Here is a 40,852-nt window from a genome sequence, read left to right as displayed (position 1 = left end):
GGCGGCGGACCCGGCGCAGAGCGGTCGCGGCGGTCTCTCGGGGCGTCATCCCCGATGTTGTAGCAGCGGCCTCCGTCCGCGACCTTCACATCCCGATCACGGTTCACCACCGCGCTGTTACGTCCGATCGACGCGTTCTGTCAGCCCTTCTCGGCGACCACGTACTCGATGTAGGCGCCGAACATCAGCCGGGTCTGGGCCTCGAGCGCGGGCATCACGCTGAGCGCCAGACCGACCGGCGGGTAGAGGAAGAGCTGCAGGTCGGCGTACCAGCGGCGCCACCACCGCCACTCCGCCGGCTTGACGCACATCTGGCGGTCGGTATGGATCAGCACCAGGGTGTTGAGCAGGGTCAGGGTGAGGATGCCGGCGGTGGCGTAGCTGATCCACTGCGCCGCGGTGCTGAGGCTGTAGTCGAGGTCGATGAAGGCGGGGAGCAGGCCGCCGAAGAAGAGCAGCACCGGCAGCGTGGTCCAGGTCAGGTGGTTGAACACCAGGTAGGCGAGGCGCCGGGCGCGCAGCCGCCAGGGGATCTCGCGGTGCTCGAGCATGCGCGTGGTGACGTAGGCGATGTCGGTGACCCCCCAGGCCCAGCGCTTGATCTGGTTGTACTGGGAGACGTGGGTGCTCGCGTAGTCACGCGCCCTCGGTGCGTCGCCGCACACGGTCAGGAAGGCGGGGCGCACGTGCAGCCGCTCGCCGTACCGGAAGAAGCACTTCCAGAAGAAGCGCGAGTCCTCGGGGATGACGTCGCTGTCCCAGTAGCCCACCTCGGTGAGCAGCCGCATCGGCATCGTGTAGGACGAGAACATCACCAGCCGGTGGGGGTTGTCGTGGAGGAACATCTGCCACTGGGTGGCGGCGGTGGCCATCACCCGCACCGCCGCGGGCACCTTCCACAGGTTGTTGGTGAACAGCGGCACCGGCTGCCAGATCGAGGTGAGCCGGTCGGGCGCGGCGCAGAACTGTGCGGTGATGTACGCCCAGTACTGGGGATGGAGCCGGAAGTCGGAGTCGAGGTCGGTGACCAGGGTGTTCGCCGGGTCGAGCCCGAGCTCGTCACAGGCGCGGCGAAGCTCCGGGCCGCCGTAGGCCATCGCCGCCGACTTGCCGACGACGATGCCGGGGAGGAGCGGATCCTTGATGTGGAGGAACGCGAGGAAGCGGTCGCCGAACTCCTCGCGCAGCCGGGCGACGTTCTCCCAGCCGCCGACGTCGGTGACCCTGGTGATGATCGCCACCACCCGCTGCCGGTCGGGGTAGTTCTGCGCCGCCAGCGCGGCGACGGTGCCGCGCAGCACCGAGTAGCTCTCGGTGTAGGTGGGGATGAGGGCGCACTGCACCACCTCGGTGGGGTGCGGCGCTCCCTCCGGGACCTCCATCTCCAGGCAGTGCGCCCACCAGTCGGTGGCCTCGGTCGCCTCGATGCGCCGCAGCGAGCGCCGCACCGACCGCACCGTGAGGGTGGTGCGCACGAACCAGTAGCAGTCGAGCAGGATGGCGCCGACGCCGAGCACCCACAGCTTGGTGGGGTCGTTGAGCCGGATCGCGAAGGCGACCGCCACCGGAGACAGCAGCACCAGCCAGGTCAGCGCACCGGGCAGGATCTCGAGGAGGCGGCGCTGCGCGCCCGGGGAGAGCGACACGGGCCACCGGCGAGCGATCATCGGTGGGATTCTAGGGGCGTGGCCGCCGGGGGACGGCCGCGGACGGCCGTGCTGGCCCCCCCATCCCGTATGCTCCGGCACTCGGGTCCCCTCCCCCAGCCTGCCGCATCGGCGCCACTGATTCTCGCGAGCCCCACAGCCTGCACATGCCCACACGCCGCAAGCCCGCAACGGGCACTTCCGACAAGCCCGACGACGCCCGGGCGCCTCGCGCCGAGGCGACCGAGGACGATGCCGAGGCGGCGGAGCCCGAGATCGACGACCCCGACATCGAGGTCGCCGCGGCCGATGACGACACCGACGACGCCGAGGTCGGGATCGTCGTCGCCGACGACGACGACCTTCCCGCGGACATCGACGAGGACGACGTCGTCGCCGTGGTCGCCAAGCCGGCGCCGGCGCGGCCCGCGGCCCGGCCCTCGCCGGGCCGGCCACCCAGCGCCAAGGAGGAGCCGGAGCCGCCGTTCAACATCGGCGAGCGGGTGCGGCTGATCCAGAACACCCGGCCGCGCACCGGCACGCCGATCGGCGACTACCCGGTGGGCTCCGAGGGGCGGGTGGAGACGGTGCTCAGCCAGACCGCGATCATCCGCTTCGACCGCGCCTCCGACACCAAGGAGGTGGTCGCCTTCGTCTGCCTCGAGAGCACCGACGAGGAGGCCAAGGCGGGGCGGGCGGCGCGGGAGAAGGAGAAGCAGCGGGAGGAGGCCGCGGCCGCCGAGGAGCGTGACCGCACCACCCGCAAGGAGAGCTCGTAGGGTGCCACGGCTGCCCCGGCTGCCACGGCTCGACCCCGGCCGGGCCCGCGCGGTGGTCCGCCTCGTGGGAGCCGCCGGGATGGTGGTCGGCGCCGGCAGCATGGCGATCCCGCGGCTGGGCCTGAGCGCCGTCGGGCTCGAGGCCGAGGGCCGCGGGGTGGCGTTCATGGCCCGGCTCTTCGGCTGCCGCGACCTGGTGCTCTGCGCCGGGCTGCTGCGGGTGGCCGCCGAGCCGAAAGTGGACGTGCGCTGGCTCGACCTGCTCGCGGTGATGCAGGCCGGTGACCTCGCCCTCACCGCCGCGATGTACCGCTCCGGCGGCCTCAGCCGGCGCGGCCTCGCCGTGGTGCTCGTCTCGGCGACCCCGACCCTGGTCGCCCTGGTGGCCGCGCGTCGGACCCTCGCGTAGGCGTCGCTAGTCGGGCAGGAGCGCCCGCCGGCCGACGCTGTGGTAGGCGAAGCCGAGGCCGGTGAGCAGGGGGGCGTCGAGGCAGTTGCGGCCGTCGACCACGACCCGCCCGGCGACGCTGGCCGCCACCCGCCGCCAGTCGAGCTGGCGGAAGCTGGGCCACTCGGTGACCAGCACCACCGCGTCGGCGCCGCGCACGCAGTCGTAGGCGTCGGCCACCAGGGTGGTGTCGGGGAGCAGCGGGGCGGCGCCCTCGAGGGCGGCGGGGTCGGTGGCGGTGACCGCCGCCCCCATCCGCTCGAGATGGCGGATGACGTCGAGGGCGGGCGCCTGGCGGAGGTCGTCGGTGCCCGGCTTGAAGGCGAGGCCGAGCACCGCCAGGCGCCGGCCGTCGACGCTGCCGCCCAGCGCCTCGCGCACCTTGGCGACGAAGCGGCGGCGCTGCATCAGGTTGACCTCGATCGCCGACTTCAGCATCCAGAAGCTGTGGCCGTGCTCGGCCGCGGCCGCCTCCAGGGCGCGGACGTCCTTGGGGAAGCAGGAGCCCCCGAAGCCCAGCCCGGCGTCGAGGAAGGCACGGCCCACCCGGGGGTCGAGGCCCATGCCGTCGGCCACCGCCCCGACCTCGGCGCCGGTCAGCTCGCAGAGGTGGGCGATCTCGTTGATGAAGGAGATCTTCAGCGCGAGGAAGGTGTTGGTGCCGTACTTCACCATCTCCGAGCTGGTCGAGTCGGTGATGATCACCGGAGCCTCGAGGTGCCCGAAGAGGGCGGCGACCCGCTCGCAGGCGGCACGGTCGTCGCCGCCGACGACGATGCGGGTGGGGTGGTTGAAGTCATGGATCGCCGAGCCCTCGCGGAGGAACTCGGGGCACGACACCAGCGGGAAGCCCGGGGCGAGGCGGGAGGAGACCATGCTCGCCGTCGTCCCCGGCGGGATCGTCGACTTCACCGCGATCACCGCGCCGCGGGCGGCGTTGGCGGCGGCGCTGGCGACGGCCTCGTGCACCTGGGAGAGGTCGGCCTCGCCGTCCTCGGCCGGGGGCGTGCCCACCGCGATCATCACCACCCCGGCGTCGCGCGCCCCGACGGCGATGTCCCCGGTGACGTGGAGCCGTCCCGCCGCGAGGAGCCGCTGGAGCATCTCCTCGAGCCCCGGCTCGTGGATCGGGCAGCGGCCGGCGCTCAGCCGCTCCAGCCGGCGCGGCTCGATCTCGACCAGGTGGACGGTGCGCCCCGACTCGGCGAGGCAGACCCCGGTGACCAGTCCGACGTAGCCGGCACCGACGACGCAGACCACCTCGTCGCGGGGAGGGTGGGGCATCGATCACCTCCTGAGGCGGACCGGCACCCAGCATACGCCGCAGGGCATCGGGCTGCGGCTCAGCCCTCGGGGGGGTCGAGGAGGGCGGCCGCGGCCTCGGCGTACACCCCCCGGTACTCGGGGGGGAGGAGCGCGGCGATGTGCGCCCCGACCTGGTCGGCGACGCCCTGGTGGTCGCGACGGGGACCGGAGAGGTCGGGGGTGAACGGCCTGCCGTACTGGAGGGTGACCGGCACCCGGCGGGGCAGCTTGCGGCCCTTGACCAGGGCCTTCTCGCTGCCCCACACCGCCACCGGGACCACGTCGCACGGCACCCGGCGGAGCAGGAATCCCACCCCCGGCTCGGCGGGCTGCATCCCCGGAGCCTCGACCCGGGTTCCCTCCACCCAGAGGATCAGCCGGCCGCCGCGCTCGAGCGCCTCGATGGAGGTGCGCAGCGCCCAGCGGTCGGCGGTGTGGCGGTCGACGGGGAAGACGTTGCAGCCGCCCCACATCCAGGCGATCGGGCGCCTGCCGAAGAGCTCGCGCTTGGCCATGGCGTAGTTGGCGCCCGGGGTGTTGCCCCCGACGATCAGGGTGTCGAGGGCGCTGAGGTGATTGCTGGCGATGATCAGCGGGCCCTTCTCGGGGAGGTTCTCGAGCCCGAGCACGCGGAGGTGGCGGCCGAGCGCGAGCCGCACCCCGAGCCGGGCGGCGTTGGCCACGACCGTGTAGCGGAAGGCCCGCCGGCCGTCGTCGCGCACCGGGAAGTGGCTCGGGAAGCCCGCCGGGACGGGCTGCGCGCGCCGCGCCTCACGCTCCGCGGGGGGCGCCTCGGGGCCGCCGGCGGCGGTGGTCACCGGCCCTCGCCGGTGGCGGGGGCACGGTGCAGCGTCGCCTCCAGGTGCCAGACGGCGCCGCCGCCGTCGGTGGCCATCCGCACCACGTAGTGGAGGGAGTCGCCGTCGACCTCGAGGTCGCGCTCCAGCCGGGTGACCGTCCTGGCGGTGGGGGTGCGCTCGACGGAGGCGGTGGCCAGCCGCAGCCGTCCGCCCTCGACGGTGCCGAGCTCGATCTCGGCGAAGCCGGTGGGGTGGGCCATGGTCACCTCCACCGCCCCGCCCGGGGCGGGACGCCAGTAGCCCATCTCGGCGTGGAGGGGGCGGCCGTCGTCGAGCGCCACGGTGCGCTGGGTGTAGGCGAGGACCGGCTTGCCGCTGTGCCGGAAGACCACCTCCTCCCGGTACGCGAAGGGTGCTCCCTGGCCCCACTGTCCCCTCCCCTCTCCCCGCCACTCGCCGAGGAGCATCGCCAGCGGGGCGAGGTCGGGGTGGAGGGCCGGGGCGGTCACACCGTCATGGTGCCCCAGCCACGTCGCGGTCCGCAGCCCCGTTCGCCTCCACCACCCCGGGCTCGTCCGCGGCCGGCATCGGGAGCACGGCGCGGCGCCGCTCGTAGAGGGCGACGTCGGCGCGGCCGACGATCGTGGCGGCGGTGTCGGCGGCCTCGAGGGCCACCAGCCCCCAGCTCACCGTCCGTCCCCCGGTGGCCGCCTCGATCCCCGCGGCCACCGCCTCGAGGCGGTGCTCGGCGCCCTGGGTCTGGGCCCCGAAGAGGGCGCAGACGAACTCGTCGCCGCCCCAGCGCATCACCAGGTCGTAGGAGCGCAGCCGGCTGCGGAGCACCAGGGCGACGTCGCAGAGCAGCCGGTCGCCGGCGGCGTGGCCGTGCTGGTCGTTGACCAGCTTCAGCCCGTCGACGTCGAGGAAGGCGACCACCAGCCTGGCCTCGGAGCGGCGCGCCCGATCGATCTCGCGCTCGAGGGCGGCCATACCGGCGCCGCGGCGGAGCACCCCGGTGAGCTCGTCGGTCGAGGCCTGCTCGTCGAGGACGCGCACCCGGTCCTGGAGGGCGCGCAGCCGGGCCAGCCCGGTGGCCGCCTCGCGGCCGCTGAGCAGGGCAAGTCCGGAGGCGTCGACGCCCAGCGACGCGGCGAGGGCCTCGCGGAGCTGATCGTCCGAGAGCGGGCGGTCGCCGAAGCCGGAGGACCCGCGGCTGGTCACGAGCGCGGCCCCCGGGGGAAGGTGGTGAACGGACGGTCGAGGCAGGCCACGTGCTGGAAACGCGTCAATCGCTCGGGTGCTTGCGGTCCGCCCGAGCCGAGCCTCGCCGGAGAGCCTCGAGGACCAAGATTGCACCGAAACGGCACAACCCAGTAGACAGGTCGAACGCGTCGTCGTACTCTTCTCTATGCGCGCGTCACGGCGAGGTACTGCCGGGGACGCGGAGCAACAGGGAGGGGAGAGAGATGATCGGGGAGAGCCCGATGGTGAGTGGCGTGATCCACGTCCTCACCACGCCCGCGCCGGCTCGCCGGCGCACCGCGAGCGCCGCCGGGGAACCGGCGGCGGACACCGTGTCGCGGCCGGTCGCACGCCGGCCCCGCGCCACCAGGACACCGGTGCCGAGGGTGGTGACGCTGCCGCCACCGCCGCCGGGCGCCGCGCCGGCACGGCCGGTGCCACCGGCGCCGCAGGCCGACGACGACGACATGAGCCTGATCCGCGCCTACCGGAACGGCGACGTGCGCGCCTTCGAGGTCTTCTTCAGCCGGTACCGGGACCGCATCCGCAACCTGTGCCTGCGCTACCTGCCCGAGGAGGCGGCCGAGGACACCGTCCAGGACACCTTCCTCCAGTTCGTGCGCACCATCGACCGGATCGACGAGAGCTACCGGGTCTCGTCGTGGATCCAGCGGATCGCGGTCAACCTCTGCCATGACGAGCTCCGCCGCAGGGGGCGGCGCAAGCGCCTCTTCGAGCCCGCCAGCGACGTGACCGAGCTGGCGATGATGTCGGTGGCGGACGGCGACCGCACCCGCCAGCCCGAGACCGCCCAGGAGCTGCAGCGCACCCGCAACCTGGTCTGGGACGTGGCCGCGACGCTGCCGCCGCGGCAGCGCACCGTGCTCGCGCTCCGCGAGCTGCACGGCATGCCCTACCACGTGATCGCCGACCGGCTGGGCACCAGCACCAGCGCGGTCGAGACCCTGCTCCACCGCGCCCGGGAGCGCTTCAAGGCGGAATTCCTCCGCCTCGAGGGTGCGCAGCCGGGAATCGCCGCCTGCCGGACCACCGCACACCTGCTGGAGGACCCAGCGGCGATGCGCCCGCATCAGCTGCGCCGGGTCACCACCCACCTCGGCGTCTGCGCGCGCTGCAGGCTGCGCTACGCCGCCACCCTCGACCCGCAGGTGCCCGACCGGCTGGCCAGCTGACCAGCGCCGGTCCACCGACGCCACGCGCGTCCCCCGCTCGGGGGTGCGCGCGTGGCGATCCGGGCGGGCCCGGCCTCAGCTGCCGCCGCGCCGCGGGTCGTCGCGGACGCCGTCGGTCTGGAGCACGCCGTCCGGCATCAGCCGGATGTTGCCGTCCCGGGCGAGCTCGAGCACCGCCCGGATCCAGTGCTCCACGTCCCGGCCGGCGGGGCGCCCCTCCTCCTCCCAGATCTCGTAGGCCCGGGCGCGGATCCGCTCCTCGACCGCCGGGTCCATCCGCTCCCTCAACCCTGCTCGCTCCCTCGTCCGGATGCCGCCTGACCAGCCGGAGTATGCGGGCTGGGGACCGCCCCGAAGAGCCATGCGCCTCGGCGTGGGTCACGGCTCCGTCCAGCGCCTCGTGGGTCCCGTCCTCCAGCTCGATGCTGCATCATGGCGCCCATGCCCAGCCTCCCCTACCGGGAAGTGGCGCCCTGGACGCGCCGCCAGCGGCGCGTGGCCGGCGGGGTCGCCGCGATCGTGGTGGTGTCGGCGGCGGGCACGATCGCCTGGGCCGAGACCCACAGGGGCGGCTACGGGGAGTCGGCCAACGGCTGTGTCAACGTGCTGGCGCCGAGCACCATGGGCGGCGGCGTGCTCCACCGCTGCGGCGACGAGGCCCGAACCTGGTGCCGCACCGAGTACGCCGCCAGCGACCGGCTCGCCCAGCTGGTGCAGCCGCAGTGCCGCCTCGCCGGGATCACCCCGGACCCCTCCCCGGCCGCCAGCCCGCGCTGACGATCTCCGAGCGGCGTTTCCGGCCGATCGCTGTAGCCTCTGCTCGACATGGACGCCATCATCCTGGGCCTGCTGCCCGCCGTGCTCTTCGCCGTCGCCGGCGCCGTGCTCCTCGTGTATCTCCGCAACCAGGACGAGGGCAGCAGGTACCAGCACGAGGAGTACCGCCCCGAGGACACCTCCGGCAACGCCGGCAACGGCAATGGCCACGGCCCTCCCCGCCGGCGGCGCCCGCCACGGCGCGGCGACTGAGAGCGCCGGAGCACCGCGACCTCCGGCGCTCTGTCAGCGCTTGGCGCCGTCGCAGCGGTTTGGGACGGAGCTCTCCTGGTCGAGCACGTGCGCGGTGAGCGTCGTCGTTCGCTCTCCCGCGGCAGTGGCGGTCGATCAGCGGATGACGCCGACCGTGACCCCGGCGGTGCCGGCGATCAGGGCCCAGGCTCCGTCGGTGGTCATCGCCGTCACTCCCAGGCGCCGCGCGAGGGCCAGGCAGGCTCGGTCCGCAAGTGAGAGGCCGGCGGCGCGGGTGATGGACCACAACTCGGCGGCGAGAGCGGCATCGGCGGCCGTGAAGGGCTCGATGAGGAGCCCCAGCGCCAGCAGGCGGCGCTCCACGCGATCCACGGCGACGCCGCGCACGAGAGACTTCTGGACGAGCTCGGACCAGTTGACCGCCGAGATCCGCGCGCGCTCGATCAGTGGCTCGACGTCGGCGGCACCGGGTTCACGCTGGAGGTAGGCGAGGAGGGCCGAGGCGTCGAGGACGCTGGCCGGGACCGTCACGGCGAGCCCTGGGTCCCGGTCGCCTCCTCTGGGCGCGCCTGCTCCTCCTCCCGCCGTGCCTCCTCGCGGCGCTCGGCGAGGAGCTCCTGGGACAGGCTGACCTGCGGTGGCACCCTGGCGGCGAACTCCGCCTGGAGGTCGGCGAGGAGGGCTTCGCGGGTGGCCAGGATCAGCCGACCCTCCTCGACGAGCGGGATGAGCTCATCGCCGGTGTGGATACCCATCAGGCGGCGGAGCGACGCCGGGATGACGAGGCGTCCCTGTGGTCCCACGCGGATCGGCTCTGGCATGACATCTCAAAGCATGGCACGTACACTTGCCTTGTGGCACGTTCGATGCTGCCCCCTGGAGGAATCGAACCTCCCTCAACCGGTTAAAAGCCGGCTGCTCTACCGATGAGCTAAGGGGGCGTAGGGCCCGGGATTCTGGCAAGAACGAAGGATGTCGAGCAGCAGCGGGACCTCGTTGGGCTGCGTCCCCGCCTCGGTGAGCCAACCCACGGCCAGCCGCACTCCTCCTGGGTGATGCCGTGCTCGCGGATCACCCGCCACAGCGCGTCGACGGTGTCGGTGAACCGATTCGAGACGTGGCTTCTGCACGGGGACCCCTCCTGTCACCTGCCTCTGCCGTTGTAACACGGCGGGCGTCGGTTCCAGGTCAGGAGGCGGCGGCGTGCTCCATCAGCTCCGCCACCCGGCTGCCGGCGAGGAACTGCGCCATCGCGGCCGCCGGGAGCGGCCGGGAGAGGAAGTAGCCCTGGGCGAAGTCGATGCCGAGTGCGCGGACGTAGTCGAGCTCGCCGGCGGTCTCCATCCCCTCCGCGATGGTGGGCAGCCCGAGGGTGTCGACGAGCCGGACGATGGCGAGGGTCAGCTCGCGGCTCGCGGCGTCCTCGCCGATGCCGGTGATGAAGCGGCGGTCGATCTTCACGGTGTCGAGGGGAAGGTCGCGCAGGTAGCCGAGCGACGAGTAGCCCGAGCCGAAGTCGTCGATGGCGATACGGATGCCGAGCGCACGCAGCTGCTCGAGGCTCTCCACGCAGCGGGCGAACCCGTCGAGCACCGCGCTCTCGGTCAGCTCGAGGACGAGCTGCGCTGGGTCGAACCCGGTGGTGTCGAGCACCCGGGTCACCAGATCGACGAAGTCCGGCTCGCGCAACTGGCGCGGCGAGATGTTCACCGAGAGCGCGAGCCGCTCGCCGCCGCCCACCACGTCCGCCTCCCATGTGCGCACCTGACGGCAGGCCTCGGCGAGCACCCACTCGCCGAGGGGGACGATGAGCCCGGTGTTCGGCGATGGGGATGAAGTCGGCGGGACTGACCACGCCACGCTCGGGGTCGCGCCAGCGCACCAGCGCCTCGACGCCACGGACGCCGCCGGTGCTGAGCCGGACCACCGGCTGGTACTCGAGGAAGAGCTCGCCGCGCACCAACGCCTGACGCAGCCGGGCGGCAAGCTCGATGTCGTGCAGTTCGCCGCTGTCCCGCATCGCCGGCGTGAAGGTCTCGATCACCCCCTTGCCGGCCGACTTGGCTGCGTACAGGGCGACGTCGGCATCGCGCAGCAGCTCGTGCTCGGCGCAACTCCACCCCGAGGAGACCGATAGACCACCACTGGTCGTGACCCAGATCTCCTGACCCTGCACCAGGATGGGCTCCTGCAACGCGGCGGCGATCCTGGCGGCGATCGCCTCCGCCGCAACCACGTCGACCTCCTCGAGCAGAACCGTGAACTCGTCCCCGCCCATGCGCGCGACGGTGTCGCCCGGCCGCACCGCGTCCTTGAGACGGCGCGCCACCTCACGGAGGACCTGATCGCCGGCGTCGTGACCGCGGCTGTCGTTGATCCCCTTGAAGTCGTCGAGGTCGAGGGTGAGCACCGCGAGCGGCCGGCCCTGTCGCGACAGCCGCGCCAGCGCGTGACCCAGCCGGTCGTGGAACAGCTCGCGATTGGCCAGTCCGCAGAGGGTGTCGTGGAAGGCGCGATGGTGCAGCTCGCCCTCCAGCGCCAGGCGGTCGGTGATGTCGTGGGCGACGATCAGCTTGGCGTCGCGACCATAGAAGGCGAGCTGCTCCGAGGAGATCTCGACCTGGATGCTCCGGCCGTCGCGCAGGCGGTGCTCCCAGACCCCGGCGGCGCCCGAGCTGGCGAGGCGCACCCGCTCGCGCACCCGGCCCGCATCCTCGGCCGGCCGGATGTCGAGGATGCTCATGGCGAGGAACTCGTCGCGCGAGTACCCGTAGTGCGTGATCGCCGCATCGTTGACGGCGAGGAAGCCCAGCGTCCGCACGTCGTAGACCCACATCGGCTGCGGGCTGCACTCGAAGAGCGCCCGGAAGGCCTCCTCGCTGCGCCGCGACTCGGCGACGGCGCGCCGGTGGTCCTCCTCGCTCGTGGTCCACGCATAGACGTTGGCCGCGGCCGCGGCGAGCACGAAGCCACCATGGATGAGTGCCCAGCGCCAGGGATGCAGCACCTCGTCGATCCCGTCGTACACCGAGCGGGCGTCGATCACCCCCATCAGCCCGTGCTCGAGGATCACGAAGGCGAGCGCGAAGAGGAACGGGACCCAGTCCCGATACGCCGAGAGCAGCCCGATCATGACGAAGAAGTGGAAGTGCGCCTCGATGGCGCCGTCGGAGAGGTGGACCAGCACCGCGGAGCAGGCCATCAGCCCCAGTGCGGCGAGCACCGAGCGGAGCACCTGACCACCGCGCGGCTGCAGCGCCGCCAGCGCCAGCAGCGCCACCGGGGCGGTGTCGGTGAGGCCGTGGCCGGTCGAGTATCCGCGCGCGATGCCGAACAGCGGCAGCGCCACGACGTGGAGCCAGAGGACGCCGAGAATGACGCGGTGGCGCCTCCTCCACGCCTCGGGTTCCAGCCCCCGGCCCTCGGGAAGCGCCGCCGCCGCGCGGCGCAGCGGTGCGATGACGGCGGTGGTCATGAACACGTCTGCGGTCAGGCGGCAGCCGCGCCGGCGGCGGCGTCGAAGCGGTAGCCGACGCCGGTGATCGCGGTGATGTACCCGGTGGTCTCGGGGCGGTCCGCGAGGCGCTGGCGCAGGCGGTGGATGTGGACGTCCACGGTGCGACGGTCGGTTCCGGGGCGCAGCACCTCGAGCAACTCGTTGCGCGGAACCACGGTGCCCGGGCGCGCCGCGAGGAGGGTGAGCAGCTGGTACTGCACCCCGCTGAGGCGGACCTCGGTGCCGTCACGGTGGACGCGCCGCCGTCCGAGGTCGATGCTCAGACCCTGATACTCGAGCACGCCGCGGACGGGGTTCGGGCGGGTCGCGTTGCGCGACCGGCGCAGATGGGCGGCGAGCCGGGCGAGCAGCTCGCTGATGGGGTACGGCTTGCGCACGTAGTCGTCGGCGCCGATCTCGAGGGCGACGACGACGTCGACCAGGTCGGTGGAGCCGCTCACCACCACGAGCGGCGCGGTGATCGCCGCGGCGCGAAGGCGGCGGCAGACGTCCAGCCCGGAGATGTCGGGGAGGCTCAGGTCGACGAGCACGATGTCCGGCTCGGCATCGCGCGCCATCTCCACCGCGGCGGTCCCGGTGGCGGCCTCGACGACCTCGAGGCCGGCACCCTGGCAGGCCATCCGCAGGACGGCTCGGTTGGCGGGATCGTCCTCGACGATCAGGACCGTGGCGGCTGCGGTTCTCATGGTGAGGAAGACTGGGGCCGCCTCGCCGTGCTCACAACGCCCCTTCGTACGAGATTCGGCTAGTGCGCATGCAGTAGCCCGTGCTCAGTCGGGGCCGAGCAGCCCCTGCCGGCGGGCGATCGTGACCGCCTCGAGCTTCGAGTGCGCGCCCACCTTCTCGAGGATCGCCTGGATGTGCGTCCGGACGGTGTGGATGCTGACGACGGCGGCGTCGGCGATCATCTGGTTGGACATCCCCTCGGCGACCAGGCGCAGGATCTCCAGCTCGCGCCGGGTCAGGGTGTGCTGGCGCAGCGCTGCGGCGCCGGGCCCGCGGGAGAGCTGGGCGAGGTGGTGCGGCGAGATCACCGTCTCGCCCGCCGCCGCCGCCCGGATCGCGGCCGGCAGCCGGTCGAGCGGGCCCGTCTTCTCGAGGTAGCCCACGCACCCCGCGGCGAGCGCGGCGCGGAGGGCCTCTGGCTCGTCGCTGCCGGTGAGCATGATCACCCGGGCTCCGGGCACCTCGGCCCGGATCCGTGCCGCGGCCGCCGTCCCGGGGCCGTCCGGCAGCCGGTAGTCCATCAGCACGACGTCGGGACGATGCTCGGTGGCCGCGTCGGCCGCCGCGGCGGCGGTGCCCGCCACCCCCACCACCTCGATGTCCTCGGTGGCGTCGAGCAGCCGGCGGAAGCCCTCGGCGACCATGGCATGGTCGTCGACGAGGAGGACCCGGATCCGCGTGTCGGTCACCCGGCGTCCAGGGCCTCCCTGACCTTGGCGAGGAGCACCGGCGCGGAGAAGGGCTTCTCGAGAAGCGTGACCCCCTCCGCCAGGGTTCCCTGCGAGGTCAGCACCGGGTGGGCGTACCCGGACATGTAGAGGACGCGCAGCCCCGGGAGCAGAGCGGCCACCCGCTCCGCCACCTCCTTGCCGAGCATCTGCGGCATCACCACGTCGGTGAGCAGTAGGTCGATGCGCCCATCGTGCGCGCGCACGATGGCGAGCGCGTCCTCACCACCACGGGCGGTGATCACCTGATAGCCGTTGCGCGCCAGGATCCGCCGGGTCACCTCGCGCATCGCCTCCTCGTCCTCCACCACCAGGACGGTCTCTCCGCCGGCGGTCTGCGCCGGTGCCGCGGACGCGAGCTCCGGGGACGCCGCGATCGCCTCGGTGGCGGGGAACATCGCGGAGAAGGTGGTGCCGATCCCCGGCTCCGAGTAGATGCGCACGGTTCCCTCGGCCTGGGTGACGATGCCGTACACGGTCGCCAGGCCGAGGCCCGAGCCCTCCCCCTTCGGCTTGGTGGTGTAGAAGGGCTCGAAGGCGTGCTCGAGGACGTCGGCGGTCATCCCTGCCCCGGTGTCGCTGACGCGCAGCCGGGCGTAGTCGCCCGGCTCCTGGAGCGGCGCCATGTGGTCCCCCATACGGACGCTGACATTGGCGGTGTCGATGGTGAGCCGGCCGCCCCCGGCCATGGCGTCACGGGCATTGAGCGCGACGTTGACGAGCACCTGCTCGATCTGTCCGGGGTCGGCCATGATCCGCGCCAGGTCGGGGGCGAGCACCACCTCCAGCTCGACGTGCTCGCCGAGGGTCCGGCGGAGCATCTCCTCGACCCCGGCGACGACCTGGTTGAGGCTCATCACCCGCGGGCGCACCACCTCGCGGCGTCCGAAGGCGAGCAGCTGGTGGGTGAGCGCGGTGGCGCGCTCCGCCGCCTTCTGGATCTGGGCGATGTCGGCCCGAACCGGCTCCCAGCGGTCGCCCCCGGGCAGCGCGGTGGCCCTGCTCACCTCCTCGGCGACCATCGCCGTGTAGATGAGGATGACCGCGAGGATGTTGTTGAAGTCATGCGCGACGCCGCCGGCGAGCTGACCGAGGCTCTCGAGACGCTGCGACTGGTGCAGCTTGCTCTCGAACCGCTGGCGCTCCGCCTCGGCCCGCAGCCGCTCGCCGTCGGCCTGGACCCGCAGCCGCTCGGTCACGTCGCGGATGGCGACGGCGACCAGCGGCCCGTCCGGGCTCTCCAGGGCGTTGAGGCTGATCTCCGCGGGGAACCGGGTGCCGTCGCGACGCCGCGCCGCCAGCTCCGTGCCCGCGCCCATCGGCCGCGGCCGGGGGTCTCCGACGTAGCGGCTGCGATGCGACGGATGGACCCGGCGCGCGCCCTCCGGCACCAGCAACTCCACCGGCCGGCCGACGAGCTCCTCTCGGCCGTACCCGAGCAGCCGTTCGGCCTGGGCATTCATGAACACGACCAGCCCGTCGGAGTCGACGGCCAGGATCGCGTCGGGAGCCGCCTCCAGGAGACCCCGGAAGGTGGCCTCGACCGGTTTCACGCCGAACCTCGCTCCGCCGCTGCTGCCATGGCGCTGGCGGGGATGGTACGCCGCCCGGCGTGCGATTTCATGGTTTTTCGGAAATGGGTCCTGGCAGCAAACCTCGGGGGTTCGGCAACTCTCCCTCCACCGCCCGGCCCGCTTGCACGACCCGATCAGCGACTTCGCGAACTCTCCGGGCCTGGCTCAGAAGCAGGTCCAGTTGGAGTAGGTGTGCCAGGTGCCCTGCTGGTTGCGGATCCACTGCACGCAGTGGTTCGGGTCGTGGGAGGGGCCCGCCGAGTAGCTGAGCGGAACCGTCAGCCCGGTGTCGAAGTTCTTGATGCCGTTCAGCGCGGTCACCAGCGACAGCGCGGTCACCGGCTGCGGACCGATCCGGCGCAGCGCTTCGACGAACAGCTTGGCGGCGATCCAGCCCCCCTCGGTGTAGACGTCGAGACCGGCCACCTGGTTGGGGAAGTAGTGCTGCACGGTGTTGAGGTACTCGCTGATCGCCGGCGAGTTCAGGTGCTCGTCGGGCTCGAGGTACCAGGTCAGCGATTCCGCACCGTAGACGGCCGGTCCGTACTGCTTCGCCGCCGCCGGCTTGTCGAGGCCGGGGGCGAGGACCTTGGGGTGGTAGCCCTGGCGGTCGAAGGCCTGGTACATCCGAGCGTAGGAGAAGGGGTCGAGCACGCCGACCACCGAGTCGGCGCCCTCGAGGCGCAGCTTCACGGCGATGTCGGTGTAGTCGGGCTTGGTCGCCTCGACCAGGTCGGCGCTCTTCTCCTGGATGCCGTTGCGGTGCAGGGCCTCGATCAGCGCCTGCTCACCCGGCGCCGACGCCGGCGAGTTCACCACCAGGATCGCGGGATGCTGGATGCCGATGTCCCTGGCGTGGGAGGCCATCGCGTTGGCGCCCTCGCTGAGGATGTTCATGCTCACCGGGTACGACAGCGGCGACTGGAACTCGGCGGGGAGGCCCAGGCCCCCGATCACGGGGACGCCCTTGGAGGTGATGTAGGGCACCTCCGCCTGCTCGCCGCTCACCGACAGCGAGCCCACCATGGCGAGGATGCCCTGGTTCATCAGCCGGTCGGAGCACTGGTGGGCGCGGGTGGGGTCGAACGCCGAGTCGCAGTCGATCAGCTGCAGCTTGTAGCCGTTGACGCCGCCGGCGGCGTTGACCATGTTGAAGTAGGCGCGGACGGTGTCGCGGTGGGTGGTGGTGTCGAGCGGCCCGGTCTCGTCGAAGATCCCGCCGACGGTGATCACCCCGTTGGCGACGCCCGCCGGGGCCGAGGCGGGACGCCCCGCCGCCGCGCCGGGCGCCGCCGCGCGCGGTGCCGCGGCGACCGGGCCCGTCGAGGTGGCCGCGCCGCCGCCGGCGGCTCCGCCGCCCACCGCACCGCCCGAGGCGGCGGTCCCCTGGCCGCTGGCGGGGAGGCCGGCGGAGTCCTGGGCCCCGCCCGTGGCGGCACCGGTGCTGGTGCCGGGCAGGCTCTGGACGACGCTGACCGGCTCCGCGTTGCTCCGCCCCAGCTCGTAGGCGGCGGCGCCGCCGAGGACCAGGGTGGCCACCACGCTCAGGGTGATCAGCACCACCGCGACCCGCTCGCGCACCTGCATCGCTTCCCTCCGTCCGCCCCCCGGTGGTACACGGAGGACACGGTCATCGTACCGACGTCGGCGTCGGGGGTGATTCGACGCGATCGGAGGGAGGCGTCCAGCGCAGCTCGGTGAGCCGCCCGAGGCGGTGGCGGGCGGCGTAGGCGACGCAGCCCTCGAGCACCTCGAGCGCCGCGCCGCAGTCGGCGAAGCTCGCGGTGCCCACCTGGACGGCGTCGGCGCCGGCCACGAAGAACTCCAGCGCGTCGGCGGCGGCGGAGATCCCCCCGACGCCCACCACCGGCACCCGCACCGCCGCCCGCACCGCCGCCACCGCGGCGAGCGCCAGCGGCTTGATCGCCGGCCCGCTGAGGCCGCCGGTGCCGCCGCGGGGCAGCACCGGCCGGCGCACCCCGAGGTGAACCTTCATGCCCACGAACGTGTTCACGGCGCTGATCGCGTCGGCGCCGGCGGCCTCCACCGCCCGGGCGACCTCGGCGATGGCGGTGACGTTCGGGCTCAGCTTCACCACCAGGCAGAGCCGGGTGACCGCCCGCACCGCCTCGACCACCCGGGCGGCGGCGGCGGGGTCGCGGCCGAAGTCGAGGCCGTGGGCGATGTTCGGGCAGGAGATGTTCAGCTCGATGCCGGCGACGCCGGGGACGCCTTCGAGGCGGCGCACCACCGCCACGTACTCCTCGAGGCCGCCGCCGGCGACGTTGACGACCACGGGCACCCGCCAGCCGGCGAAGCGGGGCGCGTAGACGGTGGCCACGTGCTCGACGCCGGGGTTGTGGAGGCCGATGCTGTTCAGCATGCCCCCGGTGGTCTCGGCCACCCGCGGCGGCGGGTTCCCCGCCCGGGGCAGCAGGGTGGTGCCCTTGGTCCAGATCGCCCCCAGCCGCTGGATGTCGACCAGCTGCTCGAACTCGAAGCCGTAGCCGAAGGTGCCGCTGGCGACGCCGATCGGGTTGGGCAGCACCAGCCCCCGGCCGAGGTCGACGCCGAGGTCGAGCCGGGTCATGCGACGTGCGCCGGCGGCAGCGCCGCCAGCGCCTCCCAGTCCACGGCGTCGACCGGCATCACCGGGCCCTCGCGGCAGCAGAGCGCGAAGCGGCCGCCGGCGCCGTCGCGCACCGGCAGGGCGCAGCCGAGGCAGGTGCCGAAGCCGCAGCCCATCGGCGCCTCGAGCGAGGCCTCGACGACCGGCGGGAGGGCGACGCCGGCCCCGCCGAGCACCGCGGCGAGCGCGACCAGCATCGGGTTGGGCCCGCAGGCCCAGAGCACGGCGGCGCCGCCCAGCTCGCCGGTCACCAGGTCGGTGACGTGGCCGCGGTGGCCGCGGCTGCCGTCGTCGGTGGCCTCGACCACCCGGATCCCCGGGTCACCGCGGGAGAGCCGCTCCGCGGGGTACAGCCGCTCCGCCGAGGCGGCGCCATTGAGCACCACCACCTCCGCGGCGCCCGCCTGCCGGGCCCGTCGCGCCGCCAGCGGGAAGGGGGCGCAGCCGAGGCCGCCGGCGACGCACACCACCCGGCCGCGAGCGGGCAGGGTGAAGCCGGTGCCGAGCGGCCCCAGCGACTGGAGGGGGTCGCCGGCGCGGAGCGCGGCCAGCCGCCGGGTACCCTCCCCCACCGGCTCGAACACGAAGGCGCAGACCTCGCCGTCCACCCAGGCGACGCTGAAGGGGCGGCGGAGCAGCGGCAGCGGCGGCGGCCCGCAGCGCAGCTGGGCGAACTCGCCCGGCCGGGCGGCCGCGGCGAGGTGCGGGAGGCGCACCGACAGCTCGACGAGGCCGCCGCCGAGGTGCTCGACCCCCACCACCTCGCCGCCCTCGTCGGCGGCGCGGCCGAGGTCGGAGAGCCGGGCCGCCGCCGCCGCGGTCACCGGCGGGCGGCGACGGTGCCGTCGCGGTAGCCGCGCACCGTGGCGACGGCGATCTGCTCGCCGGCGTGGTGGCGGCTCATCACGTTGACCAGCGCCGCGGCGGTGTCGAGCCAGGTGCAGCAGGGGATGCGCCGCCGCGCCGCGGCGAGGCGGATGAGGAACCCGTCCTTCACGCTCCGCGGCGCCGAGCCGTCGAAGCTGGCGTCGAATCGGAGCTCGTCGGTCTGGACGCCCGACGGCGTGTTGATCACCAGCGACACCCGGCCGTCCTCGATGACGTCGATGACGTTGGGGCGCCCGTTGCCGAGCTTGCCGACGGTGACGGCGCTGATGCCGGCGTCGCGGAGGGTGGCGGCGGTGCCCTCGGTGGCGTAGAGGGTGAAGCCGAGGCCGCTGAGCTGGGCGAGCACCGGCAGCGCCTCCGGCTTGTCGGCGTCGGCGATGCTGCAGAGCGCGCCGCCGCTGCTCGGCAGTGACCCGAGGGTGGCGAGGAAGGCCTTCTCGAGGGCGGCGCCGAGGTCGACGTCCACCCCCATCACCTCGCCGGTCGACTTCATCTCCGGGCTGAGCACGCTGTCGACGGCGGTGAGCTTGACCATCGAGAACACCGGCGCCTTCACCGCCACCAGCGGCCGCTCCGCCACCACGCCCCCCTCCCAGCCGCAGCCGGCGAGGGTCTCGCCGAGCATCACCCGGACCGCGAGCTCGACCATCGGCACCCCGGTGACCTTGCTGAGGAAGGGCACCGTGCGCGACGCCCGGGGGTTCACCTCGATGACGTGCACCCGGCCGCGATGGACCACGTACTGGACGTTGCAGAGGCCGCGGACCCCGAGCGCCAGCGCCATCCGGGTGGTGGCGTCGACGACCTGCGCGCGCACCTCCGGGTCGAGGGCGGCGGGGTACACCGCCATCGAGTCGCCGCTGTGCACGCCGGCGCGCTCGACGTGCTCCATGATCCCGGGGATCACCACCGCCTCGCCGTCGCAGATGGCGTCGACCTCCACCTCGGTGCCGAGCAGGTACTTGTCGACGAGCACGGTGCCGCGGCGCCCGTTGTCCTGGTCGGGGACCGCGGCCATCGCGGCGACCAGGTAGCGCTCCAGCGCGTCCCGGCCGTGGACCACCTCCATCGCCCGTCCGCCGAGCACGTACGAGGGCCGCACCAGCACCGGGAAGCCGATCCGGTCGGCGATCGCCAGCGCCTCCACCGGATCGACGGTCGCCGCCCCGGGGGGCTGGGGGATGTCGAGGGTGCGGAGCAGCGCCTCGAAGCGGTGGCGGTCCTCGGCGGCGTCGATGGCGTCGACCCCGCTCCCCAGCAGGGTCACCCCGCGCGCGGTCAGCGGGGCGGCGAGGTTGATGGCGGTCTGGCCGCCGAACTGCACCACCACGCCCCGGGGACGCTCGGCGGCGATGACACCGGCCACCGCCTCCTCGTCGAGGGGCTCGAAGTAGAGCCGGGTGCTGCAGTCGAAGTCGGTGGACACCGTCTCCGGGTTGCTGTTCACCATCACCGCCTCGGCCCCGCGGCGGCGCAGCGCCAGCGCCGCCTGGACGCTGCAGTAGTCGAACTCGATGCCCTGGCCGATCCGGATCGGCCCCGAGCCGAGCACCACCACCGGGCCGGCGTCGCCGCTCTCGCGGACCGTGCCGGCGGGCCCCTCGTCCTCCTCGTCGAAGGTCGAGTAGTAGTACGGCGTCGAGGCCTCGAACTCGCCGGCACAGGTGTCGACGCAGCGGTAGACGGGCACCAGCCCGGCGGCCTCGCGGGCGCCGCGCACCGCCGCCGCCCGCACCGAGCAGAGCTCGGCGATGCGGGCGTCGGCGATGCCCAGCCGCTTCGCGGCGGTGAGCGCGCTCGCCTCCAGGCCCTCGGTCCGCAGCCGCTCCTCGGCGACGACGATGGTGGCGAGCCGCTCCACGAACCAGGGCATGTAGCCGCTGCGCGCCGCAAGCTCGGCGACGGGGACGCCGCGGCGCAGCGCCTCGAGGATGGCGAAGAGGCGGCGGTCGTTGGGGGCGTCGATCAGCACCGCCGAGCCCAGCTGGGCGGCATCCGGCCGGCCCTGCTCGAGCGAGCGGATCGCCTTCACCATCGCCGCCTCGAAGGAGCGCTCGATCGCCATCACCTCGCCGGTCGACTTCATCTGGGTGGTGAGCCGCCGGTCGCCCTCGGGGAACTTGTCGAAGGGCCAGCGCGGGATCTTCACCACGCAGTAGTCGAGGGCGGGCTCGAAGGCGGCGCAGCTCTGCCCGGTGACCGGGTTGGTGATCTCGGCGAGCCGCCGGCCGGCGGCGATCTTCGCGGCGGCGCGCGCGATCGGATACCCGGTCGCCTTGGAGGCGAGGGCCGAGGACCGCGACACCCGCGGGTTCACCTCGATGACGAAGTACTCGTGGGAGTCGGGGGCGAGGGCGAACTGCACGTTGCAGCCGCCGGCGATCTCCAGCGCGTTGATGATCCGCAGCGCTGCGCTGCGCAGCTGCTGGTGCTCGCGGTCGGTGAGCGTCTGGGAGGGCGCGACCACGATGGAGTCGCCGGTGTGCACCCCCATCGGGTCGAGGTTCTCCATGTTGCAGACGGTGATGCAGGTGCCCGAGGCGTCGCGCATCACCTCGTACTCGAGCTCGCGCCAGCCCAGCAGCGAGCGCTCCACCAGCACCTGGCCGATCGGCGAGGCGGCGAGCCCGGAGGCCACCGTCTCGGTGTACTGGGCCTCGCTCTCGCAGATCCCGCCGCCGGTGCCGCCGAGGGTGAAGGCGGGGCGGACCACCAGGGGCAGCCCCAGCTGCTCGCGCACCGCCCGCCCCTCCGCCGGGGAGGACACCGTCGCCGACGCCGGCACCGGCTCGCCGATCTCGACGAGCAGCCGCTTGAAGAGCTCACGGTCCTCGGCGGCGCGGATGGCGCGGAGCGGCGTCCCCAGGAGTCGCACCCCGTGGCGCTCGAGCACGCCGGCGTCGTCGAGGGCGATGGCGAGGTTGAGCCCGGTCTGGCCGCCGAGGGTGGCGAGCAGGCCGTCGGGCCGCTCCCGCTCGATGATCCGCTCGATCACGGGCACGGTGAGCGGCTCGACGTAGACGGCGTCGGCGCTGTCGTCGTCGGTCATGATCGTCGCCGGGTTGCTGTTCACCAGCACGACCCGGATGCCCTCCTCGCGGAGGGCGCGGCAGGCCTGGGTGCCGGCGTAGTCGAACTCGGCCGCCTGGCCGATGACGATCGGGCCGCTGCCCACCACCAGCACGCAGCGCGGCGGGTCGGTGGCGGGCCCGGGCTCCGGTGCCGTCCGCACCACCACCGCCGGCCCGCTCGTTCCTGCCGCCATCGACAGGAACTCGTCGAACACGGCGGCGCGGTCCTGAGGGCCGGGGGCGCCCTCGGGGTGGTACTGCACCGAGAAGGCGGGCTGGCTGGTGTGGCGCAACCCCTCGACGCTGCCGTCGTTGAGGTTGCGCTCGCTCACGTACCAGCCCGATCCCTCGGGGATCGAGCCGCCGTCGACCTGGAACTCGTGGTTCTGCGAGGTGACGAAGACGCCGCCGCCGGCGAGGTCGTGGACGGGGTGGTTGCCGCCGTGGTGGCCGAACTTGAGCTTCGACGTGGTGGCGCCCACCGCCCGGCCGAGCACCTGGTGGCCGAGGCAGATGCCCAGCAGGGGGACGCGCCGCTCCAGCAGGGCGGCGCAGAGGCGCACCGCCCCGGGGAGCACCGCCGGGTCGCCGGGGCCGTTGGAGAGCATCACCCCTGCGGGCCGGTGGCGGAGCACGTCGTCGAGGGTGGCGTCGCAGGGCACCAGCACCACCTCGGCGCCACGGCTGCGCAGGGCCCGCAGGCTGTTGCGCTTCACCCCGAGGTCGACGGCGACGATCCGCACCCCGGCGAAGGCGCCGACCCCGCCGGCGGCGCGGAGCGCGCGCTCCAGGGTGGGGTGCAGCGGCTCCTCCCAGAGCATCCACGGCTCGCGGAGCGTGCACTCGGCGACCAGGTCCTGGTCGCCGACGTGGGGCGCGGTGCGGGCCCGCGCCACCTGCTCCTCGGGGCTCATCACCGCCGCCGGGGCGAGCACCGCCCGCACCGTGCCGTGGTCGCGCAGGTGGCGGGTCAGGGCGCGGGTGTCGACCCCGCGCAGGCCGGGGACGCCGTTGCGGCGCAGCTCCTCGTCGAGGCTGCGCTCGCCGAGCGGGTGGCCGATCTGCGGGGAGAGCTCGCGCACCACCATCGCGCGCGCCCACACCCGCGCCGACTCCGCGTCCTCGTCACGGCAGCCGTAGTTGCCGATCAGCGGATGGGTCATCACCACCACCTGGCCGGCGTAGGAGGGGTCGGTCGCGACCTCCTGGTAGCCGGTCATGCAGGTGTTGAAGACCACCTCCCCGCTCGCCTCGGACACCTCGGCACCGAACAGGACGCCCTCGAAGCAGCGCCCCGTCTCCAGGGCCAGCCGGCCCCGCTCAGCCACCCGGCACCGCGGTGAGCCCCGGCAGCTCCAGTGACGGGGAGAGGTGGACGATGGCTCCCTCGGAGACGGTGAGCAGCACCCGTCCGCGCAGCGGCACGCCGAGCAGCGGGGTGTTGCCGCTCCGCGAGCGCAGCGGCTCGGACCCGACCACCCACTCCTGGTCGGGGTCGAAGACCGTGAAGCTGCAGGGCTGGGCCAGGCGCAGCCGCGGCTCGCGCAGCCCGGCGGCGGCGCCGAGCACCCGCCAGGGGCCGGCGGTGAGCCGCTCGACCAGCACCGGCAGCCAGGAGCCGCCCATCCCGCCCAGGGTGAGGCAGGTGGCGAGCGCCGTCTCCAGCCCGATCATCCCCGGGGCGGTGTCGGCGTAGTCGCCCACCTTGTCCTCGGCGGGATGGGGGGCGTGGTCGGTGGCGACGGCGTCGAGGACGCCCTCGCGGAGCGCCTCCACCAGGGCGCGGCGGTCCTGCTCGGTGCGCAGCGGCGGGTTCACCTTGCGGAGCGCCGGGGGGTCGGGCTCGCGCTCGAAGGGCAGCCACATCGCCAGGTGGTGCGGGGTCACCTCCGCGGTCACCGGGAAGTCGAGCTCGCGGGCGGTGCGGAGCAGGTTCAGCGAGCCGGCGCAGGACAGGTGCTGGAGGTGGAGCCGGCCGCGACCCGCCTGGGTGAGAGCACGCAGCGCCTGCTCGACCGCCACCACCTCGCACTCGGCGGGGCGGTGGGGGCAGCGGATCACCGAGGGCACGTCGGGGTTGGCGGCGGCCACCATCGACTCGTCCTCGGGGTGGACCAGCACCACCCGGTCGACCTCGGCGGCGGCGCGAAGCGCCTCGGCGAGCAGCCGGGTCGGCGCCGCGTTGCGGCCGTCGTCGGTGAAGGCGGCGGCGCCGGCCGCCGCGCAGGCGGCGGTGTCGACCAGCTCGCGGCCGCGCAGGCCGGTGGTGACCGCGGCGGCGCTCAGCACCCGCACCGGGGCCTGGCGGGCGCGCCGGCGGGCGTCCGCGAGGCGCTCCGGGCTGTCGACCGGGGGGCGGGTGTTGGCCATCGCCACCAGCTGGGTGAAGCCCCCCACCGCGGCCGCTTCGGCGCCGCTGCTCACCGTCTCGGCGTCCTCGCCGCCGGGCTCGCGCAGGTGGGTGTGGAGGTCGATGAAGCCGGGGCAGAGCACCACCTCGGGAAGGCCGGGGGCGCGGGCGAGGTCGAGGGTGGGCACCTGGTCGGTGCGGATCCGGCGCTCGATCGCCTCGATCCGCCCGCCGCGCAGCCAGACGTCCATGTCCACCTGGTCTCGTCCGGCGAGCGGGTCGATGACCCGGATGCCGCGGAGGACGACGTTGAGCACGGTCACGCCGGCGGCCCCCCACCCGGGGTGGCCGGCTGCGGCTCCACCAGCCAGGCCCCCGCCCCCGCCGGGTCCCAGACCACCTCCACCCAGGAGCCGGCGGCCACGGGCAGGTTGCGGCCCACGTAGGTGGCGCGCACCGGCAGCTCGCGGTGGCCGCGGTCGATCAGCACCAGGGGCTCCACCGCGGCCGGCCGGCCGTGGTCGGCGAGCAGATCGAGCGCCGCCCGCAGGGTGCGCCCGGTGTGGATGACGTCGTCGACCAGGACCACCGTGGCCGCCTCGACCCGCGCCGGCTCGAGCGCGCCACCGCCGCCGCCCGCCGGGGGCACCCGGCGGAGCGCCCCGGCGACCGGCCGGGCGGGGCGGGGCCGGTCGTCTCGGTAGTCGCGGACGTCGAGGGCGAGGAGCGGCGGTTCCGGCTCGCCGAGCTCGGCGAGCTGGTCGCGCAGCCGGCGGGCGAGGGGCATGCCGCCGTCGCAGACCGCGGCGAGCACCACCCCGGCCAGCCCGGGATGGCGCTCGCGCACCTCGTGGGCGAGGCGGCGCACCGCGCGGCTGAGCTCGGCCGAGTCGAGCAGGCGGGACGACGCCCCCGGCGGCGACCCGGTCATCCGGGCAGGTTCTCCCCGAGCAGCATCTCCAGCAGCGCCATCCGCACCGCCACCCCGTTGCGCGCCTGCCGGAAGTAGGCGGCGCGGGGGTCGGCGTCGACCTCGGGGTGGATCTCGTCGACCCGCGGCAGCGGGTGCATGACGATCGCCGCCGCGGGCAGCCGCGCCATCACCCGGGCGTCGATGCGGGTGTCGCCGCGGGCCCGGCCGAAGTCGGCGGGATCGGCGAAGCGCTCCTTCTGGATGCGCGTCTGGTAGACCACGTCGGCGTCGGCGACCGCCTCGATGAGGTTGTCGGTGATCCTGTACGGCACCCCGCGGGAGTGCAGCAGCCCGAGGATGTCGGGCTCCATCTGCACCACCTGCGGCGCCACCATGGTGATCCGCACCCCCTGGTACAGGGTGAGCAGCAGCGCCAGCGACCGCGCGGTGCGGCCGTGGCGGAGGTCGCCGCAGAGGATCACGTGGAGGCCGTCCACCCGGCCCAGCTCGCGGTGGATGGTGACCAGGTCGAGGAGCGCCTGGGTGGGGTGCTCCCCGGGGCCGTCGCCGGCGTTGACGATGGGCACGCTCGCCACCGCGGCGGCGCGGGCCGCCGCCCCGGCTTCGTCGTGACGGAGGACGATGACGTCGGCGTAGGCCTCCACCATGCGCACCGTGTCCTCGAGGGTCTCGCCCTTGATGGCGCTGGAGAACTCTCGCGCCGCCTCGGTGCCGATCACCGAGCCGCCCATCCGCACCATCGCCGACTCGAAGGAGAGCCGGGTGCGGGTGCTGGGCTCGTAGAAGAGCGTGGCCATGATGCGGCCCTCGAGCCGGCGGTCCCGCACCCCGTCCAGGGCGGCGGCGCGCTCGACCACCTGCTCGAGGAGGTCGCGGTCGAACTGGTGCGCGCTGACGACGTGGTCGAGGAGGCGGGGCTGGGCCGTGGTCACCATCGTCTGCCCTCCTCCGCCGGCGAGGCGGGACGGCAGAGAGGCGCGCGGCGCAGCGTGGCCGGATCGCCGGCGGCGGCGCCACGATCCCCTTGCCGGCCTCTCCGGACCAGCTTGAAGTGGATCGGTCGCCGGTGAAGTCTACAGAGACGAGCGTTTGTCCGGCAGGCTCACGACCGCAATCAGAGTCGTGAGACGGACCTGCCCCTGCAGCTGAGGCGTCAGCCGGGGGGAGGCGTGGCCTCCCCCCGGGCCAGCTCCGCGAGCCGCTCGTACAGCCCGCGCTCCTCGTCGGACGGGGCCGGTGGCACGGTGATCCGCACGGTGAGGAGCAGGTCGCCGTGGGCGGCGCGGCCGAGGCCGGGGATGCCCTTGCCGCGCAGCCGCAGCGCCCGGCCCGCCTGGGTGCCCGGGGGGACGGTCACGGTGAGCGGGCCGGCGGGGCCGGCGAGGCGGATCGCCGCGCCCAGCACCGCCTGGTGGTCGCGCACCTCGAGGTCGGCGACCAGGTCGCGGCCGCGCACCGTGTACCGGGGATGCGGGAGCAGGTGCACCCGCAGGTAGATGTCGCCGGGGAGACCTCCGTCGCGGCCGGGCCGGCCCTCACCGGCGACCCGCACCCGCGAGCCCTCGGCGACCCCGGCGGGGATGCGCACCTCGACCTGGCGCTCGCCGAGGGTCAGCAGCCGCCGGCCCCCCGCGATCGCCTCCTCGAGGGTGACGTCCACGGTCTCCTCGAGGTCGGCGCCGCGGCGGGGGACGGCGGCGCGGGTGCGGAAGCCGCCGGTGCGACCACCGGCCCCCCGGAGCAGCTCGTCGAGGTCGAGCCCGCCGTCGCCGAAGAAGGTCTCGAAGAAGTCGCCGCCGGCCTGGGGGGGCCGGGTGGCCGCGGACCCACTGCGACGGGTGAACTCCTGCCGCCGCTCCAGCTCCTCCCAGTCGGCGCCGAGGCGGTCGTACTTGGCACGCTTGTCCGGATCGCCGAGCACGGCGTTGGCCTCGTTGACCTTCTTGAAGCGCTCACCCGCCGCCGGGTCCCTGTTGACGTCGGGATGGAGGGTGCGCGCCAGCGAGCGGTAGGCGGCCTTGACCGCGGCCTGGTCGGCGTTCTTGGGAACGCCCAGCACCGCGTAGTAGTCGGTGTACTCCATCGCTGCTGCGTACCTCGCGCCGGCCCGGCGCGAAACGGGATGCCTGAAGCGGGTGACGCGATCGCCGGCGCGCCGTCCCCTACAATGACGGAGTGGCAGTGACCGCGACCGGGCGCTTCGGAACGCGACGGCTGGCCTGGGTCGCCGCCGTGCTGGTGACCGCGACCGCGGCGATGCTCTGGATGGCGCACCACCGCGTGCCCCATCCCGGCTCGCCGCTGGGGGCACGGCTGGCCGCGCTCCGCGGCCTCTGGCCCGCCGACCGCCGGGCGCCGCTGATCGTGCTCGGAGCGGTGCTGGTCGTCGCCGCGGTGGACGTCGCCGTCGTCGTCCTCGCCACCGGCGGGCGGGGCCGGCGGCTGGCGCTGCCGGGCGGCATGGCGCTGGGCGCGCTGGTGGCGCTGGTGACCCTGCAGGGCCTGCACCAGGGCGAGCACCTCGTCCAGGTGCTCCAGCTGCTCGCCACCGGCGGCAACGCCGACCTCGCCCAGGGGGTGGTGACCCGGCTCAACCAGGAGCTGGTCCACCTGGTCTGGACCTCGAGCGTGTGGCTGGGGTGCGCGGTGCTGCTCCTCCGCTTCCGCCACAACCGCTGGCTGTGGGTCGCCTTCGCGGTGGCCGGCCTCCACGACGTCGAGCACGTCTACCTCTACCTGGTCTCGCTGCAGCCCGCGATCGAGCTGCACGGCGGGGTGAACGGCATCCTCGCCACCGGCGGCCTGGCCGGCGGGCCGCTGCAGCGGCCCTACCTGCACTTCCTCTACAACCTGCTGGAGCTCGTCCCCCTGGTCGCCGCCCTGCTCGACGAGCTCGGCGCCCGGCGGGGCACGGCTCAGCCGGAGCGGCGGCCGTTGTCGAGGATGCGGTCGGCCAGCGCGTAGGGGTCGACCCCGGCGAGGTCGCCGAGGTCGTCGGTGTCGATGCTCTCGCGGAGCGCGCTGCGGGCCCGCTCGACGGCGCGCTCGGCCACGATCGCCTCGACCTCGGCGAGCAGCCGCCGGCTGCGCCGCCGCTGCAGCTCGCCGTCGCCGGTGGCCCACTCCAGGTGGCGGTCGACCTCCGCGACCAGCTCGGTCACGCCCTCCGCGCTGGTGGCGGTGGTGGTGAGGACCGGCGGCTCCCAGCCGCGCATGTCCCGGTTGCTCTCGTGGACCATGCGGCGGAGCTCGCGCACCACCCGGTCGGTGCCGGGGAGGTCGGCCTTGTTCACCACGAAGATGTCGGCGATCTCCATGATCCCCGCCTTGATCAGCTGCACCCCGTCCCCGGCCACGGGCGTGGTCACCACCACCACGGTGTCGGCGGTGAGCATCACCTCGAGCTCGGACTGGCCGACGCCGACGGTCTCGAGCAGGCAGTGGCGGCGGCCGCTGGCGTCGATCAGCCGGATCGCCTCGCGGGCGGCGCTGGCGAGGCCGCCGAGGTGGCCGCGCGCCGCCATGCTGCGGATGTAGACCCCGCGGTCGAGGGCGTGGCGCTGCATCCGCACCCGGTCGCCGAGGATGGCGCCGCCGCTGAACGGGCTGCTGGGGTCGACGGCGAGGACGCCGACCTCGCGGTCGAGGCCCCGCCAGCGCTCGACGATGCCGTCGCCGAGGGTGCTCTTGCCGCTGCCCGGGGGCCCGGTGAGGCCGACCACGTGGGCCTGCCCGGCGCGGCCGCGGACCGCGCTGAGCAGCTCGGGAAGGGCCTCGGAGCGGTCCTCGACCATGCTGATCGCCCGCGCCAGGGCGCGCACGTCCCCGTCCAGCAACCGCTCCGCCAGCTCCATGGGGAGGGACTCTAGTCACGGGGAAGGCCCTCAGCGACGGCGGCGGGAGCCGCTGGCTATCGGTGTCACGTCTCTAGGCGTACGCATCGATGCTCGGATACGCTCGACCCGGCATGTTGGAAAGGGAGGCGGCGCTCGACGCGACCGGGCGACTCCTCGACTCCGCCCGCACCGGGCGGGGCGGGACCCTGCTGGTGGTCGGCGAGGCCGGCCTCGGGAAGACGTCGGTGCTCGAGCACGCCCTCCGGCTGGCCGGCGACGACGTCCGCGTCGGCACCGGCCGCGGCGACCCGATGGAGTCGGAGCTCCCCTTCGGCCTGGTCACCCAGGCACTCGCCGCCGCGGGCGGGCCCGACCTGCTCGCCGGCGGCGGCCCCGCGGGGACCTCTCCCGGCGCCGCCTTCTACCAGGCGCAGCGCTGGATCGAGGAGCAGGGCTCCCGGCCGCTGCTGCTCGCCCTCGACGACCTGCACTGGGCCGACAACGACTCCCTGGCCGTGCTCTCCTTCCTCTGCCGGCGCATCGCCGGGCGGAGCGTCGCCGTGCTCGGCACCCTGCGGCCGTGGCCGCCGCGCGCCCGCGAGGTCTCGGCGGCGCTGGTCGGCGGCGGCCACGCCCGGATGGAGCAGCTGCGTCCGCTCAGCGAGGCCGCCGCCCGCGCCCTCATCGCCGCCCAGGCCGGCGACCGCCCGGGGGAGGCCGTGGTCGCCCAGGCGCTCCGGCTCTGCAACGGCAACTGCCTGCTGCTCGAGCAGGTGGCCCGGAGCCTGCGCCAGGGGGACGACCTGCCCGAGCCCACCGACACCTCGCGCCCGTGGATCTCCGACGAGCTGCTGCTGGCGCGGTTCGCCACCCTCCCCGAGCCGGCGCTCCGCTTCGCCCGGACCGCCAGCGCCTTCGGGATCCACTTCCGCACCCGCCCGGTGGCGGAGGTGGCGCGGATGGCCGAGGCCGAGGTCGACGCCGCCGTCGAGGCGCTCTCGCGGAGCGGCCTGATGCGCGGCTCCGGCGGCGGCGCCCTCGAGTTCGTGCACCCGCTCTTCTGCCAGGCCCTCTACGAGGACATGGCGGCGCCGGTGCGGGCCCGGCTCCACGCCCGCGCGGTCGTCGTGCTCGCCGGCCAGGGCATGGACACCGAGGCCGCGCAGCACGCCATCCGCGCCGACCTGGTCGGCGACCCGGCGGCGATCGAGGTGCTGGAGAGCGCGGGTCGGACGGCACTGCGCAGCGGGGCGCTGCAGACCGCCGTGCACCACCTCCAGGCCGCGCTCGAGTTCTCCGGCGAGCACCCCAGCCCGGAGCTGCTCGGCATGCTCGGGGAGGCGCTCCTCCGCGGCGGCCGGCCGGCCGCGGCGATCGAGGTTCACGAGCGGTTGCTCGAGGAGCCCGGCCTGCCCGACGCCGACCGGGTCGGGGTGCTGCGCCTGCTCGGCCACGCGCACTGGGCCTCCGGCGCCAGCGACCGCGCCGCCCTCCACCTCGACGAGGCCGCCATGCTCGCCGAGCGGGCCGGGCTGATCCCCGCCGCCGTCGAGGTGCTCCTCGACCAGGCCCAGACCTCGTGGCTGACGCTCGGTCCCGGCGACTCGCTGCGGGCGGTGGTCCGGGCCCGCCGGCTGTCCGAGGACGTCGACGAGGCGCTGCGCGCCCGGGTCGGCTCGGCCTGGGGGTTCATCAGCTTCCTCTCCGGCGACCCCGCCGGGCTCGACGCCACCGCGGCGGCCGCCGCCGACGTCGAGCGCGACCTCGGGGCCCACCTCTCCGAGCTGACCTCGAGCTGGGGGGCGCTGATGACCCACGGCCACGTCGGCAAGTACGCCGAGCGCCTGACCGAGGCGCGGCGGGTGCTCGAGGTGGCCCTGGGCGCGGCCGAGCGGATGGGTGCGGTGGAGGCGATCGCCGCGGTGGCGCTGAGCCTCGGCGACACCCTGATCCGCGCCGGCCGGCTCGACGAGGCGCTCGCCCTCGCCGAGCGGGGCACGGCGATCGGCGAGCTGGTGCCGTTCATGGCCCCCTTCGGGGCGGCCGGGAACGCGATCCTCGCCCAGCTGATGGGGCGCCTCGAGGAGAGCGACCGCTGGTGCGGGCTGGTGGAGGCCCTCCCCCAGCCCCCGGCCATCGCCCTGCTCTGGGTCCACCACGTGCGCGGCCGCCGCAGCCTCGCCGAGGGGCGGGCCCAGGCCGCCAGCGACTGGTTCGCGCGGGCCGAGGACCTCACCCGGCGCGCCGGCATCGGCGAGCCGTGCGTGGTGCCCTGGGCGCGCCACGCCGTCGCCGCCCACGTCGGCGCCGGGCGGGCGGACGACGCCCGGCGGGTGCTCGACTGGCTGGCGGCGTGCGCCGTCCGTCTGCCCTGCCGCTGGCCGCGGATCGCCCTCGCCTGCGGCAGCGCCCACCTCGCCGAGTCCGAGGGCGACACCGCCGCCGCCGAGCGTCACCTCGAGGCCGCTCTCGAGCTCCACGACCAGGTCGACCTGCCCCTGGAGCGGGTCCAGACCCTGATCGAGCACGGGGCGCTGCTGCGGCGCAGCGGCCGGCCCGCCGCGGCCCGCACCCCGCTGGCCTCGGCGCTGCACGCCGCCGAGGCCGCCGGCGCCGCCTGGCTCGCCGAGCAGGCCCGGGCCGAGCTCTCGGTGGCGCGCGGCAGGCGCCACCGCCGGCTCGACGAGCCCGAGCGGCTGACCGCCCAGGAGCGCCGGGTGGCCGACCTGGTCTGTTCCGGGCGCTCCAACCAGCAGATCGCGCAGCACCTCTCGGTCTCGGTGAACACGGTCGAGACCCACCTCAAGCACGTCTACGCGAAGCTCGGGATCCGCTCCCGCCTGGAGCTGGTGGGCCGGCACGCCGGCACGCCAAAAGATCACGGCGATCCGTGACGCTCGGTCCCCCCGGGCGGGGCCAGACTCGAGTCACCGCCGAAGGTGGACGGCGGTCGCGAGGAGGACGCTGCGATGGTCGCGCTGCCCTTTCCGCGGCGTCCGGACGCCGGTTCCCGGTCAGGCGGGAGGTGGAGGTGGCGCGCCGCAGAGCTCATGCACCAGGCACGTGAGGGTCACACCGCGACCCTGCTCCACGACGGCAGGGTGCTGGTGGCCGGGGGGTTCGCGGAGGCGGACGGCTTCCTCCGGTCGGCGGAGGTCTTCGACCCGCGGGAGCGATCGTGGTCGCCGGCGGCGTGGCTGCGGCGGAGCCGCACCGGGCACACCGCCACCCTGCTCGAGGACGGCACCGTGCTGGTCGCCGGGGGCGCCGCCGACGGCGGCAGCCTGGCCTCGGTGGAGCTCTACGACCCGGAGCGCGACCGGTGGAGCGAGCCTCCCTCGATGGCCACCCCCCGGGCGCACCACGCCGCGGTCCGGCTGGCCGGCGGCGCGGTGGTGTGCACCGGGGGCGCCGACCTCCGCGGGGTGCCGCCGGTGCGCCTCGCCTCGGTGGAGATCTATGACCCCGCGCTCGACCTCTGGAGCCGTGCCGCCACCATGACCGGGGGGCGCGCCGCCCACTCCGCCACCCTGCTCGAGGGCGAGGCGGTGCTGGTCACCGGCGGTGAGGGCGACGGCGAGCTGCTCCAGGCCGCGGAGATCTATGCGGTCGGGGTGGACGGCTGGCGGCAGACCCTGGGCGCCAACGCCGCCCCCGCCCGCCACAGCGCCACCCGTCTCAGCGACGGCAGCGTGCTGGTCGCCGGGGGTGGCTCCAGCGGTGCGGTGGCCACGGTCCGGCGCTTCTGGCCGGGGCGGCGCACCTTCCTCTCCCAGGCGGAGATGCCGCACCGCCGCCGCTCCCACACCGCCACCCTGCTCGACACCGGGTGGGTGCTCGTCGCCGGCGGCTGGAACGGCGCCGGGTGCGCGCTGGACACCGCCCAGGTCTACGATCCGTGCAGCGACGCGTGGGCGCCGGCGGGCAGCACCGCCCCACGGGCGGCCCACACCGCCACCCGCCTCGCCGACGGCAGCGTCCTCCTCGCCGGCGGCCTGACCCGGTGGGGCGAGAGGCGGTGCGCCCTGGCCTCGTCGGAGCTGTTCTCGGTCGAGGGCCCGGGCTGACCGGACCGGCACCGAGGGTCTGCCCATGAGGGAGCCAACCGTCCTGGTGATGGGCGGGGGCGTCGCCGGGATGAGCGCCGCCCACGAGCTCGCGGAGCGTGGCTTCCGCGTCACCGTGCTGGAGCGCAGGACCATCCCCGGCGGCAAGGCGCGGAGCATGCCGGTGCCCGGCAGCGGAACCGCCGGGCGGCCGGACCTCCCCGCCGAGCACGGCTTCCGCTTCTTCCCCGGGTTCTACCGTCACCTGCCGGACACGATGCGGCGGATCCCGGTGCCGGGCCGGCCCAACGGGGTCTTCGACAACCTGGTGCCCGCCACCCGCCTGGAGATGGCCCAGGTGGGGCTGGCCAACGTGGTCATCCCCGCCCGCTTCCCCACCTCGCTCGAGGAGCTGCGGCTGGGGCTGGGGGCGGTGATCGGCAACCTGCTCGGCGATCCCGGGATCCCCCCGCTCGACCTCGCCCACTTCACCGAGCGGCTGCTGACGATGCTTCGCAGCTGCGAGGCGCGCCGCTACATCGAGTACGAGAACCTCGACTGGTGGACCTTCTCCGGCGCTGCGCAGCGCTCCGCCAAGTACCAGCTCTACCTCGCCGACGGGCTCAGCCGCACCCTGGTCGCAGCCCAGGCGCGCCGCCTCAGCGCCCGTGCCGGCGGCTACATCCTGGTGCAGCTGCTGCTCGACCTGATGCGGCCGGGGGGGCGCACCGACCGGCTCCTCAACGGCCCCACCAACGAGGTCTGGATCGACCCCTGGCTGGGCCACCTGCGCGCGCTCGGGGTCGAGTACCGGATGGGTGCGGAGGTGACCGCGATCGGCTGCCGGCGGGGACGGGTCACCGGGATCACCGTCCGCGAGGGGCGCTCCACCACCACCCGCACCGCCGACCACTACGTCGCCGCCGTGCCCAAGGAGGTGATGGAGCAGCTGGTGGGGCCGGCGCTGCGCCGCGCCGACCCGCTGCTCGGCGGGCTGCGACGGCTGCAGACACGCTGGATGAACGGGGTGATGTTCTACCTGCGTGAGGACCCGCCGATGGTGCGCGGGCACAGCATCTACATCGACTCGCCCTGGGCGCTGACCTCGATCTCACAGCAGCAGTTCTGGCCCGATCACGACCTCCGCGCCAGGGGCGACGGCACCGTGTCGGGCATCCTGTCCGTCGACGTCTCGGAGTGGGAGGCGGCGGGCGAGCTGACCGGCAAGCACGCGAAGTCGTGCAGCCGCGAGGAGCTCGTCGCCGAGGTGCGCCATCAGCTGCGGGCACGGGGGGTGCAGGGCCTCGACGACGGCAACCTGGTCACCGCCTTCGTGGACACCGACATCACCTTCCCCAATCCGCCCCAGGCGGGGGTGAACGCCGAGCCGCTGCTGGTGAACACGAGCGGCTCCTGGGCGCACCGGCCCCGCGCCGTCACCGCCATCGACAACCTCTTCCTGGCCTCCGACTACGTGCGCACCCACACCGACCTGGCCACGATGGAGGCGGCCAACGAGGCGGCCCGCCGCGCCGTCAACGGCATCCTCGAGGCGTCGGGGTCCACCGAGTCGCGGTGCGGGGTCTGGCCGCTCAGCGAGCCCCTGCTCTTCGCCCCGGCGCGGCTCGCAGACCGGCTGCTGTTCCGGATGGGCCGGCCGGCGGCCGGAGGCGCGCCCGCGCCCTCCCTGGCCTCGCTCTCAGCCGGCTGACGCCTCCCTCAGGGAGTCGGCGACGGGCTGGGCCTGGGGTGGCCCCTGGGGGTGGGGGTGGGGCGCGGCGAGGGCCGCGGGGACGGGGCGTCGGTGCTGGAGACGAGCGGCGGCAGGAGGCCACCCGAGCTGTCGCCCGGGGTTGCCGCGGAGGTCGCCGGGGGCGGCGTGACCGGCCTGGCCGTGGCCGGCGGCGCGGTGGCCCGGCGCGGGGCGGTGACGCCGGTGCCGGTGCCCGGCGCGGAGGCGCCGCTGTACTGGCCCGCGTAGGCGCTGGGCGAGCTGCCCGACCCGTAGAACGCCCGCTCCTCCTCCTGGCCGAGCACGAGGGTCACCCCGCCGGGGGCGGCGGCGCCGGTCGCGCCGGTGGCGGAGGCCGCGGCGCTGGCCGGCGCGGGCGTCTCCACCTGGACACCGAAGAAGCGGGCAAGCCAGAGCGCGGTCCCCGTGTCCCTGCCCCCGCTGGAGTCGATCACGTGGGTGGTGGGGCTGACCTTCGCCGCCCCGCCGTCGGTGGCGGCGAGGCCGGCGCTCGAGAACAGCGACGCCCACCGCTTCGACGCGCCCGAGCCGCGACCGCTGCCGTCGACCACGGACACCGGCGCGTGCTCGGCGATCGCCCCGGTGGGCGGGAAGATGTTCTGGGCGAAGTGCTGCAGGGTGCCGAAGCTGCGGTCGTACGGGTACTCGTATGCCGCCGGGCAGGAGGCGGTGCCGTAGGGCGGCCCGCAGTCGTAGATGAAGTTGCCGGCGTCGACGCTCACGTGCTCGAACCTGGTGGTGTCGACGCCCTTGACCAGGTCGTAGAGGGCGAGCGCGTCACCGAGGGGCAGGTCGGTCTTGACGTGGTCGCCGAGGCTGTTGAGCAGGTCGGGGAGGTTGCCCAGCCCGCCGGCGCTCAGCACCCGCTGCTTGAGGGCGGCGAGGACCAGCTGCTGCCTCTTGTTGCGGGCGAAGTTGGTGCCCTCGAGCGGATCGGCGGACTCGCGGGAACGGGCGAAGATCAGCGCGGTTGCGCCGTCCATGTGCTGAGGGCCGGCGTTGAAGTGCACGGTCTCGACCGCGCAGTCGGGATGCTTTGGGTCGTCGCACTCGCCGCGGGGGTAGTTGGTGTCGGTGAAGGTGTGCTCGACGTTGATGTCGACGCCCCCCACCGAGTCGACCGCCGACTTGAAGGCGGTGAAGTCGAGGCCCACGAAGTGGTCGATCGGGATCCCCAGGATCTTCGAGAGGGTGGCGTTGGCGAGGCTCCCGCCACCGTGGTCGCCGCTGAAGTCGGCGGACGAGACCGGCAGCCCGGCCTGCCCGATCGAGTAGGCCTCGTTGACCCGCGCGTAGTAGGTCTTCTGGGATCCGCCGACGGGGATCGGCACGAACAGGTCGCGGGGGATGCTGATCTCCGCGATCTGCGGCGTGTTCCCCTGGCCGCGCGGCTGGATCGAGACCACCATGATCGAGTCGGAGAGGTAGGCGCCGTCGTGGCCGTTGCCGCCGTAGCCGTAGAGGGCGATGTTCACCCGCTGGCCGTTCGCGAACCTGTTGGCCACGACGCCGGAGCCGCCCGAGCCGTGGTGGAGGATGTCGGTGATCACCGAGATCGGGCTCTCGCCGAAGAGATGGGCGAGCGAGAACACCAGGCGCGCCCCGTAGCCCCCCACCAGGCCGATCACCAGCACGACGCAGGCGAGCAGCACCCGGCCACGGGTGACCCAGGTGGGGACGAGGTCATAGCTCGAGCGCCGTCGCCGGCGCGTGGTACTTGCCATGAGAGGGACGTCTGGGAGGTGCGGCTGGGGCCGTGACGGCCACGCGGGCGGTGGGTCGCACCGGTTCCCGCCGGCACGCCGTACTCTCTGCCAAACGCCGGAGGCCGCCCGTTTGTTTCACCCCCGGCTCGATCCCAGGGTAGCGCACTCGCACGGGCATCCTGACGGCGCTGTCACAGCGCCGTCACATCGGCCCCGACTAGCCCTGGAGCAGGTCCCGCGCGATGACGACGCGCTGGATCTGGTTGGTGCCCTCGTAGATCTGGGTGATCTTGGCGTCGCGCATCATCCGCTCCACCGGGTACTCGCGGACGTAGCCGTAGCCGCCGAGGACCTGCACCGCGTCGGTGGTCACCTTCATCGCCGTGTCGGCGGCGAAGAGCTTGCAGATCGCCGCGGCGTGGCCCACGTCCGGGCTCTTCATGTCGATCAGCGAGGAGGCGTGGTAGACGAGCGCCCGGGCGGCGGCGGTCTGCGCCTCCATGTCGGCGAGCATGAACTGGAGGCCCTGGAACTCGGCGATCGCCCTGCCGAACTGCTGGCGCTCGCGGGCGTAGCCGACCGCGTAGTCGAGCGCGCCCTGGGCGATCCCCAGCGCCTGCGCGGCCACCCCCGGACGGGAGCGGTCGAGCACCCGCATCGCGATGCGGAAGCCCTCGCCCTCCTCGCCGAGACGGTTCGCGGCGGGCACCACCACGTCGTCGAAGTGCAGCTCGGCGGTGTTGCTGCCGCGGATGCCGAGCTTGCCGTGGATGGTGGTTGCGGTGAGACCCGGGGTGTTCCTCGCGTCGTCCACGACGAAGGCGCTGATGCCCCTGGCGCGCGAGCCGGGCCCGGTCGACGCGAAGACGGTGATGGTGTCGGCCACCCCGCCGTCGGTGATCCAGATCTTGGAGCCGCGCAGGACGTAGTCCTCGCCACGCCGGATGGCGCGTGTCACCATCCCGCCGGGGTCGCTGCCCGCGCCGGGCTCGCTGAGCGCGTAGGCGGCGAGCCGGCGCCCGGAGGCGAGGTCGGGGAGCCACCTCTGCTTCTGCTCGTCGCTGCCGGCGAGCATGATCGGGTAGCCGCCGAGGGCCTGGACGGCGAGGATGAGGGCGCTGGTGGCGCAGGCCTTGGCGATCTCCTCGATGGCGACGTTGAGGGTGAGGGCGCTGCCGGAGAGGCCGCCGTACTCGGGCGGGAACGGGAGCGAGAAGAGGTCCTGCTGCCGGAACATGTCGACGACGTCCCAGGGGAACTCCTCGGTCTCGTCGATCTCGGCGGCCCGGGGGGCGATCCGGGCCCGCACGAGCTCGCGGACCGACCCCTGCACCATCAGCTGCTCCTCGTTGAGCCGGATGTCCACGGTCGGTCCCTCTGTGCGCTGTCTCTCGCGCTTTCGATTATGACGATGGCGGTCGCGCGAGCCGCTCCCGCGTGAACCGCGGCTAGCCTCGCAGCAGCTCGCGCGCGATCACCAGGCGCTGGATCTGGTTGGTGCCCTCGTAGATCTGGCAGGCCTTGGCGTCGCGCAGGCGCACCGCCGCGGGGTGGGCGTCGTCGCCGCTGTCGGGCGCGCAGAGCTCGACGGCGGCGTGGGCGACGGCGACGCCGGCGTCGGTGCTCACCAGCTTGGCGACCGCGGCCTCGCGGGTGAAGGGCACGCCGCGGTCGCAGAGCCGGGCGGCGTGGCGGGTCACCGCCCGGGCGGCGGCGACCTGGGCGGCCATCCCCGCCAGCCGCGACGCCGCCGACGGCGCCGCGGCGGCGGCGGCCTCGTCGATCAGGGCGGCATCGGGCAGGCTGAGGCCGAGGCGGCGCAGGTGCGCGGCGGCGGCGTCGAGGGCGCCCTGGGCGATGCCCGTGGCCTGGGCGCTGATGCCGATCCGGCCGCTGTCGAGGGCGGCCATCGCCACCCGGAAGCCGGTGCCCTCCGGCCCCAGCCGGTTGGCGGCGGGCACCCGCACCGACTCCAGCACCAGCTCCGCGGTCGACGACCCGCGCAGCCCCAGCTTGCGCAGCGGGCGGGAGGCGCGCAGCCCCGGGGACGACGCCTCGACCAGGAAGGCGCTGATCCCCCGGGCGCCGCGCTCGCCGGTGCGGGCCATGACCAGGTAGAGGTCGGCCTCGCCGGCGTTGGTGATCCACATCTTGGTGCCGTCGAGGACGTACTCGTCGCCGTCCCGCACCGCCCGGGTGACCAGCGAGGCGGCGTCGCTGCCGCTGCCCGGCTCGCTGAGCGCGAAGGCGCCGAGCCACTCCCCCGCGGCCAGCCGGGGCAGGTAGCGGCGCTGCTGCTCGGCGTCGCCGAACAGGGCGAAGGGCTCGCTGGCCACGCTGACGTGGACGTCGAAGATCACCGCGCTGCTGGCGCACTCCCGGGCCACCGCCTCGACCGCCTCGGCGAAGGCGAGGTGGCCGGCGTCCTGGCCGCCGAGCGCGACCGGGGTGAGCAGGCCGGCGAGCCCCCGGCGGCCGGCCTCGGCGATCAGCTCCCGGGCGTGGCGCACCCCGCCGCGGGCCATCTCCGGCGCCAGCGGCCGCACCACCTCGGCGGCGAAGGCCGCGATCCTCTCGGCCAGAGGCGCCGGCGCCGGAGCCGGGTCAGCCGAGGGGGGCGCGGCCGTCATCGCGCAGCGATGCGGGCCGCGCATCGGGGGAGGCCCCCCGGCCTACACGTGGACAAGCGTCGCCTCGCCCTGGGCGACGCCGCTGCAGATCCCGGCGGCGCCGTAGCCGCCGCCGCTGCGGCGCAGCTCGTAGACCAGGGTCATGAGGATCCGGGCCCCGCTGGCTCCGATGGGGTGGCCGATGGCGATCGCCCCGCCGTTGACGTTGACCCGCTCGGGGTCGACCTCGAGCATCCGGGTGCTGGTGATCGCCACCGCGGCGAAGGCCTCGTTGATCTCCAGCCGGGCGAGCTGGTCGACCCCCAGCCGCTCCGGGCTGCGGGCCAGCGCCGCCTGCACCGCGGTGGCGGGCACGGTGGCGAGGTAGGGGTGCTCGGCGGCCGAGTCGGCGCCGGACACCCACCGCGCCAGCGGCTCGAGACCGGCGGCGCGGGCCCGTGACGCCTCCATCAGCAGCACCGCGCTGCCGCCGTCGTTCACCCCCGGAGCGTTGCCCGCGGTGATCGAGCCCCCGGGATCGAAGGCCGGCCGCAGCGAGGCCAGCCGCTCCGGGGTGGTCTCCGGCCGCGGCTGCTCGTCGGCGGCCACCTCGGCAGCGCCGGCCACGGCGACGGGCACCAGCTCGTCGCCGAAGAAGCCCTCGCCGAGCGCCTGGGCGTAGCGACGCTGGGAGCGCAGCGCCCAGGCGTCCTGCTCCTCGCGGCCCACCCCCATCTCGGCGGCGACCTGGCTGCCGTGGACGCCCATGTGCACCCCGTCGACGGGGCAGCAGAGCCCGTCACGGATCATGCTGTCGACCGCGGTGCGGTCGCCCATGCGGCTGCCGAAGCGCTGCTCCTCGAGCAGGTAGGGCGCGTTCGACATCGACTCCATCCCCCCGGCGACGACCACGTCGGCCTCGCCGCCACGGATCAGCAGCGCCCCGAGGTTCACCGCCTTCAGGGCGCTGGCGCAGACCTTGTTCACGGTGAAGGAGGGCACCGAGGCGGGCAGCCCGGCCTTGAGCCCGGCCTGGCGCGAGGGCACCTGCCCCTGGCCGGCGGCGAGCACCGTGCCCATGATCAGGTGGTCGACCCCGGCCGGCGGCACCTCGGCGCGGCGGAGCACCTCGCGGATGGCGACGGCGCCGAGGTCGGTCGCGGAGAGGCGTGCCAGCCCTCCCCCGAAGCGGCCGAAGGGGGTGCGGGCGGCGGCGACGATCCACACCTCGCGCATCCGGGCAATTGTACGGAGGACGCCCCCGCCGCCTACCGCCCGGAGGGGGCGCCGACCCGCTCGCCGACGAGGCGCACCACGTCCTCGATGGTGTCGCCGATCACCGCGCCGGCGCCGGTGAGAGCGTCGATCTTGCTCTGCGCGGTGCCCGTGTTCCCGCTGATGATCGCGCCGGCGTGGCCCATCCGCTTGCCCGGCGGGGCGGTGCGGCCGCTGATGAAGGCGACCACCGGCTTGGGGTACCCGGCGCCGATGAGCTCGGCGGCGGCCTCCTCGTCGGAGCCTCCGATCTCCCCCACCATCACCACCGCCCGGGTGGCGTCGTCGTCGCGGAAGAGTTCGAGCACGTCGGTGAAGCTCATCCCCAGCACCGGGTCCCCGCCGATGCCGACCGCGGTGGTCTGGCCGTGCCCGGCCTGGCTCAGGCCCTGGATGACCTCGTAGGTGAGCGTCCCCGAGCGGGCGACGACGCCGACGCTGCCGGGGCGGGCGACGTGGTTGGGGATGAAGCCCACCTTGCACTCGCCGGCGGTGAGGAGGCCCGGGCAGTTCGGACCGATCAGCCGGGTGCTCGAGGCGTCGATCACCGCCCGGGCGCGGATCATGTCGTGGACGGGCACGCCCTCGGTCACGCAGACCGCCAGCGGCACCGCCGCCGCGGCCGCCTCCATGATCGCGTCGGCGGCGAAGGGGGGCGGCACGATGATGAAGGCGCAGTCGGCGCCGGTCGCGGCCACCGCCTCGGCCACGGTGTCGAACACGGGCGCCCCGAGGTGGGTGCCGCCGCCCCGCCCGGGGACGACCCCG

35 protein-coding genes, 1 tRNA gene and 1 pseudogene are annotated in these 40,852 nt (G+C 74.4%); 10 read left to right on the top strand and 27 right to left on the bottom strand.

The window, feature by feature from the left end; all coding sequences use genetic code 11:
- Window positions 1-140 precede the first annotated feature (140 nt).
- Window positions 141-1,667 carry a glycosyltransferase family 2 protein gene (locus VGL20_12525; GenBank protein HEY2704506.1) on the bottom strand — a complete coding sequence of 509 codons (1,527 nt, stop codon included), beginning with the start codon at window positions 1,665-1,667 and terminating at the stop codon, window positions 141-143.
- 146 nt (window positions 1,668-1,813) lie between these two features.
- Between VGL20_12525 and VGL20_12520 the strand changes: the two genes are divergently transcribed.
- Together VGL20_12520 and VGL20_12515 are read left to right on the top strand one after the other, a co-directional pair.
- A complete protein-coding gene (locus VGL20_12520; GenBank protein HEY2704505.1) occupies window positions 1,814-2,425 on the top strand; it encodes a hypothetical protein in 612 nt (203 codons plus the stop codon).
- A 1-nt stretch (window position 2,426) separates the two neighbouring features.
- Window positions 2,427-2,834, top strand: coding sequence for a hypothetical protein (locus VGL20_12515; GenBank protein HEY2704504.1), 408 nt, complete (start codon window positions 2,427-2,429; stop codon window positions 2,832-2,834).
- Window positions 2,835-2,840: 6 nt separating this feature from the next.
- On the opposite strand, the gene VGL20_12510 is transcribed toward VGL20_12515, so the two are convergent.
- From VGL20_12510 to VGL20_12495, 4 genes are read right to left on the bottom strand one after another with little or no spacing between them, the layout of a single operon-like run.
- Window positions 2,841-4,157: a UDP-glucose/GDP-mannose dehydrogenase family protein gene (locus VGL20_12510; GenBank protein ID HEY2704503.1), complete on the bottom strand. Its 1,317-nt coding sequence runs from the start codon at window positions 4,155-4,157 to the stop codon at window positions 2,841-2,843.
- A gap of 59 nt (window positions 4,158-4,216) precedes the next feature.
- The gene (locus VGL20_12505) at window positions 4,217-4,996 is read right to left on the bottom strand and encodes a lysophospholipid acyltransferase family protein (protein HEY2704502.1); all 780 of its coding nucleotides are present in this window, start codon (window positions 4,994-4,996) and stop codon (window positions 4,217-4,219) included.
- Window positions 4,993-5,487, bottom strand: coding sequence for an FABP family protein (locus VGL20_12500; protein HEY2704501.1), 495 nt, complete (start codon window positions 5,485-5,487; stop codon window positions 4,993-4,995). The genes VGL20_12505 and VGL20_12500 overlap by 4 nt, the downstream gene beginning before the upstream one ends.
- A 4-nt stretch (window positions 5,488-5,491) precedes the next feature.
- Window positions 5,492-6,199 carry a GGDEF domain-containing protein gene (locus VGL20_12495; GenBank protein ID HEY2704500.1) on the bottom strand — a complete coding sequence of 236 codons (708 nt, stop codon included), beginning with the start codon at window positions 6,197-6,199 and terminating at the stop codon, window positions 5,492-5,494.
- Between the two features lie 245 nt (window positions 6,200-6,444).
- Here VGL20_12495 and VGL20_12490 point away from each other — a divergent pair, with 245 nt between their 5' ends.
- Window positions 6,445-7,413, top strand: coding sequence for a sigma-70 family RNA polymerase sigma factor (locus VGL20_12490; protein HEY2704499.1), 969 nt, complete (start codon window positions 6,445-6,447; stop codon window positions 7,411-7,413).
- 75 nt (window positions 7,414-7,488) lie between these two features.
- Here VGL20_12490 and VGL20_12485 read toward each other — a convergent pair whose 3' ends face one another.
- Window positions 7,489-7,689 carry a DUF2934 domain-containing protein gene (locus VGL20_12485; protein ID HEY2704498.1) on the bottom strand — a complete coding sequence of 67 codons (201 nt, stop codon included), beginning with the start codon at window positions 7,687-7,689 and terminating at the stop codon, window positions 7,489-7,491.
- A 165-nt stretch (window positions 7,690-7,854) separates the two neighbouring features.
- Between VGL20_12485 and VGL20_12480 the strand changes: the two genes are divergently transcribed.
- Together VGL20_12480 and VGL20_12475 are read left to right on the top strand one after the other, a co-directional pair.
- On the top strand, window positions 7,855-8,190 hold the full coding sequence (locus tag VGL20_12480) for a hypothetical protein (GenBank protein HEY2704497.1): 336 nt from the start codon (window positions 7,855-7,857) through the stop codon (window positions 8,188-8,190).
- Between the two features lie 48 nt (window positions 8,191-8,238).
- On the top strand, window positions 8,239-8,442 hold the full coding sequence (locus tag VGL20_12475) for a hypothetical protein (GenBank protein HEY2704496.1): 204 nt from the start codon (window positions 8,239-8,241) through the stop codon (window positions 8,440-8,442).
- A 135-nt stretch (window positions 8,443-8,577) separates the two neighbouring features.
- On the opposite strand, the gene VGL20_12470 is transcribed toward VGL20_12475, so the two are convergent.
- From VGL20_12470 to VGL20_12455, 4 genes and pseudogenes are all read right to left on the bottom strand, one after another.
- Window positions 8,578-8,973 carry a type II toxin-antitoxin system VapC family toxin gene (locus tag VGL20_12470; protein ID HEY2704495.1) on the bottom strand — a complete coding sequence of 132 codons (396 nt, stop codon included), beginning with the start codon at window positions 8,971-8,973 and terminating at the stop codon, window positions 8,578-8,580.
- Window positions 8,970-9,245 carry an AbrB/MazE/SpoVT family DNA-binding domain-containing protein gene (locus VGL20_12465; protein HEY2704494.1) on the bottom strand — a complete coding sequence of 92 codons (276 nt, stop codon included), beginning with the start codon at window positions 9,243-9,245 and terminating at the stop codon, window positions 8,970-8,972. Before VGL20_12465 ends, VGL20_12470 begins: the two co-directional genes overlap by 4 nt.
- A 67-nt stretch (window positions 9,246-9,312) precedes the next feature.
- Window positions 9,313-9,383: transfer RNA gene (locus VGL20_12460), tRNA-Lys, on the bottom strand.
- Between the two features lie 247 nt (window positions 9,384-9,630).
- Window positions 9,631-10,462, bottom strand: a pseudogene (locus VGL20_12455) (EAL domain-containing protein).
- Between the two features lie 336 nt (window positions 10,463-10,798).
- On the opposite strand from VGL20_12455, the gene VGL20_12450 reads away from it, so the two are divergent.
- Window positions 10,799-11,971 (top strand): hypothetical protein, encoded by a 1,173-nt coding sequence (locus VGL20_12450; GenBank protein ID HEY2704493.1) that lies wholly within the window; start codon window positions 10,799-10,801, stop codon window positions 11,969-11,971.
- Here VGL20_12450 and VGL20_12445 read toward each other — a convergent pair.
- The 11 genes from VGL20_12445 to VGL20_12395 form a co-directional block, all read right to left on the bottom strand.
- Entirely contained in the window at window positions 11,932-12,645 is a 714-nt protein-coding gene (locus tag VGL20_12445) for a response regulator transcription factor (protein ID HEY2704492.1), read from the bottom strand. The two genes, VGL20_12450 and VGL20_12445, sit on opposite strands and share 40 nt — an antisense overlap.
- A gap of 84 nt (window positions 12,646-12,729) precedes the next feature.
- Entirely contained in the window at window positions 12,730-13,374 is a 645-nt protein-coding gene (locus VGL20_12440; GenBank protein HEY2704491.1) for a response regulator transcription factor, read from the bottom strand.
- Window positions 13,371-14,966 carry an ATP-binding protein gene (locus tag VGL20_12435; protein HEY2704490.1) on the bottom strand — a complete coding sequence of 532 codons (1,596 nt, stop codon included), beginning with the start codon at window positions 14,964-14,966 and terminating at the stop codon, window positions 13,371-13,373. The genes VGL20_12440 and VGL20_12435 overlap by 4 nt, the downstream gene beginning before the upstream one ends.
- Before the next feature lie 186 nt (window positions 14,967-15,152).
- Complete coding sequence (locus VGL20_12430; GenBank protein HEY2704489.1) at window positions 15,153-16,574, bottom strand: ABC transporter substrate-binding protein; 1,422 nt, start codon at window positions 16,572-16,574, stop codon at window positions 15,153-15,155.
- Window positions 16,575-16,617: 43 nt separating this feature from the next.
- Window positions 16,618-17,577: a dihydroorotate dehydrogenase gene (locus VGL20_12425; protein HEY2704488.1), complete on the bottom strand. Its 960-nt coding sequence runs from the start codon at window positions 17,575-17,577 to the stop codon at window positions 16,618-16,620.
- Window positions 17,574-18,440 carry a hypothetical protein gene (locus VGL20_12420; GenBank protein ID HEY2704487.1) on the bottom strand — a complete coding sequence of 289 codons (867 nt, stop codon included), beginning with the start codon at window positions 18,438-18,440 and terminating at the stop codon, window positions 17,574-17,576. The genes VGL20_12425 and VGL20_12420 overlap by 4 nt, the downstream gene beginning before the upstream one ends.
- Window positions 18,437-22,903, bottom strand: a complete 4,467-nt coding sequence (carB, locus tag VGL20_12415; protein ID HEY2704486.1) for a carbamoyl-phosphate synthase large subunit — start codon at window positions 22,901-22,903, stop codon at window positions 18,437-18,439. The genes VGL20_12420 and carB overlap by 4 nt, the downstream gene beginning before the upstream one ends.
- Window positions 22,896-24,248, bottom strand: coding sequence for a dihydroorotase (pyrC, locus tag VGL20_12410; GenBank protein HEY2704485.1), 1,353 nt, complete (start codon window positions 24,246-24,248; stop codon window positions 22,896-22,898). Before pyrC ends, carB begins: the two co-directional genes overlap by 8 nt.
- On the bottom strand, window positions 24,245-24,856 hold the full coding sequence (gene pyrR / locus VGL20_12405; GenBank protein HEY2704484.1) for a bifunctional pyr operon transcriptional regulator/uracil phosphoribosyltransferase PyrR: 612 nt from the start codon (window positions 24,854-24,856) through the stop codon (window positions 24,245-24,247). The genes pyrC and pyrR overlap by 4 nt, the downstream gene beginning before the upstream one ends.
- Window positions 24,853-25,794 (bottom strand): aspartate carbamoyltransferase, encoded by a 942-nt coding sequence (gene pyrB, locus VGL20_12400; protein ID HEY2704483.1) that lies wholly within the window; start codon window positions 25,792-25,794, stop codon window positions 24,853-24,855. Before pyrB ends, pyrR begins: the two co-directional genes overlap by 4 nt.
- A gap of 218 nt (window positions 25,795-26,012) precedes the next feature.
- Window positions 26,013-26,942, bottom strand: coding sequence for a DnaJ C-terminal domain-containing protein (locus VGL20_12395; GenBank protein HEY2704482.1), 930 nt, complete (start codon window positions 26,940-26,942; stop codon window positions 26,013-26,015).
- A gap of 92 nt (window positions 26,943-27,034) precedes the next feature.
- Here VGL20_12395 and VGL20_12390 point away from each other — a divergent pair, with 92 nt between their 5' ends.
- Complete coding sequence (locus tag VGL20_12390) at window positions 27,035-27,823, top strand: hypothetical protein (GenBank protein ID HEY2704481.1); 789 nt, start codon at window positions 27,035-27,037, stop codon at window positions 27,821-27,823.
- Here the strand turns inward: VGL20_12390 and meaB are convergent.
- Window positions 27,775-28,713 (bottom strand): methylmalonyl Co-A mutase-associated GTPase MeaB, encoded by a 939-nt coding sequence (meaB, locus tag VGL20_12385; protein ID HEY2704480.1) that lies wholly within the window; start codon window positions 28,711-28,713, stop codon window positions 27,775-27,777. The genes VGL20_12390 and meaB overlap by 49 nt on opposite strands.
- A 113-nt stretch (window positions 28,714-28,826) precedes the next feature.
- Here meaB and VGL20_12380 point away from each other — a divergent pair, with 113 nt between their 5' ends.
- From VGL20_12380 to VGL20_12370, 3 genes are all read left to right on the top strand, one after another.
- Window positions 28,827-31,589 carry an AAA family ATPase gene (locus VGL20_12380; protein ID HEY2704479.1) on the top strand — a complete coding sequence of 921 codons (2,763 nt, stop codon included), beginning with the start codon at window positions 28,827-28,829 and terminating at the stop codon, window positions 31,587-31,589.
- A 156-nt stretch (window positions 31,590-31,745) separates the two neighbouring features.
- Window positions 31,746-32,762 carry a kelch repeat-containing protein gene (locus VGL20_12375; protein ID HEY2704478.1) on the top strand — a complete coding sequence of 339 codons (1,017 nt, stop codon included), beginning with the start codon at window positions 31,746-31,748 and terminating at the stop codon, window positions 32,760-32,762.
- 25 nt (window positions 32,763-32,787) lie between these two features.
- Window positions 32,788-34,452: an FAD-dependent oxidoreductase gene (locus VGL20_12370; protein HEY2704477.1), complete on the top strand. Its 1,665-nt coding sequence runs from the start codon at window positions 32,788-32,790 to the stop codon at window positions 34,450-34,452.
- A gap of 8 nt (window positions 34,453-34,460) precedes the next feature.
- Here the strand turns inward: VGL20_12370 and VGL20_12365 are convergent, their stop codons facing one another.
- The 5 genes from VGL20_12365 to sucD all read right to left on the bottom strand — a co-directional run.
- Window positions 34,461-36,218: an LCP family protein gene (locus VGL20_12365; protein ID HEY2704476.1), complete on the bottom strand. Its 1,758-nt coding sequence runs from the start codon at window positions 36,216-36,218 to the stop codon at window positions 34,461-34,463.
- Window positions 36,219-36,417: 199 nt separating this feature from the next.
- On the bottom strand, window positions 36,418-37,566 hold the full coding sequence (locus tag VGL20_12360) for an acyl-CoA dehydrogenase family protein (protein ID HEY2704475.1): 1,149 nt from the start codon (window positions 37,564-37,566) through the stop codon (window positions 36,418-36,420).
- A gap of 82 nt (window positions 37,567-37,648) precedes the next feature.
- Window positions 37,649-38,830 carry an acyl-CoA dehydrogenase family protein gene (locus VGL20_12355; GenBank protein HEY2704474.1) on the bottom strand — a complete coding sequence of 394 codons (1,182 nt, stop codon included), beginning with the start codon at window positions 38,828-38,830 and terminating at the stop codon, window positions 37,649-37,651.
- Window positions 38,831-38,872: 42 nt separating this feature from the next.
- Window positions 38,873-40,045 carry an acetyl-CoA C-acyltransferase gene (locus VGL20_12350; protein HEY2704473.1) on the bottom strand — a complete coding sequence of 391 codons (1,173 nt, stop codon included), beginning with the start codon at window positions 40,043-40,045 and terminating at the stop codon, window positions 38,873-38,875.
- Window positions 40,046-40,077: 32 nt separating this feature from the next.
- Window positions 40,078-40,852 (bottom strand): succinate--CoA ligase subunit alpha (sucD, locus tag VGL20_12345; GenBank protein HEY2704472.1); only part of this gene is annotated, 775 nt, incomplete at its 5' end.

Source organism: Candidatus Dormiibacterota bacterium (genome assembly GCA_036495095.1).
GTDB lineage: Bacteria > Chloroflexota > Dormibacteria > Aeolococcales > Aeolococcaceae > CF-96.
The sequence above is the reverse complement of the archived record's forward strand: the minus strand, read 5'-3'. Positions and strand labels throughout refer to the sequence as shown.

Bases quoted from the DNA above. Each gene is read 5' to 3' on its own strand.
- VGL20_12525 (HEY2704506.1), bottom strand. From the start codon at position 1,667: ATGATCGCTCGCCGGTGGCCCGTGTCGCTCTCCCCGGGCGCGCAGCGC.
- VGL20_12520 (HEY2704505.1), top strand. From the start codon at position 1,814: ATGCCCACACGCCGCAAGCCCGCAACGGGCACTTCCGACAAGCCCGAC.
- VGL20_12510 (HEY2704503.1), bottom strand. From the start codon at position 4,157: ATGCCCCACCCTCCCCGCGACGAGGTGGTCTGCGTCGTCGGTGCCGGC.
- VGL20_12490 (HEY2704499.1), top strand. From the start codon at position 6,445: ATGATCGGGGAGAGCCCGATGGTGAGTGGCGTGATCCACGTCCTCACC.
- VGL20_12485 (HEY2704498.1), bottom strand. From the start codon at position 7,689: ATGGACCCGGCGGTCGAGGAGCGGATCCGCGCCCGGGCCTACGAGATC.
- VGL20_12480 (HEY2704497.1), top strand. From the start codon at position 7,855: ATGCCCAGCCTCCCCTACCGGGAAGTGGCGCCCTGGACGCGCCGCCAG.
- VGL20_12475 (HEY2704496.1), top strand. From the start codon at position 8,239: ATGGACGCCATCATCCTGGGCCTGCTGCCCGCCGTGCTCTTCGCCGTC.
- VGL20_12445 (HEY2704492.1), bottom strand. From the start codon at position 12,645: ATGAGAACCGCAGCCGCCACGGTCCTGATCGTCGAGGACGATCCCGCC.
- VGL20_12430 (HEY2704489.1), bottom strand. From the start codon at position 16,574: ATGCAGGTGCGCGAGCGGGTCGCGGTGGTGCTGATCACCCTGAGCGTG.
- VGL20_12425 (HEY2704488.1), bottom strand. From the start codon at position 17,577: ATGACCCGGCTCGACCTCGGCGTCGACCTCGGCCGGGGGCTGGTGCTG.
- pyrR (HEY2704484.1), bottom strand. From the start codon at position 24,856: ATGACCGGGTCGCCGCCGGGGGCGTCGTCCCGCCTGCTCGACTCGGCC.
- pyrB (HEY2704483.1), bottom strand. From the start codon at position 25,794: ATGGTGACCACGGCCCAGCCCCGCCTCCTCGACCACGTCGTCAGCGCG.
- VGL20_12395 (HEY2704482.1), bottom strand. From the start codon at position 26,942: ATGGAGTACACCGACTACTACGCGGTGCTGGGCGTTCCCAAGAACGCC.
- meaB (HEY2704480.1), bottom strand. From the start codon at position 28,713: ATGGAGCTGGCGGAGCGGTTGCTGGACGGGGACGTGCGCGCCCTGGCG.
- VGL20_12380 (HEY2704479.1), top strand. From the start codon at position 28,827: ATGTTGGAAAGGGAGGCGGCGCTCGACGCGACCGGGCGACTCCTCGAC.
- VGL20_12375 (HEY2704478.1), top strand. From the start codon at position 31,746: ATGCACCAGGCACGTGAGGGTCACACCGCGACCCTGCTCCACGACGGC.
- VGL20_12370 (HEY2704477.1), top strand. From the start codon at position 32,788: ATGAGGGAGCCAACCGTCCTGGTGATGGGCGGGGGCGTCGCCGGGATG.
- VGL20_12365 (HEY2704476.1), bottom strand. From the start codon at position 36,218: ATGGCAAGTACCACGCGCCGGCGACGGCGCTCGAGCTATGACCTCGTC.
- VGL20_12355 (HEY2704474.1), bottom strand. From the start codon at position 38,830: ATGACGGCCGCGCCCCCCTCGGCTGACCCGGCTCCGGCGCCGGCGCCT.
- VGL20_12350 (HEY2704473.1), bottom strand. From the start codon at position 40,045: ATGCGCGAGGTGTGGATCGTCGCCGCCGCCCGCACCCCCTTCGGCCGC.